A 43839-nucleotide genomic window follows, 5' to 3' on the forward strand; every position below is an offset into this window, starting at 1 on the left:
ATACCCGCAAAGGCCACCAGCGCTTTCTTGGAATGAAAACGGCGCACATCTCCAATTTCAGCTATGAGTTGGGGGCCGAGTGTGGGGCCAACACCAAACATCCCCATCACTACAGGATACTCCGGCAGAGAAGCTGCCAGAGACTGCATCTCCTGTTTGAGAGCAGCTAACGCGGCGGAAGTTGCCTGGAGTTGGGAAATGGCCTGTTCTACCAAAAGTTTTGCCGTCTTTGTTTTCGGCATGACACCGAAGCGTCCACAGGCGGAGACATAAATGTCCAGCGCCTTATCTTCACTGAAATTGTAGCCGTGCTTTCTGCACCACTTCTGGTACTTGGTGGTAAAGGCTTTCTTAGACAGGCCACAGACACATTCGCAATGCCAGAAAGCAGCTACAAAGTCCACCCACTTTTCGCTGCCATCGGCGCGGGGCGGACTGGTAAACAGGCGGTTTGCATCAGGGAAAGCGGTGTCCAGCAGGGAGATCAAGTTGTTTTTCAGCATGGTCTGTACTTTGGAATACTGTTGGTACTGACGGTAGCAGGTCTTCAGCATGAGCCGGGCATCTTCTTCCGGGATATATCTCGGCAATGTGAGCCAGTGGTCAAGACCGTAGTTGGCCAGCTTTACGGCATCCTTTTTGTCGGTTTTGGCCCGTCTTAAACTGTTGTTTCCGTAGTCATGCACCAGCATTGCATTGACTACCGAGACATAAAGGCCCGCGTCGTGGAGCAGCCAGGCCACCGGAGCATGGTAATTACCCGTGGATTCCATCACCACACGGGTCTCGCCGTCCAGGCTTTTGAGCAGTCCTGCCAGCTCGCTCAGTTCATTGGCGGTGTGACGTACTTCAAAGGGTGAAACCACTACCTCTCCGAAGGGCCGCATGACTGCAATCATGCTCTTACCCTTGGAAACATCGATGCCAACGCAGTTCATTCACATTCCTCCAATACAAAGAATCTGCAACCGGAATCCATCTTTTCTCGCTGCCGATTCAATCTATTGTGTGACACGAACTCTCCGACATCCGGTGGTTCAACCTGCTTAAATCGAACGCTGCAACGAGAGGATGGCTAACAGTCTTTCACACGGACATACAAGCCCAAGGAGTGATTGGTCAGCCAGTTGCTCCTCTCATTGTAGCTTAGGCACGAGATGGAGGGAAAGCCGGACTGGCTGTCCGGCTTTCCTGTCCAAATTTATTGTAATAGGAGTGATCTTATCTACCCGCCTCAACCGCCCCGGATGGGGCCATCGGCGTACAAAGCGGACAATCACCAAAAAATAATGAAAAAAGGAGGACAGCCGGAATCAGGCCCCGGAAACCGGGTGCCGATTGTTCCGGCTTTTGTATGCCTATGAATGACTAAATCAAACTTTTCAAATGATTCCGGCTAACTATAATTTATGGCATTTTTCAATCAGGCTATCACCGTTCTTCAGACCCTCGTTATCGCTCTGGGCGCTGGTCTCGGCATCTGGGGTGTCATCAACCTGCTGGAAGGTTACGGCAACGACAACCCCGGTGCGAATGCTCATGTACGGTAAGGAAGCAAGCAACCGAAAACAAGAGATAGACCGCCAGCACTACACTATTCCGAACCAAAGACCAAAAGATAAGCATTGTGGGAAAATCTAAACTTTTGGATTTTCCTACAATGCCAACTACGGCGGAATCCCTCCCACTCCTTATATCTTTCTGTATACATTGAATTTGTATTTAGTAAAATGCAGACAACACCACGGATCGGCTTTTGGTTGGACAATTCCAACCAAACACCACAGCAGACAGCAGAAAACATTCTGAACGCTAGGAAGCCGGTATGATTGTTACATATAAGGGGAAGAAAAATTTCTTTTAGGTACTTGCTTTCCTAAAACTGATGTGATACAATGATTTAATCCAGAAAAGGAGTAAAAAATATGCGGCAAGGTATTCTTAAATAAAACTATAATCAAATAGTGGGAACAAAGGATTATGATAGCTCCTTTTGTAGGGGCTTAGTTTTTTGTACCCAATTTAAGAATACTTTTGCCTTATCAATTTTGACATATCCCCAAAAACAGCAATCACAAACAGGTGTATGCTGTATATGTGTATGTCCGCAACTTATAATCCCCAGTGGTAAAAGTATTTTACTGCTGGGGATTTTTATGCCCTTTGGGGCTGTAAAGGGAGGACAATCACATGAAAATAATCAATATTGGAATTCTTGCCCATGTAGACGCTGGAAAGACGACCTTGACGGAGAGCCTGCTATATGCCAGCGGAGCCATTTCAGAACCGGGGAGCGTCGAAAAAGGGACAACGAGGACGGACACCATGTTTTTGGAGCGGCAGCGTGGGATTACCATTCAAGCGGCAGTCACTTCCTTCCAGTGGCACAGATGTAAAGTTAACATTGTGGATACGCCCGGCCACATGGATTTTTTGGCGGAGGTGTACCGCTCTTTGGCTGTTTTAGATGGGGCCATCTTGGTGATCTCCGCTAAAGATGGCGTGCAGGCCCAGACCCGTATTCTGTTCCATGCCCTGCGGAAAATGAACATTCCCACCGTTATCTTTATCAACAAGATCGACCAGGCTGGCGTTGATTTGCAGAGCGTGGTTCAGTCTGTTCGGGATAAGCTCTCCGCCGATATTATCATCAAGCAGACGGTGTCGCTGTCCCCGGAAATAGTCCTGGAGGAAAATACCGACATAGAAGCATGGGATGCGGTCATCGAAAATAACGATGAATTATTGGAAAAGTATATCGCAGGAGAACCAATCAGCCGGGAAAAACTTGCGCGGGAGGAACAGCAGCGGGTTCAAGACGCCTCCCTGTTCCCAGTCTATCATGGCAGCGCCAAAAATGGCCTTGGCATTCAACCGTTGATGGATGCGGTGACAGGGCTGTTCCAACCGATTGGGGAACAGGGGGGCGCCGCCCTATGCGGCAGCGTTTTCAAGGTTGAGTACACCGATTGCGGCCAGCGGCGTGTCTATCTACGGTTATACAGCGGAACGCTGCGCCTGCGGGATACGGTGGCCCTGGCCGGGAGAGAAAAGCTGAAAATCACAGAGATGCGTATTCCATCCAAAGGGGAAATTGTTCGGACAGACACCGCTTATCAGGGTGAAATTGTTATCCTTCCCAGCGACAGCGTGAGGTTAAACGATGTATTAGGGGACCAAACCCGGCTCCCTCGTAAAAGGTGGCGCGAGGACCCCCTCCCCATGCTGCGGACGACGATTGCGCCGAAAACGGCAGCGCAAAGAGAACGGCTGCTGGACGCTCTTACGCAACTTGCGGATACTGACCCGCTTTTGCGTTGCGAAGTGGATTCCATCACCCATGAGATCATTCTTTCTTTTTTGGGCCGGGTGCAGTTGGAGGTTGTTTCCGCTTTGCTGTCGGAAAAATACAAGCTTGAAACAGTGGTAAAGGAACCCTCCGTCATTTATATGGAGCGGCCGCTCAAAGCAGCCAGCCACACCATCCATATCGAGGTGCCGCCCAACCCGTTTTGGGCATCCATAGGACTGTCTGTTACACCACTCTCGCTTGGCTCCGGTGTACAATACGAGAGCCGGGTTTCGCTGGGATACTTGAACCAGAGTTTTCAAAACGCTGTCAGGGATGGTATCCGTTACGGGCTGGAGCAGGGCTTGTTCGGCTGGAACGTAACGGACTGTAAGATTTGCTTTGAATACGGGCTTTATTACAGTCCGGTCAGCACGCCGGCGGACTTCCGCTCATTGGCCCCGATTGTATTGGAACAGGCATTGAAGGAATCGGGGACGCAGCTGCTGGAACCTTATCTCTCCTTCATCCTCTATGCGCCCCAGGAATACCTTTCCAGGGCTTATCATGATGCACCGAAATACTGTGCCACCATCGAAACGGCCCAGGTAAAAAAGGATGAAGTTGTCTTTACTGGCGAGATTCCCGCCCGCTGTATACAGGCATACCGTACTGATCTGGCCTTTTACACCAACGGGCGGAGCGTATGCCTTACAGAGCTGAAAGGATATCAGGCCGCTGTCGGTCAGCCGGTCATCCAGCCCCGCCGTCCAAACAGCCGCCTGGACAAGGTGCGCCATATGTTTCAGAAGGTAATGTAAAGATACATAATCGTCAAGACGGCAACAATCAGAAGTTATGGAGGGTAACAATGGAATATAGTAAGGAAGATTTAATGGAAGCAAAAAAGCAAATTTGGGGAGTGGGAGAGAACATGGGAACAGAGGAAAGTAAAAAAATCTGGGAGGAGAACGCACAATTTTGGGATAATGCAATGGGTGACGAATCTAATGAATTTCACAGAGAGGTAGTGCGTCCCAAAGTAACGGAACTTCTATCTCCTAATCCTGCGGATTACATTTTGGATATTGCGTGTGGCAATGGAAATTATTCTTCGTATCTTGCACAAAGAGGCGCTTCGGTTGTCGCTTTTGATTACAGCAAAAAAATGATAGAATTGGCTAAAAGACGGCAATCACAATATGCAAAACAAATTGAATTTTGTGTGGCGGATGCGACCGATAGAAAAAGTATATTAGAATTAAAAAGAAATCGAGCCTTTACGAAAGCAGTTTCTAATATGGCAATTATGGATATTACGGATATTGAACCACTTCTTATGGCTGTTTATGAACTGTTGCAGGAAAGCGGAATTTTTGTCTTTGCAACGCAACACCCTTGTTTTGTCACGTTGACTGAAAAATATATGACACCGCACAGTTACTATGATATAGCGATTGAAGGGCAACCGAAAGAGCAGATTTATTATCATCGTTCCATACAAGATATTTTTAACCTTTGTTTTAGAGCTGGATTTGTCATTGATGGATTTTATGAAGAATGTTTTAAAACCAACAAAGAAATTCCTATGGTAATGATAGTAAGGCTTAAGAAGGTAAAACGTGATAGCTTAAAATAAATTCAAGTTTGTCGGGTAAATAGCAAACCCAGCCGAGCCAGTCAACGGTCAAGATGAACGGCGCATATGCGCAGCCGTTGACAGCCCCGCCCGCCTTTGCTGGTAGGCAATCAAGGGGCGACAGCAAGAAGTGCCACCGCCCCGCACTATTATTCAGAAAGGGGAATTTCCATGACCGACCAGATAGCCTATCAAGAATATATCCAGCGCAGGTACAACGCCTTTTGCAAGACTGTTATCCGCTGTGCCGCCTTGGACAAGATTTTGAAGCTTAAACGGCAATGGGAACGGCAAGTTTCCCTTGACTATCTGATGAACGAGAAGTTTGTCCAGTTTGCCGCGTCGGAGCCGGACGAGGAATACCCATTTACCGTCTGCGGTCAGACCGTCCTGCTCTGCAACGCCGCCCTTGCCGACGCGATCTCTGTTTTGCCGGAGCAGACGCGGGAAGAAATCCTGCGCTATTACTTTCTGCGCCAGCCGCAGCGCGTGATCGGCGCGTGTATTGGCCGGTCACGCAGCACAGCGGGGCGGCATATCCAGCTTGCCTTGCAGCGGCTACGCGAAGAAATGGGGGTGAGCCGGTATGAGTAGACTTCTCCCCTATGAAACAATCCTCAAAGCCCGTGAGGGCGACCCAGAAGCCGTGAACGCTGTCCTGCTCCACTACGCCGGATATATCCGCTATTTCTCAAAAGTGAACGGGCAGGTCAACGCCGAGGTGGAGGACTATGTAAAGCAGCGGTTAATTGACTGTCAATTCAAGTTCCGGCTTGACGAACCACCGGACAAGTCATAAAAACTGAATACCAGCCGCCACCGACGCGGCCAGCGAAAGCAGTAAGTCTTGAAAAAGATTTACTGCTTTTTTTGTTGTCCGGCTCCGCTCCCGGCCATTTTGCCCCCTGCCGGTTGTAGTAGTAAGCGAGGAGGGAATTTTTCTGCCCTGGTGTTTGGCATTTGGAGCATTTACCCGTAGTAGAGGGCAAAGAGAAAGGATTTCTCCAACACCGGGTAGAAACCACTGCGTCCGGTGTCATTTTAGCGAAAGCGGGCAGGAATGCCCTTTACAGGATTAGTAGTAGCAGAAAAAGAGAAACAAACTTTTGTGGTTGCAGTTTTCCAAAAAAGTGGCGGACGGAAGTGAGAGAAAGTTTGCAGTCACGGAGAGCAAGTTTCTACCACGGTGCCAAAATCCGCAATTCTGCAGTTTTGCCCCTCGCGGGAAACTTGTTGGGGAGTGCCTTCCCCAAACCCTGCTCATGCGCCCTTACGGGCGAGAAAGGAGGTCACACCATGCGAAAGAAATACAACACGCCCCACCGCAGCCGCGTTGTGAAAACCCGGCTGTCCGAAGATGAGTATGCCGACTTCACAGCGCGGCTTGCGCCCTATGGTATCAGCCAGTCCGAATTTCTCCGGCAGGCGATACGGCGGGCGACCATACGCCCGGTTGTCCATGTGTCGTCGGTCAATGACGAGTTGCTTTCCGCTGTCGGGAAGCTGACAGCCGAGTACGGCAGGATCGGCGGCAACCTCAATCAGATTGCCCGGTATCTGAACGAATACGGCGTACCCTACAACACCCTTTCCGGCGAGGTACGCGCCGCCATATCCGACCTTGCCGTCCTCAAGTATGAAGTCCTCAAGAAAGTAGGTGACGCGGTTGGCAACACTCAAGCATATCAACTCTAAAAACGCCGACTACGGAGCCGCCGAGCAATATCTTCTCTTTGAGCATGACGAGTTTACCATGAAGCCCGTCCTTGATGAAACCGGCAGGCTTATCCCCCGCGAGGACTACCGGCTGTCCACGCTGAACTGCGACGGGGAGGATTTTGCCGTTGCGTGTATGCGGGCCAATCTCCGCTATCAGAAAAACCAGCGGCGGGAAGATGTGAAAAGCCACCACTACATCATCAGCTTTGACCCGCGGGACGGGCCGGACAACGGCCTGACCGTAGACCGGGCGCAGGCGTTGGGGGAACAATTCTGTAAAGAGCATTTTCCCGGCCACCAGGCCCTTGTCTGCACCCACCCGGACGGGCATAACCACAGCGGCAACATTCATGTGCATATCGTCATAAACAGCCTGCGGATTGAGGAAGTGCCGTTCCTGCCCTACATGGACAGGCCGGCCGATACGAAAGTCGGCTGCAAGCACCGATGTACCGACGCTGCCCTGCGCTACTTCAAATCCGAAGTCATGGAGATGTGCCACCGGGAGGGGCTTTATCAAATCGACCTCTTGAACGGCAGCAAGAACCGCGTCACCGACCGGGAGTATTGGGCGCAGAAAAAGGGACAGGCCGCGCTGGACAAGCAGAACGCCCCCATGATTGCCGATAGTATCACGCCCCGGCAGACCAAGTTTGAAACGAACAAGGAGAAGCTGCGGCAGACCCTACGGAAAGCCCTTGCCACCGCCGCCAGCTTTGACGAGTTTTCCTCTCTGTTGCTGCAGGAGGGTGTGACCGTCAAGGAGAGCCGGGGGCGGCTTTCCTACCTCACGCCGGACAGGACAAAGCCAATTACCGCCCGGAAGCTGGGCGACGATTTTGACCGCGCCGCTGTCTTTGCCGTTTTAGAGCAAAACGCCGCCAGAGCAGCCGAAGCGCCAGCCAGATCCCCCGATCCCCCACGCACCATAAAAGACCGCTTGCAGGTTGCCAGAGCCGAGATAGCCGCCCCGAAACAGGACGGAGTGCAGCGGCTTGTGGACATTGAGCAGAAAATGGCCGAGGGCAAAGGCCGGGGCTATGAACGCTGGGCGAAGATACACAATCTGAAGCAGGCCGCCAAAACGCTGTCCGTCTACCAGCAATACGGCTTTACTTCCCCGGAGCAGTTAGAAGCCGCCGTTGACACCGCCTATCAGAAAATGCGCCAGACCAGCGGCGAACTGAAAGCACTGGAAACGAAGCTGCAAGGGAAAAAGAAGTTGCAGCGGCAGGTGTTGGCCTACGCCCAGACCAAGGCCGCCCGCGACGGGCTGCGGGCACAGAAATCCGAGAAAGCCCGCGCCGCATACCGGCAGGCCCATGAGAGCGATTTTATCATAGCCGACGCAGCAGCCCGGTATTTCAAGGCGCATGGCATTACCAAGCTGCCCGCCCGGAAAGCGTTGCAGGCCGAGATCGAGCAGCTTATCTCCGAGAAAGACGGCCTGTATAACACCTATCACGAACAGAAACAGCGGTTCAAGGAGTTGCAGACCGTCAAGCGGAACATCGACCAGATTTTGCGCCGGGACGAGCCGCACCGCAGAAAGGAGCAGAGCCATGAGCGATAACCTGCCCCACATGGACTACCGCCAGCACCGGCGGGCGCGGCGGCTGGTACATGAGTGCTGTAACTACGATGAGGGGAACTGCCTGCTATTGGACGACGGGGAGCCTTGCGTGTGCGTCCAGAGCATTTCCTTTTCCCTCATGTGCCACTGGTTCCGTGTGGCTGTCCTGCCCCTTGACGGGGAGCTGGCCGCAGCCCTCTTGTGCCGGGGAAGCCGGAAACGGTGTGCCGTCTGCGGGGCGGCCTTTGTCCCCAAATCCAACCGGGGAAAATACTGCCCCGACTGCGCCGGGCGCATGAAGAAAATCAAAGCCGCCGAGAGAAAGCGGAAACAAAGGCAGAGATGTCACGCTTTAGAGCCTTTCAAACCCGCATAAATCAAGGCTTTTTTCGTGGGTGTCAAAGGGTACGCGATACATTTATCCTTTTCCCCCGGAAACGGCGTTTTAATGCGTGACAATACGCCAAAATCAACCCGAACACAGGGAGGTGATCCTATCGCTGATTATATCAGGGCAGACACGCGGCTGCCCGCCTATCTGCCGTATCCCCGTTTCCTGCTGAAAATGGAGATTTCACAGACCGCCAAGCTGCTGTATTCGCTGCTGTTAGACCGTTCCACCCTCTCCCAGAAAAACAAGTGGCTGGACGACGAGGGCAGGATTTATATTATCTATCCCATCGCGGAGATAGCAGAAATACTGGATAAAGGCAGCACCACCATCAAGGGGGCGCTTAATGAACTGGACACGGCGGGGCTGTTGGAACGGGAACGGGGCGGCTTCTCCGCACCGAACCGGCTTTATGTCAAAGTACCGCCAGTGCCACAGGTACAGTTTTCAGACCAACTGATGGCCGGAAGTCCGCCCCTCATAGAGCCGGAAAACCGTCCTACTGATGGTCAGAAAACCGACCTTATGATGGTCGGAAAACCGTCCCCTAACCAAACTACTATAAACAACCTTACAGAGAGCCAAACAAAGGGAGTGAGTGGGGGGCCGTCCGCGCCCTATGGCCGATATGGAAATATTTTTCTGTCACAGACCGAATACGACGAGTTGCAGGCAGAGTACCCTGACAGGCTGGAACGGTTCATCGAGGAAATGAGCCGCTACCTTGCCGCCAACGGGAAAAGCTACCAGAACTATGCCGCCGCCCTGCGGATATGGGCGGGGAACGACAAAAAGGAAGCCCCTAAAAAGGGCATACCAGACTACTCATGCAAGGAGGGCGAGAGTTTATGAAGAATGAAATCAACGCGGTTTTGGAGAATATGACGACCACCATCCCGGAGCCGGAGGACTACACCGGCGAGGACGGTTTACTGTACTGCGGCAAGTGCCGCAAGCCGAAAGAAGCCTATTTTGCGCCGGATAAGGCCGCTATCTTCGGGCGCGACCGCCACCCGGCAGAGTGCGACTGCCAGAGAACCGCCCGCGAGGAACGGGAAGCCGCCGAAAAGCGGCGCAGACACCTTGACACCGTGGAAGAACTGAAACGCCGGGGCTTTACCGACCCCACCATGCGGGACTGGACTTTCGAGAACGACAACGGCAGGAACCCGCAGACCGGGCTTGCCCGCCGGTATGTGGAGCATTGGGAAGATATGCGGACAGACAATATCGGCTGCCTGTTCTGGGGCGGCGTAGGCACCGGCAAAAGCTACCTTGCAGGCTGTATCGCAAACGCCCTCATGGAGAAAGAAATCCCCGTCCGCATGACGAACTTTGCTCTTATCCTCAATGACCTTGCCGCCAGCTTTGAGGGGCGCAACGAGTACATTTCCCGCCTTTGTCGTTATCCGCTGCTGATCCTTGACGACTTCGGCATGGAACGCGGGACGGAATACGGGCTGGAACAGGTGTTCAATGTGATTGACAGCCGTTACCGCAGCGGCAAGCCGCTGATCGTCACGACCAACCTTACGCTGGACGACCTGCACAACCCGGAGGACACCGCCCATTCCCGGATTTATGACCGCCTGCTTTCCATGTGCGTCCCGGTACGCTTTACCGGCGACAACTTCCGGCAGGAAACCGCCAAGCGGAAAATGGAGAGCATGAAGAAACTGATTACCGACTGAAAGGAGTATTGCCTATGGCAGATAACAAGCAGCACGACACCCGCACCACCCGCCGCCCTGACTGTGTGACGGAAATCCGCATGGGCAATTCCGTCCTTGTCGTGTCCGGCTATTTCAAGAAAGACACCACAACCACAGCCGCCGACAAAATGGCGCGGGTACTGGAAGCGGAAGCCGCTGCTACACAGGAGCCGACTTATCCGGCGTGAACCGGGGCATGGAAAAGCGGCCATGCCAGGGAGCATGACCGCTGGAACGAAAATCGGAAGTGCTTTAGCAATTCTTAATCTCATTCTCTATAAAATAATTTGCAATTTCAAAGGCTTTTATTCTTCTCTTTGCCAATGTGATTTGTGATTTATAACGCTCGGAATTATCCTTTGATTCAAATGTTTTTACTGTTTCTCTTAGCTTGTGCAGAGTTGAATCAATTTGCCTTTTGGCCGCGGTTAATTCATCTATTGTATACTTCATGTTTTCTCCTTTAACTTCTGATTTTTTTGTTAAATCAGAGTATACCACGGAGTTATGAACTTTTCTACTGCAAATATGGGACGACAACCCATACCATAAAAATCGGAAAATTGAAAAGCTGTAAAGAAGCAAATTTAACGCTTTTGCCGCTGTACAGCCCCCGCCGTTCCGTGGTACAATGAAACCACGGAATAGTGGGGCTGGCTGTCGGAAACGGAGGATTTTATGTTAAGACAAGCCACCCAAAACCTCATTACCGCCCTTTATCCGAGATTGTCCCACGAGGATGAATTGCAAGGCGAGAGTAATTCCATATCGAACCAAAAAAGGATACTCGAAACCTACGCAAAACAGAACGGCTTTACCAATCTGCGCTGGTACACCGACGACGGTTTTTCCGGCGCGAACTTCCAGCGGCCCGGATTTCAAGCCATGCTTGCGGACATTGAAGCCGGGAAAGTGGGTACGGTCATCGTCAAGGACATGAGCCGGTTAGGGCGAAACTACTTGCAGGTAGGGTTTTACACGGAAATGCTGTTCCCTCAAAAGGGTGTGCGTTTTATCGCTGTCAACGATAATGTGGACAGTGCCAGCGAGGGCATGGACAACGATTTTACCCCGCTGCGAAATCTGTTCAATGAATGGCTGGTGAGAGATACGAGCAAGAAAATCAAGGCAGTGAAAAAGTCAAAAGGCATGAGCGGCAAGCCTGTTACCAGCAAGCCGGTTTACGGCTATGTGATGGACGAGGACGAGAATTTTATTATAGACGAGGAAGCCGCCCCGGTGGTGCAGCAGATTTACCAGCTTTGCCTTGCCGGGAACGGCCCGACCAAGATTGCCCGTATGCTGACGGAGCAGCAAATCCCCACGCCGGGGACGCTGGAATATCAGCGGACAGGCAGCACCCGCCGTTATCACCCAGGCTATGAGTGCAAATGGGCGACCAACACCGTCGTTCATATCCTCGAAAACCGAGAGTACACCGGATGTCTGGTGAACTTCAAAACGGAAAAGCCTTCTTATAAGGTCAAGCACAGCATAGAGAACCCCGTCGAGAAGCAGGCCATTTTCGAGAACCACCATGAGCCGATCATCGACAAGGAAACATGGGAACGGGTGCAGGAGTTACGCAAACAGCGCAAACGCCCGAACCGCTACGATGAAGTGGGGCTGTTCTCCGGGATTTTGTTCTGCGCCGACTGCGGCCATGTGCTGTATCAGCAGCGGTATCAGAACAAAGACCGCAAACAGGACTGCTACATCTGCGGCAGCTACAAGAAGCGCACCCGCAACTGTACGGCGCACTTTATCCGCACCGATCTGTTGACCGCTGGTGTCCTGGCAAATCTCCGGCAAGTGACCGAATACGCAGCCAAGCATGAGAGCCGGTTTGTGAAACTACTTGTCCAGCAGAACGAGATCGGCGGCAAGCGAAAGACCGCCGCAGCCATCAAGCAGCTTGAACAGGCGCAGGAACGCATTTCTGAAATCAGCCGCATTATCAAGCGGCTGTATGAGGACAATGTAAACGGCAAAATCAGCGATGAGCGTTTCATGGAACTGTCGGCTGACTACGAAGCCGAGCAAGCGGAGCTGAAAAAGAGAGCCGCCGCCCTGCAAGCCGAACTGGACAAGTCACAGGCAGCTACCGTCAACGCCGAGAAATTTATGGGCATTGTCCGCAAGCACCTTGCCTTTGAAGAACTGACCCCCACTCTCTTGCGGGAAATGATCGAGAAAATTGTGGTGCATGAGTGCAGCTATGATGAGAACGGCACCCGCAGGCAGGACATTGAGATTTATTACAGCTTTGTCGGCAAGATTGACTTGCCCGAATAACCGCCCGACCTATCCGACACAATGGCCAAGTGTCGGATAGGAACGGCAAAATTTTTTGCACTTCTATTGCTTCTTTATCACACATAAGCAAAGTCTCAGGGCATGAAGCAGCTCATGGCTGGCGCTGGCGTCGCCGTGGTCGGCACTATCGGGCGGATTATGACCTATGGCTGGCAGGGCAACGCCAGCACCTCATGGATGAGTGGGAACCCGGAGGACGCCAGCAAGATCGCGGGATATATCGCTACCCAGCTTCTTGTTTGGGAAACCGTCGTGGGTGAGCGCGACAGCCAGTTTAACCATGTGGACGCCAATGCCCAGGGCAAAAACAACGTGACGGAATATATCAGCGCCGACCATCCCCTATATAGCGAGATTTTCAGCCAGTATTCCGCCATTGAGAGCGCGGTCAAGCGCCACACTATGCTCCCCAGCTTTTTCAGCAGCACCGCAGACGCCGGTGCCTATGAGCTGAAATGGGATGGCCAGCAGTATTCCCTCACTCTCACGGATGAAAACAATGTGCTGGGAGATTACACCTTCTCCAGCAGCACCACCGGCCTGAATTTCTCTGTGGATGGCAACCAGCTCACCATCACTTCTGCCCAGGCCATCAAAGGCTCTGTGACCATTAAGGCGGAAAAAGTGACTGCCCAGCGCAGCGGTGTTGTAGTTTGGACAGACGGCGTTACTGGCGGCGGCAAGCAGGACTTTGCCACCTATGGGGAAACCGTGTCCGATTCTATGGTGGGCTATCTGAACATGGAAGTGAAAACCGGCAATATGAAGCTGATTAAGACTTCCGAGGATGGACAGGTAGCCGGGATCAACTTCACTATCACCGGCGAGGGGTACAGCGCCACCAAGACCACCAATGAGGCGGGCGAGATCGACATCACCGACCTCAACCCCGGCGTTTATACCGTAACCGAGCAGTCCATTGACAAATATGAACCCCAGGAAACCCAGCGCGTGACCATCGTCAGCGGCCAGACCGCTACCGTGAATTTCAACAACAAGCTGAAGCGCGGCAGCCTGGAAGTGACGAAAACCAGCGAGGACGGACTGGTGGAGGGCATGACCTTCCATCTGTATGGCACATCCCTCTCCGGGCAGCCGGTGGATGAGTATGCTGTGACGGACGGAAACGGCGTGGCGCGTTTTGAAAACGTGCTCATCGGCACGGGCTATGTACTGGAGGAGGTGGATACCCCCATCCGTTATGTGGTGCCGGATTCCCAGACAGCCACCATCGAGTGGAACGAAGTTACTCACAAGAGCGTGAATAACGTGCTGAAGAAGTTCCGCGTCACCGTCACCAAGAGCGATGTGGAAACGGGCGCGCCCCAGGGCGACGGTTCTCTGGCCGGCGCTGTGTATGGGCTGTATAAGGGAGACACCCTTATCGACAGCTTCACCACGGATGAGAACGGCCAGTTCACTACCGGATATTACGTCTGCGATTCGGACTGGACAATCCGTGAAATCAGCCCCAGCGAGGGCTACCTGCTGGATTCCACCATCCACAAGGTAGGCGCGGAACCGGAGTTATATGAGATTGAGCTGAACGATACCGCCAACGACGTGACGGAACAGGTCATCAAGGGCGACATCGCCATCATCAAGCATACCGACGACGGGGAAACCCAGATCGAAACCCCGGAATCCGGCGCGGAGTTCCAGGTGTTTTTGAAATCAGCCGGCAGCTATGAAAATGCCAGGGAATCTGAGCGTGATGTCCTCGTCTGCGATGAGAACGGCTTTGCACAGTCGAAGAAGTTGCCCTACCCCAGACGAGGGCGAGGATGTGCCTGCCCGGAGGGTTGCGGAGCTGGCACGGTAAAGGAGGATACGATGACCAACGAAGAATTGAATACCAGGCTCTATGAGAAAATGTTTGCAGAACAGGAGCAGTTCCGGGACTGGCTGCTTTCCCAGCCGGCGGCTGAGATTTTGAACCACGCCTACGAGTACACGATGCGGGAGGACATTCTGATGTCGTTAGAGTACAACGATTTGGAGGACAGCCAGGCCAGGGCGCTGCTGAAATCCGGCAAGCCCCTGAAGCAGATTTTTGAGCGGTGGGAAAATAAAGAAACATCCCACATGGAAAATGTTTGGGATACCGTCCAGGAACAGGCCAGGGCCGCCGAAGCCAAACAGAAAGCCAAAGCGCAGAAAGAAAGGTGATCGCACATTTGCCATTGCGCTGCGGGGCAGGTATACTGCGTTCAGACCGGGCGGATTTATGAGAGCCGGAACAAGGGCCACAGCAACGTGGTTTTTGTGGGCTTCGACAAGGATGGCAAGGCGCGGTTCGGCTGCCTGCGGGGAATCAGTGAAGCCCGGTTCCACGGGGATTTAAGCGGCAGTGATAAGCACTTTTCCTTCGCCCTGCCCGCTTGCGTGGAAAATCCGGCAGTCCATCTGTGCGAGTGCGCCATTGATGTGATGTCCTATGCCACTCTCTGCAAGCTGGACGGGATTGACTGGCGGCGGCACAATCTGCTGTCCCTGGCCGGGGTGTACCAGCCGAAGAAAAAGATGGAGGAAAGCAAGCTGCCGGTGGCCCTCACCCGATTTTGGGATGACCACCCCCATGTGAAAACCGTCTATCTCCATTTGGACAATGACACGGCTGGCCGGCTGGCGGCCAAGGCAATCATGGCTGTCATGCCGGAGGGCTACCGTGTGGAGAACAAACCGCCGCCCCGTGGAAAGGATGTGAATGATTTTCTGTGCCACCGGCTGGGGATTCCCATTCGGGGCAGCCACAGCAAAGAGCCGGAGCGGTGAGTTGCCAGTTTTGCAGCTTCGACAGATTCTCCCTCTTGCAAATTGTTATCATATATGTTAACATTAAAGCAGTGAGGTGAGAGTATGGATGAACTGCGCAAACGGCAGAAAATCATATCCCAGCTTGTGGAGGCCCGTCTGGAGCAGGGCATTTCCCAGGCAGAACTGGCAAGGCGGCTGGGAATCCAGCGTTCCGGCATTAACCGCCTGGAAAGTGGGACACAGAACCCCACGCTTGATATGATCTTAAAAATCGCCTCGGCGCTGGGAAAGGATGTTTCACTGGAACTGAACGACAAGGAGGAGCCTATGAGTAATGTTTACAGTCTCCGCATTTATGATACGGAGCTAATGCGCTTTTCCATGGAAAAGCAGGGCTTGTCCGGCCTTGTGGCTGAAATCTTATACACCAACGAGGAGCAGGCCCATTTGCTGCCTTTGGATATGGAGCGCACCGGCGAGGGCGTCATTCATTGGCTGGAGCGGCGGGTTATCCCCAAAAACCGCGCCTTTGTGGACGAGATTTTGAAAACCCTTGGCCTCAGCCACAACGACACCAAGGGAATCATCGACGTGTGCAAGGGGCTGTCGCTCAACGACAGCTATTGGGTGGTGCCGGAAGGATTTGAGGGGGGATTCTCCCAATACAATCTTTACGAAAATCGCTTTTCCGAGATACTGGCGCTGGTGGCCTATACCGGCGCAGGCGGGAGCAGGCAGGCGTTTACCACATCCCCGGAGCTGACCACAGGCGGTATGCTGCCCAAGGCGTGGCGATATGTGGAGCACGATGGGATTTATCTCTACAAGGGCGGCACGACCGGCGCGTCCAATGCGGGCCGGGAGCCGTACTGCGAGTATTATGCTTCGCAGATTGCGGAAACCATGCGTCTGAACGCCGTGCATTATGACCTGGAGAATTGGAAAGGCATTACCGCCTCTAAGTGCGCCCTGTTTACCAACATCGACACAGCCTATATCCCCATCGGGCGCATTGTCCGAACCGGGGGCATTGCCGCCTGCCTTGCCTACTACGACAAGCTGGGGCCGGAGTTTTCCGAGCAAATCCGCAGTATGCTGGTGTTTGACGCTCTGATTTACAATGAGGACCGCCACTTTGGAAACTTTGGCGTCCTGCGGGATAACCACAGCGGCAACATTATTGCGCCCGCCCCCATTTTTGACAATGGGCTGTCCCTGTTCTGCTATGCCGGTAAGGAAGATTATGCGAATCTGGACGAGTATGCAAAAACCCGTTCTAACCCCTACAACATCTCCTATGAGGAAGTGTGTGCAGAGGTCATGGGGCCAAAGCAGAAAGAGCAGCTTCGCCGCATGATCGGGTTCCGGTTCAAGCGCCACGAAAGCCTGGGCCTGCCGGAAGAACATTTGCAGGCCATTGAGAAGCATTTGGAGAGCCGGGTGCGTAAGCTGCTGGCAATCCCCACCCGTCATCTGAAACAGGAGAAGGCGCGGTAAAAACGAATCTCTTTTTTGGAGAGCGTTCTGAAAATGGACGCTCTTTTTTGCTGCCCATTTTTAGAGAGGAGCGTGAGTGATGAACCATTATGATGTTACCATCGACATTCTGGTGTTCGAGGATGACGCCGCCAGAGCCAACCGGATCGTGGAGAAGTTCAAGCTCACCGTTGTGGATACGGCTTCGATCAAGGAGGATATTGAGAAATCCCGCGAACAGCGCGGCAGCGAACCCGCCGCGCCGGAGCAGGCCATGCCGGAAAAGAGTGTGGACGACCAGCTTTTGGATGAGCTGATGGAAAAGCCCACCCAGAAAGAAAAAGCCCAGCCGGAAAATCCGGCAACGGAGAAGAACGCCCCTTTTGCCCCAGCGGCGGAAAAATCCCCTCCGTCCGAGCCTATCTCCGAGAGCAGCAGCAAGTCCGCAAGGGGTACTTCTGATGGAGCCGAGAAGCCTTCCGTCCGGCAGGAGCTGCGGGACATCCAGGCCCAGCGGAAGAAGGAGGCGGAGGCTGCCAGGGCCGAGGAGCCGGCTGCACCCCAGAAGAAGGCGGCTCAGAAAACAACCCGGCACCAGCCGCCCAAACCCAAAAAGAAGCCCAAATCGAAAGAGAGGTAATCTGTGATGAATAATTTTGACGATCTGTTTGAACAGCAGCCCCAGGCGGAGGCCGCGCCGCAAAAGCAGGAAAGCCAGAAAGAGCGCCCCAAGCGCCAGTGGTGGCAGATCCGGGAGGAAAAACAGCGAAAAGAAGCCTATGCCACCTTGGACCGGATTTTTGGAGAGTTCTCCGAGGGTACGGGCAGTATGGAGGCATATCTGGATGTGCAGAGCCGTTTTCCCTTCCACTCTGCTCGCAATGCACTTCTGATTGGGGATAAATGCCCCGACGCGGTGCGTGTAGGCGGCTACAAGGAGTGGCACGCCCAGGGGATCGAGATTTTGGAGGATGAGAAGCGTTTGCCCATCATCATTCTGGAGCCGGGCAAGGCATACCGGCGTGAGGATGGCAGCGTGGGCCAGAACTTTTACGCCAAGGAAGTCTATGATATTTCCCAGACTACGGCGCGGGATCAGGTTCAGCCCCAGGTGCGCTACGATGACCGTCTGCTCTTAAAGGGCCTGATTGCCAGTTCCCCGGTGCCCATCCGGGCCGTGGAGGAACTGCCACAGGGCCGTGGGGCCATGTTTTCTGCGGAGCAGAACGCCATTCTGGTGAAAAAAGGCATGGACGCGCCGGACATCTTCCGCTGTGTTTCTCTGGAGGTTGCCAACGTGCAGCTTGCCCAAAGTATGGATGGCTATTCCAGGGAAACGGACGGCTACAAAGCTTATGCGGTCAGCTATATGCTCTGCAAGCGGTATGGCGTGGACGCCAAAGAGTATGAGATTTCCAAATTGGACGGCGTATTTCAGGGGCAGGTCCCCAGGGAGGATATTCCTGCGGCCCTCACCGATATGCGGGAAGCTTTCAAATCCCTCAATGGCCGTATGGCCAGGGCTATGGGCCTCACCCGCGACAGCAAGCAAAAAGACCAGGAACGGTAAAGGAGGTATGAGCGATGGAAAGACAGGAAAAAGTCGTCCTCACCCTGGACAGCTATGAGCATGGGATCATGATTCGCGCCCTCAATGAGCTGCGCAACGATATGCTGGAGGAACAGCGCGACCCCGGCCCGGTGGAGGATGTTCTGCTGAAAACCATTGACGCCCCAGCCCAAAAAGACAAGAAAGCGAAGCGCCGGGATGAAGCCAGATAATAAGGCGGGCGGCCCCTGGCTCTATGCCCTGGGGCTGGTCCCGGTGATCTGGTTCGCCCTGCTGATTGCGCCTGCCATTTCCGGGGGACTTTCGGAGATCGTCAGCGCCCTGCCTGCGGCAATGAACCATCCATTCAAAATCGTGTGGTGTGAGGACAGTGTAAAAACTGTCCTCATTTTTATTGCCGCCTATGGGCTGGGCATTGGCATTTATCTTTCTTCCCGGCGCAATTACAGACGAGGTGAAGAACACGGTTCCGCCAAATGGGGCGATCCGCGGGCCGTGAATAAGAAATACCGGGACAAGGACCCGTTCAAAAACCGCATTTTCACCCAGCACGTCCGCATGGGGCTGGATGGCCGGAAGCACCGCCGCAACCTCAACACTTTGGTGGTGGGCGGCAGCGGCGCGGGCAAGAGCCGGTTCTATGCCAAAGTGAACATCTGCCAATGCAATACGTCCCTTTTTATTTTGGACTGTAAGGGGGAGCTGCTTCGTGACTGCGGCGGTCTGCTGGAACGGATGGGCTATGAGATCAAGGTGGTAGACCTTCTGAACATGGAGAAAAGCCACTGCTACAATCCCTTTGCCTATCTGAAATCCGACAACGATGTGCAGAAGATGGTGACGAACCTGTTCAAAGCCACCACCCCGAAAGGGAGCCAGTCTAACGACCCCTTCTGGGACACGGCGGCCAGTATGCTCCTCATGGCGCTGGTGTTTTATCTGTGGTACGAAGCGCCGGAGGACGAGAAGAATTTCCCCATGATTATGGAGATGCTCCCGGCCCGTGATCTGGTTGTTGGTGGAATAGCTGCCGGAATGCCCGGTGCTCTTGCCGTAGGTGTCCAGCCAGAGGGTGCTTTTCCCCAGGTAGTTCTCGGAGATCAGCTTGTGGGTGGACGTTTCATTGCCGCCCAGATACAGAAATTCATCGCAGTTGCCGATGATGGATTCCCATTGCTTTTCAAACAGCGCCTTGAGCTGGGCAATGTTCTGGATGATGATGGAAACGCTGATATTCCGGGAACGCATGGTGGCCAGCAGCTTGTCGAAATCATCGGGCAGAGAAACATTCGCAAACTCGTCCATCAAAAAATGCACTGGTGTGGGCAGGCTGCCGCCGTGTACCCGGTCGGCAGAATAAAAAAGCTCCTGGAAGGTGCTGGCATACAGCAGGCTTACCAAAAAATTGAAGCTGGCGTCGTTGTCCGGGATCAGCGCAAAGAGCGCCACTTTTTTCTCACCCAGGCTGGAAAGGTCCAGTTCATCCGTGGCGGTAAGAGCCGCCACAGAAGAAAGATTGAATTTTTCCAGGCGGGACGCCAAGGTGATTTGGATGGATTTCAGCGTTTTGGCAGAGCCGGAACGGTAATCCTTGTAATACTTCACAGCGATGTGATCCGGGGAGCGCATTTCCAGCCGGTCAAACAGTTCGTCAAGCGGCGATTGGTAGGAATCATCATCCTCCCGCACCTCCCCGGCTCGGAGCTGATGACGCCCGATGAGGTCCGTATGCTGGACAACAACCTGGCTCTGCTTTTTATCCGTGGCGAAGCGCCGCTGATGGATGAAAAGTATGACCTCTTAAAGCACCCCAACATCAAGTACACCACCGATGGCGGTGCAGCGGCCTTTACCCATGGCGGCACTGAAAACGCCGTGGCGGATATGGTCATTGGCCGCCTTACCCCCGGCGACCTTGCCAATATCCAGGAGCCGGAAACCCTTTATGAGCTTCTGTCCGATGAGGACATGGAGAATATCTTTCAATTCAAGGAGGACACCCAAAATGAAATTGATTAAGAAGGAAAACAAGAAGAAAGAAACCCGCAGCCTGCCCATGGGCAGAAAGGGCCGGAGCGCCTTTGCCGTTTATGCGGCTCTGGTGCTCATGCTGTGCTGCTGCACCACCACGGCCTTTGCCGCCAGCGACCCGTTGACGGTTATCAACAACCTCAGTGATTTCATCTTCGGCCTGATCCGCGCCGTGGGTATGATCCTGCTGGGCTTCGGCGTGGTACAGATCGGCTTGTCTCTCAAATCCCACGACCCCAGCCAGCGGGCCAATGGTTTTCTTACCCTGGCCGGCGGCGTTGTGATTACGTTTGCGAAGGAGATTCTGACCCTGATTACCGGCTGATTTGAATAACGGCAGTATGGGGGCAGGTCCATGGCGGCCTGCCCCTTACCGTTGCCGGAAAGGAGGTTGTTGAATGTCCGATAACTGGGTTGTTCAAAATTTGCAAAATGCCCTCGACACCTGGAACAAGTACCTGTCCGAGATTTGGCAGCTCATTACGCAATCGCCGGAACAGTTTAAGGGCGGCTCCATCTGGGGCGTTATTGTCAACATCCACGACGCGGTGCGGGCCATCGGCCTTGCGCTTTTGGTGCTGTTCTTTGTGGTGGGCGTCATGCGCACCTGCGGCAGCTTTGCCGAGGTGAAAAAGCCGGAGCACGCGCTGAAGCTGTTCATCCGGTTCGCCATCGCCAAAGGCGTCGTGACCTATGGATTGGAGCTGATGATGGCCCTCTTTAATATTGTCCAGGGCCTTGTCTCCACCATTATGAACGCGGCGGGCTTTGGTTCGGCCCAACAGACTGTGTTGCCGCAGGAGATCATTGACGCGGTGGAAAGCTGCGGATTTTTCGAGAGTATCCCCCTCTGGGCGGTCACGCTTATCGGCGGGCTGTTTATCACGATATTGTCTTTCATTATGATAATGACCGTCTACGGGCGGTTTTTTAAGCTCTATTTATACACGGCCATCGCGCCGGTGCCCCTGTCCACCTTCGCCGGAGAACCGACCCAAAACGTGGGCAAGAGCTTTATCAAGAGCTATGCTGCCGTGTGTCTGGAAGGGGCCATCATCGTGCTGGCCTGTATCATCTTTTCCCTGTTCGCGGCGGCCCCGCCTGCTATTGACCCCAACGCGGCGGCTGTCACACAGGTATGGAGCTATATCGGGGAGCTGGTCTTTAATATGCTCGTTCTCGTGGGCGCGGTGAAAATGGCCGACCGCGTGGTGCGCGAGATGATGGGCCTGTAAAAAAGGAGGAAAACAAATGCGTTAAGTTCGAGGACAGCAACTACTACTATGCGGCCCTAAAAGATACCATCGAGGAGCTGCAAACCGGGCGGCCCGGCAAGAAGCGCCGGCAGGAGCCGAAACACTTTAGCAAGCGGAAGGAGGCCAAGCATGATTAAGACCATCAAAACCATGTCCAAGCAGGAAAAGGAACGCTATACTGTCCCCCGGAAGGTGCAGGATGTGATCCCCGTCCGCCGTATCTGGCCGGACGGTATTTTTCTGGTGGGAAACAAGTTCTCCAAAACCTATAAATTCAGCGACATCAACTATCTGGTGGCCAGCCGGGAGGATACCCTCACCACCGAAAGTTTGGCGGTGTTCATTCCCTTCAAGGTACAGGAAATCCAGGATAAAGGCGGCATTTACTTTGGAGAGAACGCCATTTCCCACAACCTCATCATGTGCAACAAGGCGAACCTTTTGAACCAGTCGGCCTTCCTGCTGGGCGTACCTGGCGCGGGCAAGTCCTTCAGCGCCAAGGAACTGATCGCGTTCCTTATGCTCCACCCGGATTACGCAAATGACGACATCCTGATCTGTGACCCCGAGGGAGAATTTGGCGCACTCGTCAAAGCTCTGGGTCGGGAAAAAGCGACAGTGGCCCATCTGGTGGCAGGCGGCAAAGACCGCCTCAATGCCATGTATATGGTAGAGGGCTACGGCGAGCAAAACCCCATCGTGTAAAAGAGCCAGTTTGTCATGTCCCTCATCGAGCAGATCGACAAGCGTGGTGTGGGGCCGCAGCACAAATCCATCATTGACCGCTGCACCGCCTTGGTGTACCCGGAGGCGGAGAAGATCGGGCGAGTGGCCACCCTCTGCGACCTGCGGAATAAGCTGCTGGAGCAGCCAGAGGATAAGGCCAGGGAGATCGCCCTTTCCCTGGAGTTGTACACCACCGGCTCCCTGGACATCTTTGGCCGGGAAAGCACAGTGGATTTGAACAAGCCCTATGTGGTGTTCGACATCCACGGCCTGGGCGAGCAGCTAAAGCCTGCCGGTTCCCTGGTCATCACCGATACAATCCTGAACCGCGTCACCCTCAACTGGAAACGGGGCAAGCGTACCCATGTGTTCATCGATGAGTTTCATGTGATGTTTGAAAATGAGCAAAGCGGCATTTTCTTTAATTCCGCATGGAGGCAGTTTAGAAAGCGCGGCGCTTATCCCACAGCCATCACGCAGAATGTGGAGTACCTTTTGGATTCCGTCCAGGCCAGCACCATGCTCTCCAACTCGGAGTTTATTGTCATGTTGAACCAGGCGGCATCCGACCGGGCAAAGCTGGCGAAGCTCTTGAACATTTCCAATGAGCAGATGAGCTACGTCACCAACGCAGACGCGGGCTGCGGCCTCATCCGGTATGGCAGTGCCCTGGTGCCTTTCATCAACCGGTTCCCCCGTGACACCAGGCTCTATGCTTTGATGACCACCAAACCCGGTGAAGGCGTATTCGGCGGCGAGGAGGTGCCGGCATGAACAATATCCGCTTTGCGTCCCCGGAACACCGGGATTTCTTTTTAGATATGATGAGCGAGGCGCGGCGGAACGACTGTTACCACCGGGCCTTTTTCTATGTGATGGGGATTGCCCCAGAAACGCGGGCAAACATCCGCCAGATGTTTGATTTCAAGCAGGATTGCATCGAGCCGGATGGCATGCACGGCGGCTGGCAGACCAGCGGCACTGTCCGGGTGTGCCGCCTTGCTTTCAATCTCTGGAACGGCTACACCGACCCGGAGCACAGCAACGCCTATTCCCCGGAGGATTTGTTCTGCTGCGAGTTTGCACCTTACTTTATGGAGGGCGTGAAAATCCGTTACCCGGAATACTGCCGGGAGCTGCCCCCTGCGAAAAAGCAGGTGGAACCGGCGCGATGATAATTTTGAGAATGGAGGAATGAACCATGGCTGAACCGGCTCTTGCGCTGCGGGATCATCCGCAGATCATAGACCTGATTTCCGTTCTGGAACAGAGCGGGCTTCAAAAGCAAAAGGAAGAAGTGCAGGCCCTGGTGGGCTATATCGACGGTATGGAAGAAAAGCTGTCCCAGATGATGGACGAAATAAAGGAAATGCGCCTGGAGGTGGGCAAGCTCCACGACAAAGGAATCCGCGCCCGGTGCTCCCAGCTTGTTGACACTGTGGAAGGTAAAGTCCGCCAGACCAAAGTGATGGTTTCCACGGCAAAAGAAAACCTCATTTCATCTGCAAAGCAGATGGTGCAGACTTTCCGGGAGAAAGGGCGCTCCGCCCTGTGCCATGCTGCCCAGGCCCTGCGTATCCCCTCGGTTCTTTCCCGGATGGGACGTGGCTTTGCCCATGCAGAAAAAAGCATGGGGCAGCTCGCCGTGAGGCTGGACGCCATGCGGGAAGAATTGCACCAGGCGGGCGGCCACATCAAAAACGCCGGACTTGCCCTTGCGGGAAAGGAACCCCAGGAAAGCAAGGAATTATCTGCGGATAAGGGTGTGCTTGCCAAGCTGCGGGGATTTGTGCTGTCTTGCGGCAAGGCATTTTCGGAAATGGAACGCGATACGGCGCTCACGGTGGAGCGAATCTATGGCGGGCGTTCATCGGTGAAAACCGAGCTGCAGGGGCTGAAATCGGCCCAGGCCGGGCAGCGCCGCCAAGCGGCCAGTAAAGAACAGGCACGATAAGTACAGGAGGGTGAAAATATGAGTGACAAAGTTAAAAACAGACTGATGATTGCGGGGGCGGCCTTTTGTGCCGCCCTGTTCCTTTTCTCCGGGGTTATGCTGGCCCGCGAATACCTGGATCAGAAACAGAGTGCCGAAGCCTTTGACGAGGTGGCCGGGCTGGTCAAGGAAGATGTGGAACTGCCCACGCTGGAGCTTGCCAGCGAGCCGGACCAGGAGCCGAAAGAACTCACGGCCTTTGAGAAATATGCGGATGTGTACGCCCAGAACAGCGACCTGGTGGGCTGGATTTCCATTCCCGGCACCCGGATTGATTACCCCGTCATGCAGACCAAGGATAACCCCAATTTCTATCTGAAGCACGCTTTTGATAAGTCGTACAGCAGCTATGGGGTGCCCTATATGCAGGAAAACTGCGACGTCGGCATTTCCGACAATCTGGTGCTGTATGGCCACCACATGAACAACGGCAGTATGTTCTCCGACCTGTGCAAGTACGAGAGTGAGGATTTCTACCAGGAGCACAAGACCATCCGTTTTGATACTTTGGACAGTTTTGGCGAATATGAGGTGATCGCCGCCTTTAAGACGGTGGCCTATTCGGAGGAAGGGTTCAAGTATTACCACTTCGTCCGGGCCGAGCAGGAAGAAGATTTTGACGAGTTTATCGCCAAGTGCAAGGAACTGGCGCTCTATGATACGGGCGTGACTGCGGAATATGGCGACCAGCTCATCACCCTTTCCACCTGCGAGTATTCCCGGACCAACGGGCGGATGGTGGTTGTGGCCAAGCTGCTGGAGGAATAAGGGCGGCCCCGCCCTGGGAAGGAGGTGAAGCCCATGGGCAAGGGTATTAAGACAAGGAATATCGCAGAAAAAGGCATTAAGGCCATTGACAAAGCGGCGGTTGCTTCTGAACGGATGAAGGAGGCGTATATCCGCACCAGGGATAATGCCGACCACAGCCTGTATGCGGCGGAAAGCTCCCCCGGCGAGTATGCGTCCGACCGTCTTTCTTCCGGGGTGGATAGCGTCACCCATGAAGCGATCCACCAGTTTGATAAACAGGGCCGCAAAGGGATAAAGACCACAAAGGAGAACATTTCCAAGGTCAATGAGAATATCCAGAAGCGGAAAGCCGCAGCCGAACAACCGAAAAAACAAGCCAAGAAGCAGGCGGCGAGGAAAACCCGGCAGACGGCGGACAAGATCTCCGAGCCGGTAAGGACGCTCCGGCAGGAGCGCGGGGCCGTCAAGACCCTGATCGGGGAAAGAAAAGCATTAAAACCGTGGACAGGGGCCGCAAGACCATCAAGCAGGCGTCCGCTACCGCCAAAGGGACGGTAAAAACCGCCAGCAAATCCATCAAGACGGCGGAAAAAACCGCGAAGGCCAGTATCAAGACCACACAGCAGGCGGCCAAAGCCGCCCAGCGGACTGCCCAGGCCACGGCCAGAGCCGCCAGGGCCGCCGCCCACGCGGCCCGCGCTGCGGCAAGGGCGGCGGTTGCGGCTGCAAAGGTTGCGGCCAAGGCTACCATCGCGGCGGTGAAAGCCATCATTGCAGCCACCAAGGCGCTGATCGCCGCCATCGCTGCCGGGGGCTGGATCGCCGTGCTGGTCATTGTCATTATCTGCCTCATCGGGCTTTTGATCGGCTCCTGCTTTGGCATTTTCTTTTCCGGTGAGGACAGCGGTTCGGGCTATACCATGCAGAACGTGGTGCAGGAGATCAACGATGATTACCAGCAGCAGATCGACACCACAAAGGCCAACCTGTCCCATGACGTGCTGGAGATGTCCGGCTCCCGCGCCGTCTGGCCGGAGGTGCTTGCCGTCTATGCCGTCAAGACGACCACCGACCCGGATAACCCCCAGGAGGTGGCCACCATTGACGACAGCAAGAAGGCCATCCTCACGGATATTTTCTGGGAGATGAACCAAATATCTTCCCGCACGGAAACCAGAACGGAAACGGTCATCACGGAAACCGATGACGGCAATGGCAATATCGTGGAGACGGAAACCACCGTCACCCAAACCTATCTGTATATCACCGTCAGCCACAAGACCGCCGAGGAAATGGCGGAGCAGTACGGGTTTGACGAGGAACAGAAAGAGCAGCTTGCCGAGCTTTTGGCCGAGGAAAACCGTAGCCTGTGGAGCGCCGTTCTTTACGGCATTTACACCGAGGACGGGGCCATCGTCTCCGTGGCGCTCTCCCAGGTAGGGAACGTGGGCGGCGAGCCGTACTGGAGCTGGTATGGTTTTTCCAGCCGCGTGGAATGGTGCGCCTGTTTCGTTTCCTGGTGCGCCAACGAGTGCGGCTATATTGATACCGGCGTAATCCCCAAATACGCCGGGTGCGTCAATGGCGTACAGTGGTTCAAGGACAGGGGCCAATGGATGGACGGCTCCGCCGAACCGGCCCCCGGCATGATTATCTTCTTTGACTGGGATGATGAGAACGGGCAGGACGGGCTTTCCGACCATACTGGGATTGTGGAGAAGGTGGAGAACGGGCGCGTTTACACCATTGAAGGCAACTCCGGCGATTCCGTCCGGCAGAACAGTTATCCCGTGGGATATTATGAGGTGCTGGGCTATGGCTGCCCAGATTTTTAACAACCTCAAAAAGAAGAAGCCCAGCCGCGCAGGCGGCTGGGTACATATCTATAACTCAAATAGCTTTTTAGACTGAAATCGGGTAGATACCAGCAACTCAATGTCATATTATTTCGTTTAATTTATGGCGAAGCAAAGAAAGACTATTGACTTTTGCAGACTGCTGTGCTATATTAAAACCGTTGGATTGAAACCAACGGTTTTAAATGATGGAGGCACCCTATGGCAAAGCGTGTAGCAGGAGTAACGGAAAAGCTGATGGAAGCAGCCAAGCAAGAATTTCTAAAAAATGGATATGAGCGAGCCTCCCTACAGACTATTGCGGAAAAGGCCGGCTCCAGCAAAGGAGCAATTTACATTCGCTACCCGGACAAAGAGAGCTTGTATCGTTCCCTTGTACAGCCCGCCATGGATGATTTTTGTGGTATGATACAATCGGCGTTGCAGCAGTTTAACCAGTTGCCTGGAACCGAACAAACCAGTCAAATGTATTCTTTCTCTGATCAATGGTTTTGGGCTTCTGTGGACTATATCTACGATCATTTTGACGAGTTCAAGCTACTTTTGACCAGTGGAGAGAATAATACATATCAGGAATTTCTCCACCGGATTGTGGAGCTGGATAACCAATGCACCATGCGCTATATTCAGGCGTCCAGGAACGACGCAATCTCCAGCGGCCGTCTTACGCCGGAACTGGGCCATCTGCTGTCCAGCGCCTTTTATACCGGAATGTTCGAGGTGGTCATCCATGATATGCCAAAGGATCAGGCGGTTGAGCATATCCAAAGGATGCGGCGTTTCTACATCGCCGGGTGGAGATCTATCTTCTTCGGAGATGGAGGTGAAAACCATTGAACGGGTGGATTGATAGGTATGGCTGGATTCACTGTCCTACCTGCGGCAACAAAACCCGCACGAAAGTAAATCCGGATACTGTTCTCAAACGCTTTCCGCTATTTTGTCCTAAATGCGGAAAAGAACACATCGTGGATGTGCAGGGACAAAACATTATATTATCAGAGCCAGACGCCAAGACGCAGAGCCGATGATTTACAGGATAAATCCTGTGGATTGTCGGCTTTTACTTTTGGTCAGCGGTTAGGTTTCGCTAACTTAAAGGAGGGAATTATATGCAGCGACAAAAAGATTCTGTAAATTTGATGACATTCATTAAACCGCATCAATCAGGCTTTTTGCTCTCTATTATTCTTGCTGTTATCAGCGTCACAAGTGGTATCGTGCCATATTTCGCTGTGGCAAGGATCGTAAATCTGCTGATTGGAGGTGAAACGAATTTTTCTGCTTATTTAACATGGGGAATTGTTGCCCTTATAGCTTATCTGATGAAGTCTGTTTTTCATGGGCTCTCTACCAGATGTTCCCACGAAGCGACATTCCATGTGCTTTCAGAAATACGACAGGTGATTGCGGATAAATTAACGCGTGTTTCTATGGGATATTTGACGGATACACCTTCGGGGCGGCTGAAAACAACAATGGTAGAGCGTGTAGAGCAAATGGAAGTCCCTCTGGCACATATCATCCCGGAAATGACTTCTAACCTGCTTGTCCCCATCGCCATCATTATTTACCTGTTTGTATTGGATTGGAGAATGGCACTGGTGTCCCTGATTACGATACCCATCGGGATGCTCTGTTACATGGCCCAGATGAAGGAATACCCTAAAAAATACGGTGCTGTTGTTCAGGCAAGTAAGTATATGAGTGCCACCACTGTGGAGTACATCAATGGGATTGAGGTCATCAAGGCGTTCAATCAAAGTGCTGCCTCTTATGGAAAGTTTACACAGGCTGTCCGTCAGAGCGTGGATCTTATGCTGGACTGGATGAAATCCACCCAGGGCTATTCTGCTCTGATGATGACGATTTGGCCTGCTGTACTGATTGGTGTATTACCTGTTGGATGCTTGTTCTATATGAACGGCTCTTTGTCTGCTCCGGACTTTATCACCATTGCCATTCTGTCTCTTGGCATTATGGGGCCACTGGTTGCGGCTATCTTTCTGACGGATGATTTTTCTAAAATTGCTACTATCACCGGAGAAATTACTGCCGTATTGTCCGAGCCTGATTTGGAGCGTCCGTCCCAGCGGAAAAATCTCAAAGGATTGGATATTTCGCTGCGGGATGTGACTTTTGCTTATAAGGATACGCAAGTTCTGAACGGCATCACCCTGGACATCAAACAAGGAACCACAACGGCATTGGTAGGGCCTTCCGGCTCTGGTAAATCCACGATTGCGAAACTTATCGCCTCTTATTGGGATGTTGGAGGCGGGCATATCACCATTGGAGGTGTTGACGCAAAAGAACTTCCTCCAGAGCAGGTAATGGATTTGATTGGTTATGTATCCCAGGATAATTATCTGTTCAATTTGTCCGTCCGTGAGAATATCCGCATGGGCAGGCCAGAGGCAACGGATGCTGAAGTCGAGGCGGTGGCAAAAGCTGCGGGCTGTCATGAGTTTATCATGGGTCTGGATCACGGGTATGAAACTGTAGTAGGCGGCGCAGGTGGACACCTCTCCGGTGGAGAGCGCCAGCGGGTCGCTATTGCACGGGCCATGATGAAAAATGCACCCATTGTTATCTTAGACGAGGCAACTTCTTACACAGACCCAGAAAATGAGGCGGTCATTCAGGATGCCATAGGGCGGCTAACTCATGGAAAGACACTCATTGTGATCGCCCATCGCCTGTCCACCATTGCTGGGGCGGAACAAATTGCTGTGGTAGATCACGGAAAGATTTTGGACTCCGGAACGCATGGAGAACTGTTGGATCGGTGTCCGCTATATCAGCAAATGTGGGCGGCTCACACGCAGGCGCGAGACAACGATCAGATGGAAGGAGGTGCGGCGTATGTTTGACGCATATAAACGGTTCTTTCGATTTTCCGGGACAGAGAAAAGTACCTGGTATAAAGGTATGGCCTTTGAACTGCTGCGGAGCATCTTTGAAGCGTTACAATTTGTCGCTCTATTGATCGTGCTACGGGCGTTGGTGGAACAGAATATAACCGGGGCCACCGCATGGACAGCTTTGGGAATTATGGTGGTTAGTGTGGCTGGTGCCGCGCTCTGCTGGTATCTGGCCCACAATAGCGAAGGACACGCTAATTACCGAATGTGCGGAGAAAAGCGTATTCACATCGGTGAACGCATGAAATATATGCCGATGGGTTATTTCAACGCGCAGAGCCTGGGCAGTCTTACTGCGGCAGCAACCTCCACAATGTCCGATTTGGAGAGTATGTCTTTCGCAGTGATTGCCCGGACAGTTGTGGGTATGATTCGTACTGCGGTTTTTTCTCTGGCGATCATGTGCTTCGACTGGAGAATCGGTCTTGTGTTCTTTGTTGGGACGCTGCTGTTCCTTTGGGTCAATTCTCGACTGCTTAAGAAATCCCGTGAGCTTTCCCCAGGACGATTGGCTGCACAGACTAAATTGGTGGATGCTGTGCTGGAATACATCCAGGGTATGAGTGTGGTGCGCGCTTTCCACGGGGATAAAGCGGCAAAACAAACTCTAAACAATACCATCAAAGAAACAGAAAATCAAAACTTCAAATTGGAGCGCAAACGCATCCCCTACAACGTGCTGGAGCAGGTTGTTTTGCGCGTTACTTCTGTATTGGCAATCCTGCTTTCCATCTGGCTTTTCCTGCAAGGGAATATGTCGCTGTTCACCTGTTTGATGATGGTGGTATCTGCGTTCCTGGTATACAGCGAATTGGAATCGGCTGGTGAGATGTTCTTTATGCTACCGATGATTGATGCTTCCATTGACCGGGTAGAGGAAATTGATCGGGCACCCAGGATGGACGAGAGCGGCTCGGTTCAGGTGCCGAAAAGCCATGATATTTCATTTGACCATGTGGATTTCTCCTATGGAGATCGGAAAATCATTGATGATGTGAGCTTCACCATTCCAGAAGGCACGACTACCGCTATTGTGGGGCCCTCCGCTTCCGGCAAAACAACGCTTACCAGCCTTATGGCCCGGTTCTGGGATGTGAAAAAAGGCTCCGTGAAATTGGGCGGCATTGATGTAAAAGACTATTCGCTGGACAGTTTGATGAGCAATTTCAGTATGGTTTTTCAGAATGTGTATTTGTTCAACGACAGTATTGAAAATAACATCAAGTTTGGTAAGCCGGAGGCGAGCCATGAAGAAGTGGTGGCTGCGGCAAAAGCTGCCCGCTGCCATGATTTTATTATGGCGTTGCCTGATGGCTATGACACAGTGATTGGTGAAGGAGGAGCCACAATATCTGGCGGTGAACGTCAGCGGCTTTCCATAGCCAGAGCCATGCTGAAGGATGCTCCCGTTGTCATCTTGGATGAAGCTACCGCAAATGTTGACCCGGAGAATGAGGCGGAGCTTCAAGCGGCCATTGAAGCATTAACCGGAGGCAAGACCATTATTATGATCGCCCATCGCCTGAAAACGGTGCGCCATGCAAACCAGATTTTAGTGGTGGATCACGGAAAGATTGTTCAGCATGGCACCCACGAAGAATTGATAAAGCAGGGCGGGATCTATGGAGATTTTGTCCATTCCCGGAAATCGGCAGAATCGTGGCGCATTACTGATCCGAGAAAAGGCGAGGCCAATGGAAAATGATAGGGAAAAAAGTACTCACTAAAATTGTATTACTTTTGATTGTCTTGTTTGGGGTAACCATTCTGACCTTTGTCTACACAAACCTCTCCCCTGTAGATGCGGCTGAGGCATTGGCTGTGCGTCGTTACAGTCGGCCAACCGCGGAGCAGATTGAATTAGTGCGGGAAGAACTTGGCCTTGACAAACCTATCCTCCAGCAATATGGCTCTTGGTTGTGGAATGCCCTGCACGGTGATTTTGGAAACTCATACAACACGGGACGTTCCATTGTGGAGGAACTGGCGGCATCCATACAGCCAACTTTGATTGTGGCTGTGTTAGCACTTTTGTTTAGTACGGTAATCTGTATTCCCCTTGGAGTTTTATCCGCCAGCAGAAAAGGAGGTTTAGCGGATAAAAGCATCTACCTGTTCGGAATTATTTGTATGTCACTTCCAAATTACTGGATCGGTTTCATGCTTTTACTTGCTTTTGCTGTGTATCTCCCTATTTTCAGCATTATGGGGGCAGACAGTCTGAAAGATTTTGTTCTTCCGGCTCTGGCATTGGCTATCCCTACGTCGGCAGGAACCATTCGGGTATTTCGTTCTTCCCTGTTAGATGGATATAACAGTGATTTTGTATTATATGCAAGGGCACGGGGAGTATCAGAATGGAAAATTGCAAACATGGTAAGCCGTTTTGCGTTACCTCCGTTAATTACCATGCTGGCGCAGAGCTTTGGGTTTATGATTGCAGGCAGTTCTATGGTGGAGAGTGTGTTCTCCATTCCGGGTCTCGGTTCCATGTTGGTGACAGCATTAAACGCCAGGGATACCATAACAATCAACGCGTGTGTATTGCTCACTGCCGTTATCTTTGTCTTGGTCAATTTCCTTGCAGACTGCCTGAACACATTGTTGAATCCTCAAAGCCAGATGGGAGGAAGATCATGATTCGTAAAATTATCCACAGCCCTCAGGCTTTAATTGGACTTGCCATGATGCTGATTGTTTTTCTGGTGATGGTCTTTGCCCCTTTTTTGGCACCTAATGATCCTATGCAACTGAATGTGGCCCATAGTTTTGCTCCGCCAGATACACAATATCCACTTGGGACAGATGAGCCTGGACGATGCGTTTTGTCTCGCTTAATTTACGGAGCCAGGGAATCTTTGAGTATTGCGCTTCCTACTTTGCTGCTATTGGCTATTATCAGTACCGTCATTGCAACCTTATGTGCTTATCTTGGCGGTATTGTGGATCGGGTATTTGAGGTGGTATCCAATATTTTTATGGCATTTCCGCCATTCCTCGTGGCAATTACTTTGGTAGGGCTTTTTGAGTCCAAAGTAACCAGCATCATTCTTTCCATTGTGATTGCTATGTGGGTGTGGAATGCGAGGGTGGTTCGCACCCATGTACTCCGAGAACGGAGTCAACCGTATGTCATCACCTGTAGAATGTCCGGGTGCTCAGAACTGCGCATTGTGTTCCGGCATATCATTCCGAATATTCTGCCACATTTGTTAGTGATATATAGCACAGGATTGTCCTCCATTATCATTATGATCTCCAGCTATGCTTTCTTGGGCTTGGGATTGGAGACCGGCACGGCAGAGTGGGGCGCAATGTTTGTGAACGCCAATAAACTAATGTTTAGCCATCCGGAACTGCTGGTCTATCCAGGTCTGTGCATTTTATTTGCCGCGGCTGGATTCAATTTATTCGGGGAGGCCCTGCGAGACCTCTGTGCTCCAAAGGAGGGATCATGATGCTCACGGTTAGTAATCTTTCCATTTGCACAAAGCGGACAAAAGAAGTCCTTGTACACTCCGTCAGCTTTTCTGTGGGCAACGGGGAAACATTGGGGTTGATTGGGGAGAGCGGAAGCGGAAAAAGTATGACCAGCAAGTGTATTATGAAACTTCTCAATCCCCGATTATTTGACCAAACTGGAAGCATCCAATGGAATGGGCGAGAAATGCTCACGGTGAAAATGAGCGAATTGAGAGACTATCGGGGGAGGCAAATCAGTATGATCCCTCAGAACCCCATGACCGCGTTTGCCCCAATGCTCAAGCTGGGAAAGCAGGTGGAGATGGGATTTTCACTGAAAGGCCAAACAGAGAAGATGGCATTCCGAAAACGATTCGCTGCTGCGCTTGCAGATGTCAATTTGCCTGATGCGAGAAAAATCCTTGGAAGTTATCCTCATGAATTATCTGGAGGCACACTGCAACGCGTTATGATTGCCCTCACCCTTCTTCAACGCCCGAAGTTGATTATTGCGGATGAAATTACCACTGCTGTGGATGCTGCCAGTGAGTATCTGATCCTGAATGAATTAGAGAAATTAAAAAAATCTGGCGTTTCCATGATCGTTGTGACCCATGACTTTGGCGTGGCCGCTAAGATATGTGACCGGGTGGCCGTTATGAAGAATGGGGAAATCATTGAAACCGGAAAAACCAAAGATGTCTTTACAAAACCGCAGCACGAATATACCAGACAACTTGTTCAGGCCAGCGTGCTGTTTCAGGAGGGACTATGCTGAGAGCCGAACATATTACAAAACAATATTCATTACCTGATAGCGGACACACAGTTTTTGACGCCGTGTCAGATGTCTCTTTGGAACTAAAAGATGGATGCGTATCCTCACTTGTGGGGGAAAGCGGAAGTGGAAAAAGCACTTTGGCAAGAGTCTTGTCCTACATTGAGATGCCTGATATTGGAAAAGTGTTTCTTGGTGATTTGGAGGTCACTTCCTGTAAGCGGAAAGAGATTCGTTCTGTTCGAGGTAAGGTACAACTGGTAATGCAGAACGCCCTGGGTTCGTTGGATCCCCATCAAAGCGTTGCCGCCATTCTGGAGGAACCTCTACAACTCCTGTTTCATATGAAAGCCCAGGATAGGAGGTGTCGATGCCTGGAACTCATGGATATGGTCAGGTTGGAACGCTCCACCCTTTCTCATCGGCCTAACGAGCTTTCCGGCGGTCAACAGAAAAGATTGTGTATTGCACGGGCTCTGGCAACCCGTCCTCAATATATTATTTTTGATGAATCTTTCAATGGATTGGATGTCACTTTGAAGAAAGAAATCCTGGGTTTTTTGAAAGAACTCCATAAGGAACTTCAGATTGGATTTCTCATCATCACCCATGACCTTGACACCGCAATGTATATGGAGGGTGCCATTCATGTGATGCGCAGAGGAAAAATTATTGAAACAGTGGAACAGCCACATCATTTTTCTGATTTTCAAGAACCCTATTCACAAATGCTTGTCAAGGCCGTCCGTTCCAAGCGACTGGCCTTACAATAAAAAATCAAAAAGGAGTGTTGTAAAATGAAAAAACTCTTATCGTTGCTGTTGGTCGGTGTTATGAGCGTCATGCTTCTTGCCGGTTGTGGTACTACCGGTGGCGGACAGGATAATCCTGCTTCCGGTTCCGATGAAACAGAGAAGTCCATCTCTATTGCGCAGAGCGCCAATTTTTCTATGGGCTTTGCCCCCGGCGTTCAGTCCTATGAGACTACATATTACATGAACAACTTTTGCGAGAGCTTGGTGGAATACCGTGACGGGGAATATCAGCCCTGCCTTGCCACCGACTGGACTGTTTCAGAGGATGGCCTCACTTATACTTTCTATTTACGAGAAGATGTGCAGTTTAATGATGGAACTGCTTTTAACGCCGAGGCTGTCAAGCTCTACTTTGACAATATGAAGTCAGTCATTGGAACCAGTGCAAACTATGGACAACTGGATATGCTAACTACAGAAATTACTGTAGATGATGAGTATACCGTTTCTTTCCATTTGAGCCGCCCATACTACAACGTTTTGAATGACCTTGCTATGGTGATGCCTCGCGGTATTCTCTCTGCCGCTGCTTTTAATGATGATGGCTCTCTCAATACGGAGTATCTGATGACCCATACTCCCGGCACCGGCCCCTATATGTTCGAAAGTGTGAATGAAACTGCCACGGAATACACATTTGTGAAAAATCCGAATTATTGGGGCGAAGAACCGGATGTAGATCGTTTTACTGTAAAAGTCATCCCTGAGTCCAAGGTCGCCGCTATGAGATCTGGAGAAGTAGATTTTATTATTGGCTCCGACACACTGGATGCGAACTCCTATCAGGAACTTTCGCAAACAGAGGGGATCACGGGAATTATATCTGATTTCAACTTTGTGACTGAGTTTATCGCCCTCAATGATGAGATTGCTCCTTTAGATGACCAAAATGTTCGCACGGCCATCCAAATGGCGATCGATAAAGAATCCATCGCACAGAATATTTATGCCGGTCTGCGAACTGCGGCTAATTCGGTAATGCCAGCAGATATGCCTTATTGTGATGCAACTGTGACAACCCCGGATTACGATATGGCAGGTGCAATCGCCCTTCTGGAGGACTCTGGCTGGGTAGACTCCGATGGCGACGGAATCCGCGAAAAGGATGGTAAGGTTTTGTCCTTTACCATTACATATCCATCCACGGGTGTGTACGACAATGTGGTTCTCTTTTTCCAAAGTGCTATGGAAGAACTGGGTATTGAGATTAAAACTAACCCCATTGATCTAATGGCGTTCATGCAGCAGGTCTTTATGGAGGATAATTATGAGATGACAGCTTACATGAGTTATTGGTTCCCTTATGACCCCTATACTTTTGTAGCCAATATGTATCCGTCCACCGATTATTCAGACCCCAGCGGTATTTACTCCACCGATCCTCAGGTTGCCAAGGCGCTGGCCTCTATGAGTGATGAAGAAGCCAAAGCGTTGATTGCTGGACTGTATAATACAGACGATCCAGCAGTTGTCCAAGAAATCTTTACAGAGGCTTTAAACTCCGCCAATGAAAGCAGCGTGATTATTCCGCTCAACTATCGAAATGAATACGCTGTATTCAATAGCGATGTGATTGAGTCCTATACCTTTAATAGCATTCCCAACCATGTAGATGTTGCGGCAATTCACCTTAAATAAATATCATGTTTTTTAAGTTCCACCTGTCTCATACCATTGTTCCTGCATATAACGAATGACTGTTTTTTGGCATATCGGATGATGTAAATGAGGATACAATATTGTGATGGATAGGCAGGAATCTTTGAAATTGGCATAATGATTCAAAAAGGAGGTGCGCCATTGGCCTTGACATCATCTATGGAGGATTATCTTGAAGCTGTGCTTATCCTTCATCAAAAGCGCGGTAGCGTTCGGGGTGTTGATATAGCTGTACATTTAGGGGTTACAAAGCCTTCTGTAAGCCGGGCTGTCAAGGAATTGTCCAAATTCGGGCATATTATCAAAAATACCGATGGCACACTCTCCCTCACAGATTCAGGCTTGCAAATCGCTACACAGATTTATGAGAAACACCAATTTTTCACAAGGCAGCTCATCGAAGCTGGTGTCCCCAAGGATATTGCGGCGCAGGACGCTTGCAGGCTGGAACACGTCATCAGTGAACAAAGCTTTCAGAAGTTAAAAGAAGCGGCCTTCTCAGGCAGCCGGGAGGTGATACCATCGGACGAGTCGTGATTATGGAACTGGAGGATAAGGACGAAAGGACATTTGAAGATTTTCTTGCCTTTTTACAGCTTCATCCGGAATTGAAAACATGGGAAATCGGCCCGGAGCCGATCCTGTCCCTTCCCGGCCTGCAAATCTACCCAGACCGCCGAAAAATCTATCACGGCCAGCAGGAAATTGAGCTGAATACCAAGGAGTTTGCCCTGCTCTGCCTGTTAGTGACCAATAAAGGGCGGGTACTTACTTATGGGCAGATGTATGAAAAAGTCTGGAAGGAAGAACCCTTTGGCAACGAACATATCGCGGTGGGCAGCCATGTCCGCAGTATGCGGCAGAAACTATATGCCGTATATCCCAAACCGCCGTTTGTGATTTCCTGTATCCGGGATATAGGGTATTGCTTCGAGGTTCATTCTTAGTATAAGGCAGCAGTCTAACGGTTTAGGCTGCTGCTTTTTCCTGTCTGTTTTCACTCCAACTCGCCAAAACCTTGCAAATGTCGATTTTTTATGAGATTTTCCCGCCGCATATTGTCTGAACTTGCGACCGAATTGTGTTCCATTTGCGTTTCTTGCTCATTTTATTTGCATTTCACCTATTATACTACCCCTATTAACATTTTAGTTTGGGGAAAGGTGGTGATCTCTGTCAGCTTGTCCCCATAAGGGGATAGCATGGAGCCAAAAAGAAAGGAACCTGGCGGTTGTCCGCCAACTGACGAACAAAAAATATTTTCCGTACATACCGCACTCCTCAAGGGGATTGCGGTATTTTTTGTTCGACAGGCTTTTTCTTTTTCCCTGGGCCTTACCCATCATCCGGCAAAAGACAACAGCTAAGCGCGTGCGCCAGAAGGTGTACGCGCTTTTTCTATGTCGGGAAATGCAGATTCCTGTTATTTCCCGTTAGGACAAGCCAGCCCCATTGCAGGGGGCCGCCGTCCGTCTGGATTTCTTCCCGAAATTCAGACGAAACGGAGGTACACAGCGTGGACGCTGGTAAAAAGAAAATATGGGTTCGCGGCCAATTTGTCGAGGTTACGGACGAAGTATATACCGCTTATATGCGGGGCGACCGGAAAATGCGCTACTTTGAGGCAGATCTGAAAAGCGAGCGCCCGGTTTACGGCAGCAACGGCGAAATCAAGCAGGTTCTCCCCAGCCGGGAGGATTCCCTGGACAGGCTCATGGAAGAAAATGCCCGCCAGTTTGCCGCTGCTGCGGAGAGCGTGGAGGATGTAGTGATCCGAAAACTTGCGGTGGACAAGCTACATACCGCGCTTATGCAGCTTACCAGAGAAGAACGGGATTTCATCTCTGTCCTGTTCTTTGACGAAAAAACAGAGAGCGAAGTGGCAAAGGCCCTGGGCATTTCTCAACAGGCCGTCCACAAGCGGAAAAACCGGATACTCAAAAAGCTGAAAAACTTTTTTGAGTAAATAGGGTTGTTAGACCTCTCACTCAACGGCAAATAGAGTGAGAGGTCTTTTTTATCTCTCCCGGAACTTTGAAAACTGCATACCCATTCATCAGGCACATTCCCGCTGCTTTGGCGAAAGCCAAAGCCCAGGCGGCTGCTGCGCGGCGATCTGCCGGAAGAAAACAACGAGACACCACCGAAAAAGAAAATGCAGGTCTTTGGTTTGTTCTTCCCGGCAAGGAGCGAGAAACAGCAGGCTGTCAGTACCGGATGGCTCCCGGTACGGCCATGACCGGCAGCGGGGACAATGATACTCCCGTCCAGCCTAACGTCCGAGCGTTGAAGCGGCTCTATTTTGCCGTGATCCGTCGCAGGCAATGGGGGCGGTTGCGTGAGAACCACGCGAGGGGTGAGATTCCCCGTGGAGCTGGCAAGCCGCCAGCCGTTTGATGACTTCCCACCCGGTGCTTCGGGGCGTCGAGGACAAATAGGAGCACCTTTGAAATACTGGCCGTACAGCAGGACGGGCCAATGAAAACAGGAGAATGGTTTTATCTCTCCCCGGCCTTCATTCTGTTCTGCTGTGCGGCCTCTACATAGGCGGCCCATGCCGCCTAATTTTTCAAAGGGAGGTCATAAGACATGAACAGGACATATCTGCGCGGCGATATGTACTATGCCGATCTGGGCCGGGGAATCGGCTCCGAGCAGGAAGGTTATCGCCCCGTCCTTATTCTTCAGAACAACACGGGGAACAAATACAGCCCCACCGTCATTGTGGCGGCCATTTCCAGCAAAGTGGACGCCAAGGCCAAGCTGCCCACCCACTATCTTCTCCAGGCGGAAAACGGGCTGGAACTGCCTTCTCTCGTTCTTTTGGAACAGCTCCGCACCATTGACAAGAAACGGCTGGGCGCGTACATCGGACATCTGGAGGAAAAGCATATCCGCAAAATCAATCACGCGCTGGCGGTCAGCGTTGGGCTGATTGAGGAAGTTCCCGAAAACTTAATCATGTGCCTTTGCCCGGCCTGTGCCAATAACTTCTACGGCACAGGCTCTTATTATTTGCGCAGGGTCCACCCTGACCGGGTGGAAAAGGACATCTGCACCTACTGCGGCCAGCGGCCCGGCTTTGACTATGAAGTGGTAAAAAAGAAGGAAAGGAAGTGAAGATTGAATATGGAAAAGCTGATTACTCGTAAGGAGGCGGCAAGACTGTTGGGAATCAGCCTTGCCACCTTGGATGAAGCCAGAAACAGCGGTTTGATTTCCTATATTCAATATGTACCGAATGGGTGCGTATATTTCACTTCTGCCTACCTTCAGGAATATGTTGCTAAATGCACCTATCGGGCAAAACCTGTGGAAAAGAAAGCAACCTACCGAAATGTGCGAGGAAACAAATCGCACCTTTGAGCAAATCGTGCGGTTTTGGTAAAACAAAGATACAACACTGATTGCATTTGGAGGTAGAAAAATGGCAGCAAAAAGAAAACGAATTCCCAGGTACAGCAAAGTCCAGATAAATGGGCATGAGTATTACAAAACAGATATTGAGGACGCAGATGGCAAACGGGTGATTCTTTACGGAAAAACCCGCGAGGAAGTTTACGACAAGGAAATGGCGGCTCTTGAGCAAATCGACAACGCCATATTCCGGCGTAAATCCCCCACGGTCGCCGAGTATTGTGAAAAGTGGCTTCTGATGCAGTCCGTCCATATCCGTGCCACCACATTGATTGATTATACATCCAAGGTGCGGCGGCATATTATCAAGGAGCTGGGTGAGAAACGAATGGCCGATGTAACCCTGGATGACATCCAGGTTGCCCTTGTGCCAGTCTCTAAAAAGTCGGCTTCAGTATATAAGTCCGTGGTAATCCTCTACAAGTCTATTTTCCGGGCGGCCAAGGAGAGCCATGTGATTGATACAAATCCGACGATATACCTTGAGGCAAAAGGCGGAGGCGTTCCGCAGGAGGAGCGGCAGGCTTTGACGGATGAACAGGTAGAACGGCTTTTGGACGCCATTCGCGGGTTGCCGCCCTATGTATTTGTGATGATTGGTCTGTATGCCGGACTGCGGCGGGAAGAAATCCTTGCGCTGCAATGGGATTCAGTATATCTGGATACAGAAGCGCCGTATCTGACGGTCCGGCGTGCGTGGCACACGGAACATAACAGGCCGGTTATTCTCACAGAGCTAAAAACAAAGGCTGCGGAGCGGAATATTCCTCTCCCGGATCGTTTGGCAGAGTGCTTGAAAGAGGCAAAGAAAAAATCGACATCAGACTATGTAATTGCCAACCAGGATGGAGAGCCGTTGTCTTATACGCAGTTTAAGCGGCTTTGGCAGTATATCGTGACACGGACAGCAAAACCGAGGATAGCTCGCAAACTTGTGGACGGGAAATATGTGAAGTATATGCTTTACCCGAAGCTGGGTGAAAAAGCACGGAACAATGGTCATGTGGTATATAGCTTGGATTTTGAGGTTACGCCACACATGCTTCGTCATACCTACATCACAAATTTGATTCATGCTTCGGTAGACCCGAAAACAGTTCAATACTTGGCTGGCCATGAGAGCAGTAAGATCACGATGGACATTTATGCGAAGGTAAAGTACAACAAACCGGAGCAACTGGCAGGAGTTTTAAGCGGAGCCTTTGCAGAATGGGATGGCGGTGAATACGAAGCGGCACAATCATAATCAGACAGAAAACGCACAAAGGGCGGGGAGTGTTCCCCGTCCTTTGCGTTTTCCAGAATCGCACCTTTGATAGAGCCATGGTTTTTCAGTATAAAGAAGGTATCGGCGCTGAAATACATATTAAATAGAAAGGAACTGAAATCATGGCGAAAAAACAAGAAAATGTTCCCCGGTATGGCACTACCATGCGGAGGGGTATTCAATATTACAGGACTCGGATCACCGATGCCGATGGAAAGAGAGTGGACTTGTATGCTGAAACCTGCGAGGAACTCCAGCTAAAGGAGATGGAGGCCCGACGCCAGGTAGAGGAGGCGGTTTTCCGCAGAAAACATCCAACGGTGGCAGAGTATTGCGAGAAGTGGCTGCTCATGCAGTCGGCAAAGGTATCTTCCGGCACGTTGAGAGGATATACCCAGACCATGAACAACTATATTGTCAAACCTTTAGGCGATATGTATCTTGAGGATGTGACTGCAGACGATATTCGGCTTGCGATGATTCCATTGGCTTCAAAATCTGCTGGATTGTATAGTAAGGTAAATATGCTCCTGAAATGTGTCTTTTATTCGGCAGAGCGAAGCCAGTTACTTGAATATAATCCCTGTGAGGGACTCTCGGCCAAAGGGGGAAAACCGGGGAAAAAGATAAATGCCTTGGCGGATGAGCAAGTGAAGCTGCTTTTAGATACTGTCCGAGGACTTCCACCCTATACCTTTATAATGATCGCTTTATATTCCGGTCTGCGGCGCGAAGAAATTTTGGGACTGCAATGGGACTGCGTATTTCTGGATGTTCCTACGCCGTACATCTCTGTACGGAGAGCATGGCGCTCAGAAAATAACAGGCCGGTGATTTCCACAACGCTGAAAACGAAGGCGGCTCGGAGAGATATTCCGATCCCAAAGTGTTTGACAGACTGCCTGCGGGAAGTGAAAGAGAAAACCGAATCGGAATATGTGGTTGCTGACAGAAATGGAAATCCTCTTTCATCTTCGCAGTTTCAGCGGGTATGGAAATATGTAACCGTTCGCTCTACGAAACCCCATAACTATTATAAGTATGTAAATGGCCAGTGCGTGAAGTGTACGGTAACGCCTACCCCTGGCAGTCATCAGAAAAATAACCCGAAGTTAATGTATGCCATTGACTTTGATGTAACCCCACATCAACTTCGTCACACCTATATTACTAACCTGCTGTATGCAGGCATTGACCCAAAAACTGTTCAATATCTTGCCGGGCATGAAAACAGTAAGACGACTATGGACATTTACGCGCAGGTGAAGTATAATAAACCGGAGCAACTTCTGAGTGTTGTAAATGCTGCATTTGCTCCATCTGTTGGTGTCTAAAATGCCCCCATTTTTATGATTAAATACTGGGGCAACATTTGAGGGCAGAGGCCAAAAAGCCCATAAAATCAAGGAAAACCGGCGCTAAACTGTACGCCAGTACGGCCTCAAGGCAGCCCGTCGCGCTCCGCAGTTCAGCAAGCGCTGATTTTATTGCAGAGAGTGAATTGTCAAACTAAATGCAACAGGAATTGAGTTCGAAGTCCCATAATTCCTGGGCAGAATGGAAATTCAAAACTTTGCGAGGCCTGGCGTTAATTAACGCCAGGTTTCGTTTTAGCGTGGCAGGAGCGACCCTGGATAGATTCCTGCCTTTCGGATAGAACTCCCGGAGCAGGCCGTTCAGATTCTCGTTAGTGCCTTTCTGCCAAGCACAATAGGGGTCGGCAAAATAGACATCGCAGTGCAGCCGTTCTTCGATTCTGCGCCAGTTAGCAAATTCCGTGCCCCGGTCGCAAGTAATTGTCTTGACCAACTGTGGCGGGAAAGCGGAAAGTACAGAGACGATCGCGTTCTCCATGGTCTCAGCCCTTCGGTCCGGAATCTTAACTGCAATGTAAAAACGCGTCTTACGTTCCGCCAGTGTGGCGAAGCAGGCCTTGCTCTTGCCCTGGCCGCTTACAACCGTATCTGCTTCCCAGTGGCCGGCCTCTTTCCGGCTGTACACAGATTTGTCCCGCTTGCGGATCGACTTGCCCTTACTGTATTTTCCACGTGTTTCCTTGCTCCCATGGCTTTTCCCCTTGCGCCGCAGCACTTTCAAGTTCCCGTTCACCAGGTATTTCTCATAGATCCAACGGTAGATTGTCCGCCAACTGGGCATTTTCAGTTCGCATGGTGTGCAGGCGATCTGTTCCGGTGACCATGTCGCTTTCAATTTCTCATTGATGTAGTTAATCACTTCCTGTGAATGGAACATCCCTCGATGGCAATAGGAGCGCCGCAGCAGATACTTCTTTTGTGCTGTATGAGGATAGTAAGTGGGAATGTCATACATATGTGTACAGTTTCGTCGTATCTCCCGCGAAATCGTGCTCACGTTCCTTCCTACCAGCCGTGCGATCTCTCGGTAGCTCAGCCCATCCACATAATATTTCCGTATACAACTGCGTTCTTCTATGCTAAGATG

At 51.6% G+C, this 43839-nt stretch carries 45 protein-coding genes and 4 pseudogenes; 45 read left to right on the forward strand and 4 right to left on the reverse strand.

Annotated features, from left to right (window positions below; genetic code table 11):
• Positions 1 to 938 (reverse strand): IS110 family transposase (locus B5G42_RS13005; protein WP_087271204.1); only part of this gene is annotated, 938 nt, incomplete at its 3' end.
• 471 nt (positions 939 to 1409) lie between these two features.
• On the opposite strand from B5G42_RS13005, the pseudogene B5G42_RS13010 reads away from it, so the two are divergent.
• The 11 genes and pseudogenes from B5G42_RS13010 to B5G42_RS13075 all read left to right on the forward strand — a co-directional run.
• Positions 1410 to 1538 (forward strand): annotated as a pseudogene (locus B5G42_RS13010) (Maff2 family protein); the annotation flags it as partial.
• Positions 1539 to 2190: 652 nt separating this feature from the next.
• Positions 2191 to 4110, forward strand: coding sequence for a tetracycline resistance ribosomal protection protein Tet(W) (gene tet(W) / locus B5G42_RS13020; protein ID WP_002586627.1), 1920 nt, complete (start codon positions 2191 to 2193; stop codon positions 4108 to 4110).
• A 50-nt stretch (positions 4111 to 4160) separates the two neighbouring features.
• Complete coding sequence (locus tag B5G42_RS13025) at positions 4161 to 4928, forward strand: class I SAM-dependent methyltransferase (protein ID WP_002586626.1); 768 nt, start codon at positions 4161 to 4163, stop codon at positions 4926 to 4928.
• 171 nt (positions 4929 to 5099) lie between these two features.
• Positions 5100 to 5522, forward strand: a complete 423-nt coding sequence (locus B5G42_RS13035; RefSeq protein WP_002586616.1) for a sigma-70 family RNA polymerase sigma factor — start codon at positions 5100 to 5102, stop codon at positions 5520 to 5522.
• Positions 5515 to 5727 (forward strand): helix-turn-helix domain-containing protein, encoded by a 213-nt coding sequence (locus B5G42_RS13040; RefSeq protein WP_002586615.1) that lies wholly within the window; start codon positions 5515 to 5517, stop codon positions 5725 to 5727. The genes B5G42_RS13035 and B5G42_RS13040 overlap by 8 nt, the downstream gene beginning before the upstream one ends.
• Before the next feature lie 497 nt (positions 5728 to 6224).
• A complete protein-coding gene (mobC, locus tag B5G42_RS13050) occupies positions 6225 to 6623 on the forward strand; it encodes a plasmid mobilization protein (RefSeq protein ID WP_002596229.1) in 399 nt (132 codons plus the stop codon).
• Positions 6595 to 8220 (forward strand): relaxase/mobilization nuclease domain-containing protein, encoded by a 1626-nt coding sequence (locus B5G42_RS13055; RefSeq protein ID WP_002596230.1) that lies wholly within the window; start codon positions 6595 to 6597, stop codon positions 8218 to 8220. Before mobC ends, B5G42_RS13055 begins: the two co-directional genes overlap by 29 nt.
• The gene (locus B5G42_RS13060) at positions 8210 to 8596 is read left to right on the forward strand and encodes a cysteine-rich VLP domain-containing protein (RefSeq protein ID WP_002596231.1); all 387 of its coding nucleotides are present in this window, start codon (positions 8210 to 8212) and stop codon (positions 8594 to 8596) included. The genes B5G42_RS13055 and B5G42_RS13060 overlap by 11 nt, the downstream gene beginning before the upstream one ends.
• 72 nt (positions 8597 to 8668) lie before the next feature.
• Positions 8669 to 9463: a replication initiator protein A gene (locus tag B5G42_RS13065; protein WP_006356266.1), complete on the forward strand. Its 795-nt coding sequence runs from the start codon at positions 8669 to 8671 to the stop codon at positions 9461 to 9463.
• Positions 9460 to 10302 carry an ATP-binding protein gene (locus B5G42_RS13070; protein ID WP_002596233.1) on the forward strand — a complete coding sequence of 281 codons (843 nt, stop codon included), beginning with the start codon at positions 9460 to 9462 and terminating at the stop codon, positions 10300 to 10302. Before B5G42_RS13065 ends, B5G42_RS13070 begins: the two co-directional genes overlap by 4 nt.
• A gap of 14 nt (positions 10303 to 10316) precedes the next feature.
• Positions 10317 to 10511 (forward strand): transposon-encoded TnpW family protein, encoded by a 195-nt coding sequence (locus B5G42_RS13075; RefSeq protein WP_002596234.1) that lies wholly within the window; start codon positions 10317 to 10319, stop codon positions 10509 to 10511.
• A gap of 64 nt (positions 10512 to 10575) precedes the next feature.
• Here B5G42_RS13075 and B5G42_RS13080 read toward each other — a convergent pair whose 3' ends face one another.
• Positions 10576 to 10776: a hypothetical protein gene (locus tag B5G42_RS13080; RefSeq protein WP_002596235.1), complete on the reverse strand. Its 201-nt coding sequence runs from the start codon at positions 10774 to 10776 to the stop codon at positions 10576 to 10578.
• A gap of 225 nt (positions 10777 to 11001) precedes the next feature.
• Between B5G42_RS13080 and B5G42_RS13085 the strand changes: the two genes are divergently transcribed.
• The 8 genes and pseudogenes from B5G42_RS13085 to B5G42_RS18730 form a co-directional block, all read left to right on the forward strand.
• The gene (locus B5G42_RS13085; protein ID WP_002596236.1) at positions 11002 to 12618 is read left to right on the forward strand and encodes a recombinase family protein; all 1617 of its coding nucleotides are present in this window, start codon (positions 11002 to 11004) and stop codon (positions 12616 to 12618) included.
• 102 nt (positions 12619 to 12720) lie between these two features.
• The gene (locus tag B5G42_RS13090; RefSeq protein WP_343286701.1) at positions 12721 to 14808 is read left to right on the forward strand and encodes a DUF3848 domain-containing protein; all 2088 of its coding nucleotides are present in this window, start codon (positions 12721 to 12723) and stop codon (positions 14806 to 14808) included.
• Between the two features lie 6 nt (positions 14809 to 14814).
• A complete protein-coding gene (locus tag B5G42_RS13100; protein ID WP_343286702.1) occupies positions 14815 to 15414 on the forward strand; it encodes a toprim domain-containing protein in 600 nt (199 codons plus the stop codon).
• An 84-nt stretch (positions 15415 to 15498) separates the two neighbouring features.
• Positions 15499 to 16893: a helix-turn-helix domain-containing protein gene (locus B5G42_RS13105; RefSeq protein WP_015535522.1), complete on the forward strand. Its 1395-nt coding sequence runs from the start codon at positions 15499 to 15501 to the stop codon at positions 16891 to 16893.
• Between the two features lie 79 nt (positions 16894 to 16972).
• Positions 16973 to 17512 carry a DUF3801 domain-containing protein gene (locus tag B5G42_RS13110; protein ID WP_242961225.1) on the forward strand — a complete coding sequence of 180 codons (540 nt, stop codon included), beginning with the start codon at positions 16973 to 16975 and terminating at the stop codon, positions 17510 to 17512.
• Between the two features lie 6 nt (positions 17513 to 17518).
• Entirely contained in the window at positions 17519 to 18442 is a 924-nt protein-coding gene (locus B5G42_RS13115) for a hypothetical protein (RefSeq protein ID WP_087271207.1), read from the forward strand.
• A 14-nt stretch (positions 18443 to 18456) separates the two neighbouring features.
• Entirely contained in the window at positions 18457 to 18654 is a 198-nt protein-coding gene (locus B5G42_RS13120) for a hypothetical protein (RefSeq protein ID WP_075877500.1), read from the forward strand.
• A 346-nt stretch (positions 18655 to 19000) separates the two neighbouring features.
• Positions 19001 to 19354, forward strand: a pseudogene (locus tag B5G42_RS18730) (type IV secretory system conjugative DNA transfer family protein); the annotation flags it as partial.
• Between the two features lie 126 nt (positions 19355 to 19480).
• On the opposite strand, the pseudogene B5G42_RS13130 reads toward B5G42_RS18730, so the two are convergent.
• Positions 19481 to 20071, reverse strand: a pseudogene (locus B5G42_RS13130) (TraG/TraD/VirD4 family protein); the annotation flags it as partial.
• A gap of 376 nt (positions 20072 to 20447) precedes the next feature.
• Between B5G42_RS13130 and B5G42_RS13135 the strand changes: the two are divergent.
• The 26 genes and pseudogenes from B5G42_RS13135 to B5G42_RS13255 all read left to right on the forward strand — a co-directional run bounded on the left by B5G42_RS13135 (position 20448) and on the right by B5G42_RS13255 (position 42710).
• Positions 20448 to 20798: a glutamyl-tRNA amidotransferase gene (locus B5G42_RS13135; protein ID WP_087271209.1), complete on the forward strand. Its 351-nt coding sequence runs from the start codon at positions 20448 to 20450 to the stop codon at positions 20796 to 20798.
• Between the two features lie 73 nt (positions 20799 to 20871).
• Positions 20872 to 21708 (forward strand): hypothetical protein, encoded by an 837-nt coding sequence (locus B5G42_RS13140; protein ID WP_087271212.1) that lies wholly within the window; start codon positions 20872 to 20874, stop codon positions 21706 to 21708.
• A 333-nt stretch (positions 21709 to 22041) separates the two neighbouring features.
• Positions 22042 to 23229: pseudogene (locus tag B5G42_RS13150) on the forward strand (TraE family protein); the annotation flags it as partial.
• Positions 23226 to 23630 (forward strand): DUF6075 family protein, encoded by a 405-nt coding sequence (locus B5G42_RS13155; protein ID WP_087271213.1) that lies wholly within the window; start codon positions 23226 to 23228, stop codon positions 23628 to 23630. The pseudogene B5G42_RS13150 and the gene B5G42_RS13155, both read left to right, overlap by 4 nt.
• A gap of 26 nt (positions 23631 to 23656) precedes the next feature.
• Positions 23657 to 24409, forward strand: a complete 753-nt coding sequence (locus B5G42_RS13160; protein WP_087271216.1) for a DUF6674 family protein — start codon at positions 23657 to 23659, stop codon at positions 24407 to 24409.
• 18 nt (positions 24410 to 24427) lie between these two features.
• Complete coding sequence (gene srtB, locus B5G42_RS13165; RefSeq protein WP_087271219.1) at positions 24428 to 25216, forward strand: class B sortase; 789 nt, start codon at positions 24428 to 24430, stop codon at positions 25214 to 25216.
• Between the two features lie 33 nt (positions 25217 to 25249).
• Positions 25250 to 25756 carry a hypothetical protein gene (locus tag B5G42_RS18735; protein ID WP_087271222.1) on the forward strand — a complete coding sequence of 169 codons (507 nt, stop codon included), beginning with the start codon at positions 25250 to 25252 and terminating at the stop codon, positions 25754 to 25756.
• Positions 25699 to 27033, forward strand: coding sequence for a CHAP domain-containing protein (locus tag B5G42_RS13175; protein WP_242961226.1), 1335 nt, complete (start codon positions 25699 to 25701; stop codon positions 27031 to 27033). The genes B5G42_RS18735 and B5G42_RS13175 overlap by 58 nt, the downstream gene beginning before the upstream one ends.
• Positions 27034 to 27255: 222 nt before the next feature.
• Positions 27256 to 27891 (forward strand): TetR/AcrR family transcriptional regulator, encoded by a 636-nt coding sequence (locus B5G42_RS13180; RefSeq protein ID WP_087271226.1) that lies wholly within the window; start codon positions 27256 to 27258, stop codon positions 27889 to 27891.
• An 8-nt stretch (positions 27892 to 27899) separates the two neighbouring features.
• Complete coding sequence (locus B5G42_RS13185; protein ID WP_087271277.1) at positions 27900 to 28085, forward strand: cysteine-rich KTR domain-containing protein; 186 nt, start codon at positions 27900 to 27902, stop codon at positions 28083 to 28085.
• Positions 28086 to 28166: 81 nt separating this feature from the next.
• Positions 28167 to 29927, forward strand: coding sequence for an ABC transporter ATP-binding protein (locus tag B5G42_RS13190; RefSeq protein ID WP_087271229.1), 1761 nt, complete (start codon positions 28167 to 28169; stop codon positions 29925 to 29927).
• Positions 29920 to 31683 carry an ABC transporter ATP-binding protein gene (locus B5G42_RS13195; RefSeq protein WP_087271232.1) on the forward strand — a complete coding sequence of 588 codons (1764 nt, stop codon included), beginning with the start codon at positions 29920 to 29922 and terminating at the stop codon, positions 31681 to 31683. The genes B5G42_RS13190 and B5G42_RS13195 overlap by 8 nt, the downstream gene beginning before the upstream one ends.
• The gene (locus B5G42_RS13200; RefSeq protein ID WP_164475026.1) at positions 31680 to 32618 is read left to right on the forward strand and encodes an ABC transporter permease; all 939 of its coding nucleotides are present in this window, start codon (positions 31680 to 31682) and stop codon (positions 32616 to 32618) included. Before B5G42_RS13195 ends, B5G42_RS13200 begins: the two co-directional genes overlap by 4 nt.
• Positions 32615 to 33436 (forward strand): ABC transporter permease, encoded by an 822-nt coding sequence (locus B5G42_RS13205; RefSeq protein ID WP_087271234.1) that lies wholly within the window; start codon positions 32615 to 32617, stop codon positions 33434 to 33436. The genes B5G42_RS13200 and B5G42_RS13205 overlap by 4 nt, the downstream gene beginning before the upstream one ends.
• Positions 33433 to 34218 (forward strand): ABC transporter ATP-binding protein, encoded by a 786-nt coding sequence (locus tag B5G42_RS13210; protein ID WP_242961227.1) that lies wholly within the window; start codon positions 33433 to 33435, stop codon positions 34216 to 34218. Before B5G42_RS13205 ends, B5G42_RS13210 begins: the two co-directional genes overlap by 4 nt.
• Positions 34212 to 34991 carry an ABC transporter ATP-binding protein gene (locus B5G42_RS13215; protein WP_087271241.1) on the forward strand — a complete coding sequence of 260 codons (780 nt, stop codon included), beginning with the start codon at positions 34212 to 34214 and terminating at the stop codon, positions 34989 to 34991. Before B5G42_RS13210 ends, B5G42_RS13215 begins: the two co-directional genes overlap by 7 nt.
• A gap of 24 nt (positions 34992 to 35015) precedes the next feature.
• Positions 35016 to 36671, forward strand: coding sequence for an ABC transporter substrate-binding protein (locus B5G42_RS13220; RefSeq protein WP_087271244.1), 1656 nt, complete (start codon positions 35016 to 35018; stop codon positions 36669 to 36671).
• 162 nt (positions 36672 to 36833) lie between these two features.
• On the forward strand, positions 36834 to 37229 hold the full coding sequence (locus B5G42_RS13225; RefSeq protein WP_087271247.1) for a metal-dependent transcriptional regulator: 396 nt from the start codon (positions 36834 to 36836) through the stop codon (positions 37227 to 37229).
• 2 nt (positions 37230 to 37231) lie between these two features.
• Entirely contained in the window at positions 37232 to 37639 is a 408-nt protein-coding gene (locus tag B5G42_RS13230; RefSeq protein WP_087271250.1) for a winged helix-turn-helix domain-containing protein, read from the forward strand.
• Positions 37640 to 37894: 255 nt separating this feature from the next.
• Complete coding sequence (locus B5G42_RS18205; protein WP_162611105.1) at positions 37895 to 38059, forward strand: hypothetical protein; 165 nt, start codon at positions 37895 to 37897, stop codon at positions 38057 to 38059.
• A gap of 149 nt (positions 38060 to 38208) precedes the next feature.
• Positions 38209 to 38658 carry an RNA polymerase sigma factor gene (locus B5G42_RS13235; RefSeq protein WP_087271253.1) on the forward strand — a complete coding sequence of 150 codons (450 nt, stop codon included), beginning with the start codon at positions 38209 to 38211 and terminating at the stop codon, positions 38656 to 38658.
• Positions 38659 to 38768: 110 nt separating this feature from the next.
• Positions 38769 to 39089, forward strand: coding sequence for a hypothetical protein (locus tag B5G42_RS18210; RefSeq protein ID WP_162611106.1), 321 nt, complete (start codon positions 38769 to 38771; stop codon positions 39087 to 39089).
• Between the two features lie 192 nt (positions 39090 to 39281).
• Positions 39282 to 39812 carry a type II toxin-antitoxin system PemK/MazF family toxin gene (locus B5G42_RS13240; protein ID WP_087271256.1) on the forward strand — a complete coding sequence of 177 codons (531 nt, stop codon included), beginning with the start codon at positions 39282 to 39284 and terminating at the stop codon, positions 39810 to 39812.
• A gap of 9 nt (positions 39813 to 39821) precedes the next feature.
• Positions 39822 to 40058: a helix-turn-helix domain-containing protein gene (locus B5G42_RS13245; RefSeq protein WP_087271260.1), complete on the forward strand. Its 237-nt coding sequence runs from the start codon at positions 39822 to 39824 to the stop codon at positions 40056 to 40058.
• A 61-nt stretch (positions 40059 to 40119) separates the two neighbouring features.
• Positions 40120 to 41355, forward strand: a complete 1236-nt coding sequence (locus B5G42_RS13250; RefSeq protein WP_087271264.1) for a tyrosine-type recombinase/integrase — start codon at positions 40120 to 40122, stop codon at positions 41353 to 41355.
• Positions 41356 to 41498: 143 nt separating this feature from the next.
• Positions 41499 to 42710: a tyrosine-type recombinase/integrase gene (locus B5G42_RS13255; protein WP_087271267.1), complete on the forward strand. Its 1212-nt coding sequence runs from the start codon at positions 41499 to 41501 to the stop codon at positions 42708 to 42710.
• Positions 42711 to 42885: 175 nt separating this feature from the next.
• On the opposite strand, the gene B5G42_RS13260 is transcribed toward B5G42_RS13255, so the two are convergent.
• Positions 42886 to 43839 (reverse strand): IS30 family transposase (locus tag B5G42_RS13260; protein ID WP_087271281.1); only part of this gene is annotated, 954 nt, incomplete at its 5' end.

It is taken from the genome of Flavonifractor sp. An91, from assembly GCF_002159225.1.
Taxonomy (GTDB): domain Bacteria; phylum Bacillota; class Clostridia; order Oscillospirales; family Oscillospiraceae; genus Flavonifractor; species Flavonifractor avicola.

Bases quoted from the DNA above. Each gene is read 5' to 3' on its own strand.
- B5G42_RS13025 (WP_002586626.1), top strand. From the start codon at position 4,161: ATGGAATATAGTAAGGAAGATTTAATGGAAGCAAAAAAGCAAATTTGG.
- B5G42_RS13035 (WP_002586616.1), top strand. From the start codon at position 5,100: ATGACCGACCAGATAGCCTATCAAGAATATATCCAGCGCAGGTACAAC.
- B5G42_RS13040 (WP_002586615.1), top strand. From the start codon at position 5,515: ATGAGTAGACTTCTCCCCTATGAAACAATCCTCAAAGCCCGTGAGGGC.
- mobC (WP_002596229.1), top strand. From the start codon at position 6,225: ATGCGAAAGAAATACAACACGCCCCACCGCAGCCGCGTTGTGAAAACC.
- B5G42_RS13060 (WP_002596231.1), top strand. From the start codon at position 8,210: ATGAGCGATAACCTGCCCCACATGGACTACCGCCAGCACCGGCGGGCG.
- B5G42_RS13065 (WP_006356266.1), top strand. From the start codon at position 8,669: ATGCGTGACAATACGCCAAAATCAACCCGAACACAGGGAGGTGATCCT.
- B5G42_RS13070 (WP_002596233.1), top strand. From the start codon at position 9,460: ATGAAGAATGAAATCAACGCGGTTTTGGAGAATATGACGACCACCATC.
- B5G42_RS13075 (WP_002596234.1), top strand. From the start codon at position 10,317: ATGGCAGATAACAAGCAGCACGACACCCGCACCACCCGCCGCCCTGAC.
- B5G42_RS13080 (WP_002596235.1), bottom strand. From the start codon at position 10,776: ATGAAGTATACAATAGATGAATTAACCGCGGCCAAAAGGCAAATTGAT.
- B5G42_RS13085 (WP_002596236.1), top strand. From the start codon at position 11,002: ATGTTAAGACAAGCCACCCAAAACCTCATTACCGCCCTTTATCCGAGA.
- B5G42_RS13090 (WP_343286701.1), top strand. From the start codon at position 12,721: ATGAAGCAGCTCATGGCTGGCGCTGGCGTCGCCGTGGTCGGCACTATC.
- B5G42_RS13105 (WP_015535522.1), top strand. From the start codon at position 15,499: ATGGATGAACTGCGCAAACGGCAGAAAATCATATCCCAGCTTGTGGAG.
- B5G42_RS13110 (WP_242961225.1), top strand. From the start codon at position 16,973: ATGAACCATTATGATGTTACCATCGACATTCTGGTGTTCGAGGATGAC.
- B5G42_RS13115 (WP_087271207.1), top strand. From the start codon at position 17,519: ATGAATAATTTTGACGATCTGTTTGAACAGCAGCCCCAGGCGGAGGCC.
- B5G42_RS13120 (WP_075877500.1), top strand. From the start codon at position 18,457: ATGGAAAGACAGGAAAAAGTCGTCCTCACCCTGGACAGCTATGAGCAT.
- B5G42_RS13135 (WP_087271209.1), top strand. From the start codon at position 20,448: ATGAAATTGATTAAGAAGGAAAACAAGAAGAAAGAAACCCGCAGCCTG.
- B5G42_RS13140 (WP_087271212.1), top strand. From the start codon at position 20,872: ATGTCCGATAACTGGGTTGTTCAAAATTTGCAAAATGCCCTCGACACC.
- B5G42_RS13155 (WP_087271213.1), top strand. From the start codon at position 23,226: ATGAACAATATCCGCTTTGCGTCCCCGGAACACCGGGATTTCTTTTTA.
- B5G42_RS13160 (WP_087271216.1), top strand. From the start codon at position 23,657: ATGGCTGAACCGGCTCTTGCGCTGCGGGATCATCCGCAGATCATAGAC.
- srtB (WP_087271219.1), top strand. From the start codon at position 24,428: ATGAGTGACAAAGTTAAAAACAGACTGATGATTGCGGGGGCGGCCTTT.
- B5G42_RS18735 (WP_087271222.1), top strand. From the start codon at position 25,250: ATGGGCAAGGGTATTAAGACAAGGAATATCGCAGAAAAAGGCATTAAG.
- B5G42_RS13180 (WP_087271226.1), top strand. From the start codon at position 27,256: ATGGCAAAGCGTGTAGCAGGAGTAACGGAAAAGCTGATGGAAGCAGCC.
- B5G42_RS13190 (WP_087271229.1), top strand. From the start codon at position 28,167: ATGCAGCGACAAAAAGATTCTGTAAATTTGATGACATTCATTAAACCG.
- B5G42_RS13195 (WP_087271232.1), top strand. From the start codon at position 29,920: ATGTTTGACGCATATAAACGGTTCTTTCGATTTTCCGGGACAGAGAAA.
- B5G42_RS13200 (WP_164475026.1), top strand. From the start codon at position 31,680: ATGATAGGGAAAAAAGTACTCACTAAAATTGTATTACTTTTGATTGTC.
- B5G42_RS13205 (WP_087271234.1), top strand. From the start codon at position 32,615: ATGATTCGTAAAATTATCCACAGCCCTCAGGCTTTAATTGGACTTGCC.
- B5G42_RS13210 (WP_242961227.1), top strand. From the start codon at position 33,433: ATGATGCTCACGGTTAGTAATCTTTCCATTTGCACAAAGCGGACAAAA.
- B5G42_RS13215 (WP_087271241.1), top strand. From the start codon at position 34,212: ATGCTGAGAGCCGAACATATTACAAAACAATATTCATTACCTGATAGC.
- B5G42_RS13220 (WP_087271244.1), top strand. From the start codon at position 35,016: ATGAAAAAACTCTTATCGTTGCTGTTGGTCGGTGTTATGAGCGTCATG.
- B5G42_RS13230 (WP_087271250.1), top strand. From the start codon at position 37,232: ATGGAACTGGAGGATAAGGACGAAAGGACATTTGAAGATTTTCTTGCC.
- B5G42_RS18205 (WP_162611105.1), top strand. From the start codon at position 37,895: ATGGAGCCAAAAAGAAAGGAACCTGGCGGTTGTCCGCCAACTGACGAA.
- B5G42_RS13240 (WP_087271256.1), top strand. From the start codon at position 39,282: ATGAACAGGACATATCTGCGCGGCGATATGTACTATGCCGATCTGGGC.
- B5G42_RS13245 (WP_087271260.1), top strand. From the start codon at position 39,822: ATGGAAAAGCTGATTACTCGTAAGGAGGCGGCAAGACTGTTGGGAATC.
- B5G42_RS13250 (WP_087271264.1), top strand. From the start codon at position 40,120: ATGGCAGCAAAAAGAAAACGAATTCCCAGGTACAGCAAAGTCCAGATA.
- B5G42_RS13255 (WP_087271267.1), top strand. From the start codon at position 41,499: ATGGCGAAAAAACAAGAAAATGTTCCCCGGTATGGCACTACCATGCGG.